The 56145-nt window shown below is 67.5% G+C and carries 56 protein-coding genes (1 of these 56 only partly in view); 20 read left to right on the top strand and 36 right to left on the bottom strand.

Annotation, left to right across the window (positions count from 1 at the left end):
• From QM806_RS17370 to QM806_RS17360, 3 genes are all read right to left on the bottom strand, one after another.
• A protein-coding gene (locus QM806_RS17370) for a DUF2252 domain-containing protein (protein ID WP_054245739.1) crosses the window boundary here: on the bottom strand, window positions 1-1395 show its 5' portion. 18 nt of this gene lie to the left of the window's left edge; only the first 1395 of its 1413 coding nucleotides appear in the window; it begins with the start codon at window positions 1393-1395; its stop codon lies off the left edge, out of view.
• A 150-nt stretch (window positions 1396-1545) separates the two neighbouring features.
• Window positions 1546-1872, bottom strand: coding sequence for an amphi-Trp domain-containing protein (locus tag QM806_RS17365; RefSeq protein WP_005254847.1), 327 nt, complete (start codon window positions 1870-1872; stop codon window positions 1546-1548).
• A 207-nt stretch (window positions 1873-2079) separates the two neighbouring features.
• Window positions 2080-3012, bottom strand: a complete 933-nt coding sequence (locus QM806_RS17360; RefSeq protein WP_283292159.1) for a LysR family transcriptional regulator — start codon at window positions 3010-3012, stop codon at window positions 2080-2082.
• 213 nt (window positions 3013-3225) lie between these two features.
• Between QM806_RS17360 and QM806_RS17355 the strand changes: the two genes are divergently transcribed.
• From QM806_RS17355 to pyk, 4 genes are all read left to right on the top strand, one after another.
• Complete coding sequence (locus tag QM806_RS17355; protein ID WP_054245742.1) at window positions 3226-4320, top strand: tartrate dehydrogenase; 1095 nt, start codon at window positions 3226-3228, stop codon at window positions 4318-4320.
• Window positions 4321-4450: 130 nt separating this feature from the next.
• On the top strand, window positions 4451-5917 hold the full coding sequence (dctA, locus tag QM806_RS17350) for a C4-dicarboxylate transporter DctA (protein WP_043789728.1): 1467 nt from the start codon (window positions 4451-4453) through the stop codon (window positions 5915-5917).
• Between the two features lie 34 nt (window positions 5918-5951).
• A complete protein-coding gene (locus tag QM806_RS17345) occupies window positions 5952-7082 on the top strand; it encodes a glycerate kinase (RefSeq protein ID WP_169693820.1) in 1131 nt (376 codons plus the stop codon).
• 43 nt (window positions 7083-7125) lie between these two features.
• Window positions 7126-8556, top strand: a complete 1431-nt coding sequence (pyk, locus tag QM806_RS17340) for a pyruvate kinase (RefSeq protein WP_169693833.1) — start codon at window positions 7126-7128, stop codon at window positions 8554-8556.
• On the opposite strand, the gene QM806_RS17335 is transcribed toward pyk, so the two are convergent.
• The 4 genes from QM806_RS17335 to QM806_RS17320 form a co-directional block, all read right to left on the bottom strand.
• Window positions 8546-9979 carry an amidase gene (locus QM806_RS17335; RefSeq protein WP_283292157.1) on the bottom strand — a complete coding sequence of 478 codons (1434 nt, stop codon included), beginning with the start codon at window positions 9977-9979 and terminating at the stop codon, window positions 8546-8548. The genes pyk and QM806_RS17335 overlap by 11 nt on opposite strands.
• Window positions 9976-11448: a sodium:solute symporter family protein gene (locus tag QM806_RS17330; RefSeq protein ID WP_054245746.1), complete on the bottom strand. Its 1473-nt coding sequence runs from the start codon at window positions 11446-11448 to the stop codon at window positions 9976-9978. The genes QM806_RS17335 and QM806_RS17330 overlap by 4 nt, the downstream gene beginning before the upstream one ends.
• Window positions 11445-11720 (bottom strand): hypothetical protein, encoded by a 276-nt coding sequence (locus QM806_RS17325; RefSeq protein ID WP_005566410.1) that lies wholly within the window; start codon window positions 11718-11720, stop codon window positions 11445-11447. The genes QM806_RS17330 and QM806_RS17325 overlap by 4 nt, the downstream gene beginning before the upstream one ends.
• 151 nt (window positions 11721-11871) lie before the next feature.
• On the bottom strand, window positions 11872-12822 hold the full coding sequence (locus QM806_RS17320; RefSeq protein ID WP_005566409.1) for an Lrp/AsnC family transcriptional regulator: 951 nt from the start codon (window positions 12820-12822) through the stop codon (window positions 11872-11874).
• 262 nt (window positions 12823-13084) lie between these two features.
• Between QM806_RS17320 and QM806_RS17315 the strand changes: the two genes are divergently transcribed.
• Genes QM806_RS17315 through QM806_RS17305 form a run of 3 tightly spaced genes read left to right on the top strand, consistent with a single transcriptional unit; the run spans window position 13085 to window position 16683 of the window.
• Complete coding sequence (locus QM806_RS17315; RefSeq protein ID WP_283292154.1) at window positions 13085-14227, top strand: isochorismate synthase; 1143 nt, start codon at window positions 13085-13087, stop codon at window positions 14225-14227.
• On the top strand, window positions 14224-14994 hold the full coding sequence (locus QM806_RS17310) for an SDR family oxidoreductase (RefSeq protein ID WP_064080075.1): 771 nt from the start codon (window positions 14224-14226) through the stop codon (window positions 14992-14994). The genes QM806_RS17315 and QM806_RS17310 overlap by 4 nt, the downstream gene beginning before the upstream one ends.
• A 36-nt stretch (window positions 14995-15030) precedes the next feature.
• Complete coding sequence (locus QM806_RS17305) at window positions 15031-16683, top strand: (2,3-dihydroxybenzoyl)adenylate synthase (protein WP_005566406.1); 1653 nt, start codon at window positions 15031-15033, stop codon at window positions 16681-16683.
• 10 nt (window positions 16684-16693) lie between these two features.
• Here QM806_RS17305 and QM806_RS17300 read toward each other — a convergent pair whose 3' ends face one another.
• The 3 genes from QM806_RS17300 to QM806_RS17290 are packed head-to-tail and all read right to left on the bottom strand — an operon-like array spanning window position 16694 to window position 18793.
• Window positions 16694-17512: an ABC transporter permease gene (locus QM806_RS17300; RefSeq protein ID WP_169693815.1), complete on the bottom strand. Its 819-nt coding sequence runs from the start codon at window positions 17510-17512 to the stop codon at window positions 16694-16696.
• Window positions 17472-18317: an ABC transporter ATP-binding protein gene (locus QM806_RS17295; RefSeq protein ID WP_054245749.1), complete on the bottom strand. Its 846-nt coding sequence runs from the start codon at window positions 18315-18317 to the stop codon at window positions 17472-17474. The genes QM806_RS17300 and QM806_RS17295 overlap by 41 nt, the downstream gene beginning before the upstream one ends.
• The gene (locus QM806_RS17290; protein WP_005254880.1) at window positions 18314-18793 is read right to left on the bottom strand and encodes a MarR family winged helix-turn-helix transcriptional regulator; all 480 of its coding nucleotides are present in this window, start codon (window positions 18791-18793) and stop codon (window positions 18314-18316) included. Before QM806_RS17290 ends, QM806_RS17295 begins: the two co-directional genes overlap by 4 nt.
• Window positions 18794-18891: 98 nt before the next feature.
• On the opposite strand from QM806_RS17290, the gene QM806_RS17285 reads away from it, so the two are divergent.
• Window positions 18892-19656 (top strand): NRDE family protein, encoded by a 765-nt coding sequence (locus QM806_RS17285; RefSeq protein ID WP_005566401.1) that lies wholly within the window; start codon window positions 18892-18894, stop codon window positions 19654-19656.
• Between the two features lie 33 nt (window positions 19657-19689).
• On the opposite strand, the gene QM806_RS17280 is transcribed toward QM806_RS17285, so the two are convergent.
• The 3 genes from QM806_RS17280 to QM806_RS17270 all read right to left on the bottom strand — a co-directional run bounded on the left by QM806_RS17280 (window position 19690) and on the right by QM806_RS17270 (window position 22252).
• The gene (locus QM806_RS17280) at window positions 19690-20103 is read right to left on the bottom strand and encodes an HIT family protein (protein WP_005566400.1); all 414 of its coding nucleotides are present in this window, start codon (window positions 20101-20103) and stop codon (window positions 19690-19692) included.
• A 75-nt stretch (window positions 20104-20178) separates the two neighbouring features.
• On the bottom strand, window positions 20179-21600 hold the full coding sequence (gene purB, locus QM806_RS17275) for an adenylosuccinate lyase (RefSeq protein WP_005254886.1): 1422 nt from the start codon (window positions 21598-21600) through the stop codon (window positions 20179-20181).
• Between the two features lie 22 nt (window positions 21601-21622).
• Window positions 21623-22252, bottom strand: coding sequence for a TetR/AcrR family transcriptional regulator (locus QM806_RS17270; RefSeq protein WP_005254889.1), 630 nt, complete (start codon window positions 22250-22252; stop codon window positions 21623-21625).
• 167 nt (window positions 22253-22419) lie between these two features.
• On the opposite strand from QM806_RS17270, the gene QM806_RS17265 reads away from it, so the two are divergent.
• On the top strand, window positions 22420-23262 hold the full coding sequence (locus QM806_RS17265) for an alpha/beta fold hydrolase (RefSeq protein WP_283292145.1): 843 nt from the start codon (window positions 22420-22422) through the stop codon (window positions 23260-23262).
• Window positions 23210-23677, top strand: a complete 468-nt coding sequence (locus QM806_RS17260) for an alpha/beta hydrolase (protein WP_166680665.1) — start codon at window positions 23210-23212, stop codon at window positions 23675-23677. Before QM806_RS17265 ends, QM806_RS17260 begins: the two co-directional genes overlap by 53 nt.
• Here QM806_RS17260 and QM806_RS17255 read toward each other — a convergent pair.
• From QM806_RS17255 to QM806_RS17230, 6 genes are all read right to left on the bottom strand, one after another.
• Complete coding sequence (locus QM806_RS17255; protein ID WP_349307601.1) at window positions 23664-24242, bottom strand: DUF998 domain-containing protein; 579 nt, start codon at window positions 24240-24242, stop codon at window positions 23664-23666. The genes QM806_RS17260 and QM806_RS17255 overlap by 14 nt on opposite strands.
• A 48-nt stretch (window positions 24243-24290) precedes the next feature.
• Entirely contained in the window at window positions 24291-24887 is a 597-nt protein-coding gene (locus tag QM806_RS17250) for a PepSY domain-containing protein (protein WP_120659695.1), read from the bottom strand.
• A gap of 107 nt (window positions 24888-24994) precedes the next feature.
• Entirely contained in the window at window positions 24995-25408 is a 414-nt protein-coding gene (locus tag QM806_RS17245) for a DUF1707 SHOCT-like domain-containing protein (RefSeq protein ID WP_005254895.1), read from the bottom strand.
• A gap of 56 nt (window positions 25409-25464) precedes the next feature.
• Entirely contained in the window at window positions 25465-25752 is a 288-nt protein-coding gene (locus tag QM806_RS17240; RefSeq protein WP_005254896.1) for a PLDc N-terminal domain-containing protein, read from the bottom strand.
• A gap of 100 nt (window positions 25753-25852) precedes the next feature.
• Window positions 25853-27019 carry a pyridoxal phosphate-dependent aminotransferase gene (locus QM806_RS17235; RefSeq protein WP_054245752.1) on the bottom strand — a complete coding sequence of 389 codons (1167 nt, stop codon included), beginning with the start codon at window positions 27017-27019 and terminating at the stop codon, window positions 25853-25855.
• A 23-nt stretch (window positions 27020-27042) separates the two neighbouring features.
• Window positions 27043-27969 carry a LysR family transcriptional regulator gene (locus QM806_RS17230; protein ID WP_375154210.1) on the bottom strand — a complete coding sequence of 309 codons (927 nt, stop codon included), beginning with the start codon at window positions 27967-27969 and terminating at the stop codon, window positions 27043-27045.
• A gap of 113 nt (window positions 27970-28082) precedes the next feature.
• Between QM806_RS17230 and QM806_RS17225 the strand changes: the two genes are divergently transcribed.
• Window positions 28083-29471 carry an MFS transporter gene (locus QM806_RS17225; protein WP_005566390.1) on the top strand — a complete coding sequence of 463 codons (1389 nt, stop codon included), beginning with the start codon at window positions 28083-28085 and terminating at the stop codon, window positions 29469-29471.
• Window positions 29468-30220 carry a 3-hydroxybutyrate dehydrogenase gene (locus QM806_RS17220; RefSeq protein WP_005254902.1) on the top strand — a complete coding sequence of 251 codons (753 nt, stop codon included), beginning with the start codon at window positions 29468-29470 and terminating at the stop codon, window positions 30218-30220. The genes QM806_RS17225 and QM806_RS17220 overlap by 4 nt, the downstream gene beginning before the upstream one ends.
• An 81-nt stretch (window positions 30221-30301) precedes the next feature.
• Here QM806_RS17220 and purD read toward each other — a convergent pair whose 3' ends face one another.
• Window positions 30302-31555: a phosphoribosylamine--glycine ligase gene (gene purD / locus QM806_RS17215; protein WP_005566389.1), complete on the bottom strand. Its 1254-nt coding sequence runs from the start codon at window positions 31553-31555 to the stop codon at window positions 30302-30304.
• Between the two features lie 138 nt (window positions 31556-31693).
• Between purD and QM806_RS17210 the strand changes: the two genes are divergently transcribed.
• Both QM806_RS17210 and QM806_RS17205 read left to right on the top strand, forming a co-directional pair.
• Window positions 31694-32656, top strand: a complete 963-nt coding sequence (locus QM806_RS17210) for a serine hydrolase (RefSeq protein WP_182623639.1) — start codon at window positions 31694-31696, stop codon at window positions 32654-32656.
• The gene (locus tag QM806_RS17205; protein ID WP_054245755.1) at window positions 32653-33126 is read left to right on the top strand and encodes an ArsR/SmtB family transcription factor; all 474 of its coding nucleotides are present in this window, start codon (window positions 32653-32655) and stop codon (window positions 33124-33126) included. The genes QM806_RS17210 and QM806_RS17205 overlap by 4 nt, the downstream gene beginning before the upstream one ends.
• 7 nt (window positions 33127-33133) lie before the next feature.
• On the opposite strand, the gene QM806_RS17200 is transcribed toward QM806_RS17205, so the two are convergent.
• Complete coding sequence (locus QM806_RS17200) at window positions 33134-35068, bottom strand: oxidoreductase (protein ID WP_283292130.1); 1935 nt, start codon at window positions 35066-35068, stop codon at window positions 33134-33136.
• Window positions 35069-35177: 109 nt separating this feature from the next.
• On the opposite strand from QM806_RS17200, the gene QM806_RS17195 reads away from it, so the two are divergent.
• From QM806_RS17195 to QM806_RS17170, 6 genes are all read left to right on the top strand, one after another.
• Window positions 35178-35873 carry an alpha/beta fold hydrolase gene (locus QM806_RS17195; protein WP_065489232.1) on the top strand — a complete coding sequence of 232 codons (696 nt, stop codon included), beginning with the start codon at window positions 35178-35180 and terminating at the stop codon, window positions 35871-35873.
• Between the two features lie 79 nt (window positions 35874-35952).
• Complete coding sequence (locus tag QM806_RS17190; RefSeq protein WP_043793469.1) at window positions 35953-36990, top strand: extracellular solute-binding protein; 1038 nt, start codon at window positions 35953-35955, stop codon at window positions 36988-36990.
• Entirely contained in the window at window positions 36987-37766 is a 780-nt protein-coding gene (locus QM806_RS17185) for an SDR family NAD(P)-dependent oxidoreductase (protein WP_005254916.1), read from the top strand. The genes QM806_RS17190 and QM806_RS17185 overlap by 4 nt, the downstream gene beginning before the upstream one ends.
• Before the next feature lie 61 nt (window positions 37767-37827).
• Entirely contained in the window at window positions 37828-38991 is a 1164-nt protein-coding gene (locus QM806_RS17180; protein ID WP_005562142.1) for an ABC transporter ATP-binding protein, read from the top strand.
• Entirely contained in the window at window positions 38991-40691 is a 1701-nt protein-coding gene (locus QM806_RS17175; RefSeq protein WP_037203392.1) for an ABC transporter permease, read from the top strand. Before QM806_RS17180 ends, QM806_RS17175 begins: the two co-directional genes overlap by 1 nt.
• Window positions 40692-40736: 45 nt before the next feature.
• The gene (locus tag QM806_RS17170; protein ID WP_005254922.1) at window positions 40737-41501 is read left to right on the top strand and encodes an SDR family NAD(P)-dependent oxidoreductase; all 765 of its coding nucleotides are present in this window, start codon (window positions 40737-40739) and stop codon (window positions 41499-41501) included.
• A gap of 58 nt (window positions 41502-41559) precedes the next feature.
• Here QM806_RS17170 and QM806_RS17165 read toward each other — a convergent pair whose 3' ends face one another.
• The 15 genes from QM806_RS17165 to QM806_RS17095 form a co-directional block, all read right to left on the bottom strand.
• Window positions 41560-42591 carry an NADP-dependent oxidoreductase gene (locus QM806_RS17165; protein ID WP_005562143.1) on the bottom strand — a complete coding sequence of 344 codons (1032 nt, stop codon included), beginning with the start codon at window positions 42589-42591 and terminating at the stop codon, window positions 41560-41562.
• 17 nt (window positions 42592-42608) lie between these two features.
• Complete coding sequence (locus tag QM806_RS17160) at window positions 42609-43610, bottom strand: MBL fold metallo-hydrolase (RefSeq protein ID WP_005254927.1); 1002 nt, start codon at window positions 43608-43610, stop codon at window positions 42609-42611.
• A gap of 11 nt (window positions 43611-43621) precedes the next feature.
• Complete coding sequence (locus QM806_RS17155; protein WP_169693447.1) at window positions 43622-43957, bottom strand: EthD family reductase; 336 nt, start codon at window positions 43955-43957, stop codon at window positions 43622-43624.
• 75 nt (window positions 43958-44032) lie between these two features.
• Window positions 44033-44641 carry a TetR/AcrR family transcriptional regulator gene (locus QM806_RS17150; RefSeq protein ID WP_005254930.1) on the bottom strand — a complete coding sequence of 203 codons (609 nt, stop codon included), beginning with the start codon at window positions 44639-44641 and terminating at the stop codon, window positions 44033-44035.
• An 82-nt stretch (window positions 44642-44723) separates the two neighbouring features.
• Window positions 44724-46232 carry a class I adenylate-forming enzyme family protein gene (locus QM806_RS17145; protein ID WP_283292120.1) on the bottom strand — a complete coding sequence of 503 codons (1509 nt, stop codon included), beginning with the start codon at window positions 46230-46232 and terminating at the stop codon, window positions 44724-44726.
• Window positions 46233-46306: 74 nt separating this feature from the next.
• Window positions 46307-47374 (bottom strand): NAD(P)-dependent alcohol dehydrogenase, encoded by a 1068-nt coding sequence (locus tag QM806_RS17140; RefSeq protein ID WP_283292118.1) that lies wholly within the window; start codon window positions 47372-47374, stop codon window positions 46307-46309.
• A gap of 15 nt (window positions 47375-47389) precedes the next feature.
• The gene (locus QM806_RS17135; RefSeq protein ID WP_005562147.1) at window positions 47390-48151 is read right to left on the bottom strand and encodes an SDR family NAD(P)-dependent oxidoreductase; all 762 of its coding nucleotides are present in this window, start codon (window positions 48149-48151) and stop codon (window positions 47390-47392) included.
• Between the two features lie 37 nt (window positions 48152-48188).
• Entirely contained in the window at window positions 48189-48950 is a 762-nt protein-coding gene (locus QM806_RS17130) for an SDR family NAD(P)-dependent oxidoreductase (protein ID WP_005254940.1), read from the bottom strand.
• Window positions 48947-50149, bottom strand: a complete 1203-nt coding sequence (locus tag QM806_RS17125; protein ID WP_283292115.1) for an acyl-CoA dehydrogenase family protein — start codon at window positions 50147-50149, stop codon at window positions 48947-48949. The genes QM806_RS17130 and QM806_RS17125 overlap by 4 nt, the downstream gene beginning before the upstream one ends.
• 50 nt (window positions 50150-50199) lie before the next feature.
• The gene (locus tag QM806_RS17120) at window positions 50200-51162 is read right to left on the bottom strand and encodes a phosphotransferase family protein (protein WP_005562148.1); all 963 of its coding nucleotides are present in this window, start codon (window positions 51160-51162) and stop codon (window positions 50200-50202) included.
• Window positions 51159-52364, bottom strand: coding sequence for an acyl-CoA dehydrogenase family protein (locus QM806_RS17115; RefSeq protein ID WP_231137814.1), 1206 nt, complete (start codon window positions 52362-52364; stop codon window positions 51159-51161). Before QM806_RS17115 ends, QM806_RS17120 begins: the two co-directional genes overlap by 4 nt.
• A 9-nt stretch (window positions 52365-52373) precedes the next feature.
• Complete coding sequence (locus QM806_RS17110) at window positions 52374-53522, bottom strand: thiolase family protein (protein ID WP_005562149.1); 1149 nt, start codon at window positions 53520-53522, stop codon at window positions 52374-52376.
• The gene (locus tag QM806_RS17105) at window positions 53522-53899 is read right to left on the bottom strand and encodes a Zn-ribbon domain-containing OB-fold protein (RefSeq protein ID WP_005254946.1); all 378 of its coding nucleotides are present in this window, start codon (window positions 53897-53899) and stop codon (window positions 53522-53524) included. Before QM806_RS17105 ends, QM806_RS17110 begins: the two co-directional genes overlap by 1 nt.
• Before the next feature lie 37 nt (window positions 53900-53936).
• Entirely contained in the window at window positions 53937-54725 is a 789-nt protein-coding gene (locus tag QM806_RS17100) for an enoyl-CoA hydratase/isomerase family protein (RefSeq protein WP_005254947.1), read from the bottom strand.
• Between the two features lie 121 nt (window positions 54726-54846).
• On the bottom strand, window positions 54847-55986 hold the full coding sequence (locus QM806_RS17095; RefSeq protein ID WP_037203393.1) for an acyl-CoA dehydrogenase family protein: 1140 nt from the start codon (window positions 55984-55986) through the stop codon (window positions 54847-54849).
• Window positions 55987-56145 lie beyond the last annotated feature (159 nt).

The raw sequence follows: 56145 nt of genomic DNA, 5'->3' as shown, positions 1-56145 counted from the left end.
GACGATGCGGGCCCCCGTGATGGCCTCGAGGAGGGCAGCATGGTCTCGGGTGTTCTGCTCTGCGTACGTTTCGGCGAATTCCGCTATCGCATGATCGAATTCGGTGTCGTCCCCGAGGTAGGCGGCGATCGCGATCCGGTCGCCGGCCCGCGCGTGCGCATAGGCGAGGACCCGTGCACACAATCGCCCGTACAGCATCATGACGGTGGGTGTCTGGGATTCGACCACCGCCGAACCCTTGCCGTCCCGCAGTTGGCGCACGTAGAAGTCCCGCTCGACGCCGTCGGGGCCCGCGCCACGTTCCCAGCCCAGGAAGATGTCGCTCGCGGCCTGCATCAGCCGCTGTCCGCTGACCACTCGCTCGCCCTCGGCAGCGAAGGACGGGCCGTCGACGTAACTCGACAGCACGGACGGACCCGCCTCCTTCACCTGCAGAAACAGCGGATCGTCTTCGTCAGCGCCCAGCATCAGAATGATCCAGGTGCGGGTGCCCACACTGCCGACCCCGACCACCTTGCGGGCAATTTGAATCATCCGGAACTGGTCGTAGAGCACGCGGTGGTCCCACCGCAGAGACTGCACATACACGTTCAGGCGATGCCGTAGGTCTCGGTACAACGATTCGAGGTCTTCGCCCGCATACAACTCCTCGACCGGCACCAGCAGAGGCGGGTTGCTGATGATCCGCCTCTCCCCGTCGACGACGGCGGTCAGCTTGGAGAGCGCTTGGACGCTGTCCCGGCGGCGCGCCTTCTCCAGAGCTGTGCGAGCGCGTTTCCTCTGCGACTTGTCCAGCTCGTCTCGAAGCCCCACGAGTTCCGCTGTGGGCTCGATGTGGGAGTACCAGACGCCCAGGTTTCCCAGTTGCGCCTGACTGGCCATGGTTTCGCGGTATTCGGCGGCGCAGGCACGGGTGATGTTCCTGGTCTTCTTGCTGCTGAAGCCGTTCTCCTGCGCCGCGATCGCGAGGCTCGCGACGAGGCGTTTGACGTCCCATTCGAAAGGACCGGGATGTGTCTCGTCGAAGTCGTTGATGTCGAATGCCAGCCGACGTTCCGGGGTGGCGAAGATTCCGAAGTTACTCAGGTGCGCGTCGCCGCAGAGCTGCGTGCGCAGGCCCGTGGTAGGCGAGTGGGACAGATCGTCGGCCATGATCGCGGCGCCGCCGCGGTAGAAGGCGAAGGCCGTCGCCGCCATGCGCCCGTACCGGATCGGAACGAGTTCCGCGACTCTCTCCGTCGCCTGCTTCTCGAGGAGGCCCACAGGGTCGCGCCGATCGGCTACACGGTGTTCCGCGAGCGCAGCCGGCGGGGTGTCTCGGCGGGCGTCCGCCCCTCGTTGTGCGCGCTCGGTCCGGCTCGGATGTGCCACCGGTTCGTCGTGTTCCGCGGACATGGTTGTCTGCCTTCCTCGAGTGACGCGATATGGCCTGGTTACCGCCAATTTTCCGCCGGTCGGAGGGTATTGGCAGCACAGCGTTTCGGCAGTGGAGTCCGAATGCAGCGCAGGTCCGCCGGGTGACGATTCAGACGCGCTACGTGCGGATCACTTGGCGGTGCTCTTGCGGGGCCGCCCACGACGCGCGGTCTTGACCGGTGGCGGACTCGCCGTTTCCGGTTCCGCGTCGGCGGTCGACTCTTCGGACGGATCGTCCCGCCAACTGATTTCGATTTCGATCTCGGTCTCGTCGCCGTCGACCTCTATCTCGAGCTCCCACCGGACCCGGTCGGCGACGACGATTTCGATCGAGTCGCCACCCGAGCCCAGCTCCACCTCGGAGCCACTCGCGAGGGCCTGTCCGAGCGCGATAAGCCGGTCGGACACCTCTTTCCGGGAGAGCTCGGACTTCCTCTTGATCTCCAGCTTGGGCACGGCGACTCCTGACCTCGGGGCAGTGTCTCATCACCGTAACTGCCGCGCGACCGGTTGCCGGATCGAACCGAGAACAAACCACCCGGTGGCCGAAATACGGGGCTCCGTCCCCGGATCGGCAATTGCACAAGCATCCGCCGGGGCGATCGAAGAACGGCGGAGTGTCTCGATCCTCGATCCATCACGGAGTAGGGGCACGACTGTCATTCAGGAGATGTGCGGGCTCTCCGCTGCGGGCGCATCCCAGGCTGCCGGTGTGCGTTCTGCGTACTTTCGTGCCTCGTCCATGAGCGTCCGCGCGGGTGGCGTGAGATGGGTTCGCCGGCAGACGGCGGCGACGTGCAGGTAGGACTCGGGGACGATGCGGTGCACGGTGGCGCCGGACTGCCGGGCCGACGGCGCCCACGACGACGGCATGACGGCCTGCCCGAATCCGCTGAGGACCATCGGCAGGATCGAGGTTCGGTGGGCGACCTCGGCGACGATGGTGGCGGCGACGCCGCTGGCGAGGACCTCGTCGACGAGTGTTCGCATCAACGATCCGCGCTGCGAGACGATGAGTCGAAATCCGGACAGTTCCGATCTCCGAATCTCCGGGCGGCTCGGCGTCTCGGCGCCCGGTCCGGAGATGAGGATCAGCGGCTGGCTTTCGAGTGCGACGACGTCGAGTTCGGGGGCACGCACCTCCGCGGGTGAACCCAGGATCCCGACTTCGCAGACGCCGGTGCGCACGGCGTGCAGCACCTCTTCGGGGGTGAACGCCGCCTCGGCATTGACGGTGACCGAAGGATAGGTGCGACTGAAGCTGGTGAGGATCGTGGTGAGGGGTTCGATCCCGGGTGACGGCATCGTGATCAGGTCCACGCGACCGGCGCGCAACCCTTTCAGCGCATCGACGGATGCCTTCGCATCCTCGAGATCACGCAACACCACGCGGGCCGGACCGACGAGCGTTTCGCCGGCGTCACTGAGCACCAGCCGGCGCCCGACGCGGTGAAAGAGCGGCACCCCGAGTTCACGCTCCAGTGCGGATATCGACTGGGACAGCGAGGGCTGCGCGATCAGCAGTGTTTCCGCCGCACGGTTGACACTGCCCTGATCGACCACAGCCAGGAAGTACCGCAACTGACGCGCGTCCATCCGAACCCCTCATTCCCGTCGATGTGCGGCCGAACCCTCGAGCGGTGCTCTCGGCGACCGCCGCGTGGACACTCACTCTACCTGCGAAAACACGACTCGATTAGGTGAGACCTATAAGCCGGATCGACTCTTGGTCATGGACGCTGCGTGATTGTGACGGGTTAATGAATGCATCACACACTGTGACGAGCACAACACGATGGAGGCAACGACATGGCACCGCAGACGTTCACGATTGCATCGATCCCCGCCGACGGCGTCGGCAAGGAGGTCGTCGCTGCCGGACGGCGCGTGCTCGACGTCCTCGCAGAACAGTCCGGTGGGCGTTTCGCCTTCGAGTGGGAAGAATTTCCCTGGGGATGCGGGTACTACGAGCAGACCGGGAAGATGATGGCCGACGACGGCCTCGACACCCTGCAGGCATTCGACGCCATCTACTTCGGTGCGGTCGGATGGGAGAACGTCCCCGACCACATCAGCCTCTGGGGGCTGCGGCTCAACATCACCCAGAACTTCGACCAGTGGGCCAACGTCCGCCCGGTGAGGTTCCTCCCCGGCGTGCAGTCCCCGCTGCGCAAGGCCGACGACACCGAACTCGACTGGGTCGTCGTCCGGGAGAACAGCGAGGGCGAGTACGCCGGCCTCGGCGGACGTAACCTCAGCGGCCGCGGACCGGGCAACGAGGTCGCACTGCAGACCGCGCTGTTCACCGAGAAGGGCTGCGAGCGCATCATGCGGTTCGCGTTCGACCTGGCCCGCACCCGCACCGTGAAGAAGGTTTCCAGCGTCACCAAGTCCAACGCCCAGCAGTACGGCATGGTCCTGTGGGACGAGGTCTTCAACCGCGTCGCCCTCGACTACCCCGACGTCGCGACCGAAAGCGTCCTCGTCGACGCCATGAGCGCCAAGTTCATCCTGCACCCGGAGGATCTGTCCGTGGTGGTGGCGTCGAATCTCAACGCCGACATCCTCTCCGACCTCGGCTCCGCGCTGGCGGGAAGCCTCGGTATCGCGGCGAGCGCGAACCTCAACCCGGAACGACGCTTCCCGAGCATGTTCGAACCCGTTCACGGTTCCGCACCCGACATCGCGGGCCAGGGCATCAGCAACCCGATCGGCGCGATCGCCAGCGCCGCCCTGATGCTCGACCACTTCGGGCTGCACGACGAGGCCCGCCGTGTCGAAGCCGCCATCGAGGCCGCCACCGCGAGCGGAGCACTGACCCGCGACATCGGCGGCTCGTCGGACACCGACGCCGTCACCGAGGCGATCGTGCACGCGCTGCAGACCGCGCTGACCCCGGCCTGACCGCCATCCACAGTTCACAGCCGGCCCGACTCGGCAGGATCTGCCGGGTCGGGGCCCACCCCTCGAACGGTCGGTAACTCTCGGCCACCCCCGTCTTCACACCTGAACACTCTCACCCGAGGTGAATGTCATGGAAACACCAAGCAGCGCAGCGAGTTACCAACCGGCGACTGTGAAGAAACCTTGGTACAGGCAACTGTACTTCTGGGTTCTCATCGCGATCGTGCTCGGCATCCTGGTCGGGTGGCTCTGGCCGGACACCGGCGAGGCGATGGAGCCGATCGGCACCACCTTCATCACCGCGATGAAGATGCTGATCTGCCCGATCGTGTTCCTGACGATCGTCGGCGGCATCGCGAGTGTCGCGGATCTGAAGAAGGTCGGGCTGACGGGAATCAAGGCGCTGACCTACTTCCAGGTCGGGACCATCCTCGCGCTGCTCACCGGTCTCGTCGCGATCAACGTCTTCCGCCTCGGCGACGGGGTGAATGCCGACGCCGCCTCGCTGGAAACGACCGACTCCGCCAACAAACTGATTCAGACCGGTGAAGAGAAGCAGTGGTGGGAGTTCATCACCCACCTGGTCCCGGACAGCGTGTTCGGCCCGTTCGTCGAGGGTGACATCCTCCAGGTCATCTTCCTCGCCGTCATCTTCGGTGTCGCCATCAACGCGGTGGGCCAGATCGCCGCACCGATCCGGGATGCCGTCGAACGCCTCACCGCGGTGGTCTTCAAGGTCCTGAGCTTCATCATGAAGCTCGCACCCCTCGGTGCGTTCGGCGCCATGGCCTTCGCCATCGGCAAGTACGGTGTCTCCACCCTCACCAGCCTCGGCAGCCTGATCCTGCTGTTCTACGTCACGTCCGCGTTCTTCGTCTTCGTGGTCCTCGGATCGGTCATGGCGTACCTGCGGCTCAACATCTTCCGGATGCTCGGCTTCTTCAAGGAAGAACTCCTGCTCATTCTCGGCACCTCCACTGCCGAGCCCGCGCTGCCCGGTCTGATGCGCAAGCTGGAGTACGCCGGCGTCAAGAAGACCACCGTCGGTCTCGTCGTGCCCACCGGCTACAGTTTCAACCTCGACGGGGCAGCCATCTACCTCTCGCTCGCCGCGCTGTACATCGCGCAGGCCACCAACACCGACCTGACGATTCCGCAGCAGCTCGGCCTCCTCGGCGTCATGCTCCTCACCTCCAAGGGGGCCGCAGGTGTCGCCGGAGGCGGGTTCATCGCGCTGACAGCAACATTGAGCACCCTTGGCACCATCCCCGCGGCCGGCATCATGCTCATCTTCGGTATCGACAAGTTCATGTCCGAATGCCGCGCCCTGGTGAACTTCATCGGCAACGCCGTCGCCACCCTGTTCGTCGCCAAATGGAACCACGAACTCGACGTCGACCGTGCCCGCCGCGTCTTCTCCGGCGAAGTCCTTCCCCCACCCGACGGTGACGTCGAGAACGACTTCGACATGGAGATCCTGGAACAGGAACCACGAGACAAGCACCACCACATGATCGAGGAACCGGACGCTGTCCACATCGACCACGAACGGCTCGACCCCGCGGCGACGACGCCCGCGCACTCCACCCAGCGATGACCGCATCCGCACTGCACACGAGAAAGGAAGGCCGATGAGGGTTCTGGTTGCCCCGGACAAGTTCAAGGGCTCGCTCTCCGCAGCAGCTGTCGCCGAACATCTCTCGGCCGGCCTCGCTTCGGCGGGAATCGACAGCAGGCGACTTCCTCTCGCCGACGGAGGCGACGGCAGCGTCGACGCGGCGGTGGCGGTCGGATTCACTCCGCACCCCGTCACGGTCGCCGGCGCAAGGGGAACACCCCAGCGCGGACGCATCGCCGTCAACGGCACCACCGCGGTGGTCGAAGTCGCCAACACTTGCGGACTGGCCACCCTCCCCAGCGGGCGCACCGCTCCCCTCGACGCCTCCAGCCTCGGATTCGGCCAGGCCATCGGGCACGCCCGCCGCCACCACCCGCGCCGCCTCGTCCTCGCCCTCGGCGGCAGCGCCGGTACCGACGGCGGAACGGGGATGCTCGCCGCCCTCGGGTTCACCTTCTCCGACAGCACGGGACGACCCCTGCGGGCGTGCGGGCGAACCCTTCCCGAGGTCGCGACGATCGATTCCTCCCGCGCGGTGAACCTGTCCGGAATCGAGATCGTGATCGCCGGCGACGTCACCAACCCGCTGACCGGACCGCACGGCGCCGCCGCCGTGTACGGCCCGCAGAAAGGCGCCACCGAAGCGGACGTGCGCTACCTCGACTCCGGCCTCGACAACCTCGTCGAGGTGTTCACCCGCAGCGGCTACCCTCAGGCGCGTGCGGTGGCCGACTCCCCCGGCGCCGGCAGTGCCGGTGGGATCGGATTCGCCGCCATGCTGCTCGGCGCGCGCATGGTCTCCGGCGCCGAATACTTCCTCGACCTACTCGATTTCGACGGCTGTCTCGCAGGAATGAACCTGGTGATCACCGGCGAGGGCAGCATCGACGAGCAGACCGAACACGGCAAACTGCTCGCGGTCCTGGCCCGCCGCGCCCATCCGGTCCCGGTGATCGCCGTCGCCGGCCGTAGCACTCTGTCCCGGAAGTATTGGGCTCCTGCCGGTTTCGGGTACATCCATTCCCTCGGCGACTACACCGACCGGAACACCGCCGCCGACCCGGAGCTGACCGGCGAACTCCTCACCCGCATCGGGCGTGACATCGGCCGGGGCTCGCTTCTGCACAACGAAGGACCACGATGACTCTCACCGACATCCACTCGCTGCCGATGTCGACTCGGCGTCGCTGCTGTCGCCTCGCCGGGCGAAGATCGTCTGCACGCTCGGGCCCGCCACCGCCACGGACGAACGCACCCGCAGTCTCGTCGAAACCGGGATGGACATCGCCCGACTGAATTTCAGTCACGGCGACCACACCGACCACGAGGCCAACTACCGGCGCGTCCGCGCCGCAGCCGACAGCACCGGCCGAGCTGTCGGAATCCTCGCGGACCTGCAGGGACCGAAGATCCGCCTCGGCCGCTTCACCGACGGCGCGACCGTGTGGGCGACCGGCGAACAGGTCCGGATCACCGTCGAGGACTGCGCGGGCACCCACGACCGGGTCTCGACCACCTACACCCACCTCGCCCAGGACGCACGCGCCGGTGACCGACTGCTGGTCGACGACGGCAAGATCGCACTGACCATCACCGACATCGACCGCAACGACGTGGTGTGCCGGGTGACCGAGGGCGGCCCGATCAGCAACAACAAGGGCGTATCTCTGCCCGGGATGAACGTCTCCGTCCCCGCCCTGTCCGACAAGGACATCGACGACCTCGAATTCGCCCTACGCCTCGGGGTCGACCTGATCGCCCTGTCGTTCGTGCGCGCCCCCACCGACATCGACCGCGTCCACGAGGTGATGGACCGGATCGGCCGCCGGGTCCCGGTGATCGCGAAGATCGAAAAACCCGAAGCCGTCGACGACATCGAGGCGATCGTGCGGGCCTTCGACGCGGTCATGGTCGCGCGCGGCGACCTCGGGGTGGAGGTTCCCCTCGAGCAGGTGCCGTTGGTGCAGAAGCGGATCGTGCAGATCGCGCGGGAGAACGCTCGACCGGTGATCGTGGCCACGCAGATGCTCGAGTCGATGATCGACAACTCCCGGCCCACCCGGGCCGAGGCGTCGGATGTCGCCAACGCGATCCTCGACGGCGCCGACGCGGTAATGCTGTCCGGTGAAACCTCCGTCGGTGCCTACCCGACCGAGACGGTCGCGACGATGGCGCGGATCCTCTCCGCCGTCGAACACCAATCCACCACCGTCCCCGCCCTGACCCACACTCCCCGCACCCACGGCGGCGTGATCTCGTTCGCCGCCCGCGACATCGGCGAACGCCTGAACGCCACCGCGCTGGTCGCGTTCACCCAGTCCGGGGACACCGTGCGACGACTCGCCCGGCGCCACACCCCGCTGCCACTGCTGGCCTTCACCCCGGTACCCCAGGTGCGCAACGAACTCGCCCTCACCTGGGGCACCGAAACCTTCCTCGTCGACCCGGTGGAATCGACCGACGAGATGATCCGCCAGGTCGACACCGCCCTCCTCCGACTGGGTGCCTACCGGCGCGGCGACCTCGTCGTCATCGTCGCCGGCTCACCCCCGCACACCGTCGGATCCACCAACCTCATCCACCTCCACCGCATCGGCGAGAACGACTTCACGAAGTAGACGCTGCCGCCCTCTCGAGGAGGTGCGGGCGTGTGGCTCCGACGGGGTTCAGCTGCTCGTAGGCCCGTGCCACGTCGAGCAGGAACAGGTCGTTGCCCGGGGCCGCGACGATCTGCACGCCGACCGGCAGACCGTCGGCGCTGAATCCGGCGGGAACGGAGATCGCGGGGCAACCCAGCACCGTCACGGTCAACGCCGACGTCATCCAGTCGAGGTAGTCGTCGCAGCGACGGCCGTCGACCGCTGCCGGGTACTCGAGTTCGGCGTCGAACGGGAGCACCTGCGACACGGGCATCACCAGGATGTCATGGTGGGTGAAGAATTCGACGGCGCGATGCTGGATCTCCGCCTGCGCCACCATGGCTTTCGCGACGTCGTCGGCGGAGAGCCGGTCTGCCTGCCGGATGTTGTCGAGCAGCGACGGCTTCAGCAGATCGGGGGTGGCGTCGGCGCGGTCACCGAGGTCGATCTTGAACCGCCACGCCCGCAGGGTGCGGAACACCCACTCGGCGTCGGGAATCGACGGTGCGTCCTCGGCCACCACCGCACCCGCGGCGGCGAAGATCGAGGACTGCCGGTCGTGGATCTCGCGGACCGGCGCATCCACGGGGAAGATGCCGTTCAGATCCGCGGACACCGCGACGCGCAGACCCTGCAGGCCGGCGACACCGAGACGCGGCGCGAGGGCATCGGCGCTGAGCGAACCGCGGATGCGCGCGTCGGGTCCGGAGATCACCGACAGCAGCAGTTCCAGGTCGTCGACGTTCCGGGCCATCGGTCCCTGCGTCACGAGTGCATCCCAGGGCGCGCTGTTCGGCCAGCACGGCACACGGCCCGGAGTGGGGCGCAATCCGACGACGTTGCAGAACGACGCCGGGTTGCGCAGCGAACCGCCCATGTCGCTGCCGTCGGCGAGCGCGACGAGTCCCGCACCGAGCGCGGACGCGGCGCCGCCGCTCGAGCCACCCGCACTCTTGGTGGGGTCGTACGGGTTGGTGGTGGTCCCGAAGACGGGGTTGAACGTGTGCGAGCCGGCGGCGAATTCGGGGACGTTGGACTTGCCGATCGTGACGGCGCCGGCCGCGATGACGCGTTCGGCGATCAGCTCACTGGTCTCGGGCACGTTGTCGACGAGGAGCGGCGAGCCGGCGACGGTGGGGAAACCGGCGACGTCGTGAGTGTCCTTGAACGCGAACGGCAGTCCGTGCAGCGGCCCCACCGGGGTTCCGGCGGCCGTCTGTGCGTCGGCGGCGGCAGCGGTGGAGTGCGCGCGGTCCAGGTCGAGGCTGACGAGCGCGTTGACCGTCGGATTCACCCGCGCGATCCGGTCCGTGTGCAGGTCGAGCAGCTCGCGGGCCGAGATGTCCTTGCGACGGAGTGCGGCGAGCATCTCTCGCGCGGTCGAGTAGTGATCGATGGTCATTTCGAGGTCTCCAGGATCGGGGTGGTGGCGGGAAGGTCTTCCGACGACGCGGGGGCCGGGGTGCGGGGACGGGTGGCGCGGACGACGGCCTCCACGACGGCGATCACCGCGAGGTTGAGGACCAGGCCGCAGATGCCGGCGTCGATGTTGGCGAGGTTCAGTTCGAAGACGGTCATCACGATGACGGTGAGCATTCCCACGACGAGACCGGCGAACACGGATTGCTTGGCGAGCAACGGCTTCTCGGGCAGAGCCAGCGCCAGACCGGGGGCGAGCTGGCTGAGACCACCGAACGTGAGCAGCAACAGGTTGGCCAGCAGATCGGGGCGCGTCAGGCCGAGCACGAGGGCCATGGTGGCAGCGGCGATCACGACCAGGTGGTTGAACCGAAGCTTCGTGCGCTCGCTTTCGATCTTCACCAGGTTGTGCGACGCCAGCGTCGAGATACCGATGCAGATGGCGCCGGCAGGCAGCATCGCGGCGGAGGCCGCGGCGATCGCGATCAGTCCGAGCGCCCAGTTCGGCAGCGCTCCCCCGGCCAGCGTGAGCAGGACGGCGTTGCTGCTGGTGTTGGGATTCAGTGCGAGGATCCCGACGAAGCCCAGCATGATCGGAAGAATCATGACCACCTGGTACATCGGCAGAAAAGTGTTGTTGGAGCGGATCACTCGACCGTTCTTTGCGGCCAGCAGCGGCGGCCAGAGGTGCGGGGTGGTGAGGAACCCGCAGCCGATCGCGGAGATCAGCAGGCTCGTGGTCCACCAGACCTTGTCGTAGTCACCGGGGTTCACGGTCAGCATCTCGCTGTGGGTCTGGGCGATCTGGCCGAACACGTCGCCGATGCCACCGGCGAAGTGCAACGGGATCACGATCGACAGCACCACGACGGCGAGCAGGATCAGGACGTCCTTGACATAGGCGGTGCGCGCGAGGCCGTGAATGCCGGCCCACAGCACGAACCCGACGACGAGGACGGTCGCGACGATCATGCTCAGAGTGCCCGAACTCGCGCTGCCCGTGACGAGTCGGACGATCAGGCCGAGGCCGGTGATCTGCAACTGCAGGTACGGCAGCAGGAAGATGATGCCGCACAGGGCGACCAGCCGGCCGAGGAGCGGGCTGCGGTACCGGTCCGCGAAGAAGTCGGCCTGGGTGATGTATCCGCGGTCCTTGCTGAGTTTCCAGATTCGCGGTCCGATGAAATACAGGGCCACGTAGCCGAGCGGGATGTACGGGATGGCGTAGGTGGCGCCGATGCCCGCGGTGAACGCGATACCGGCGACACCGAGGAACGTGAACGTGGTGAACGATTCACCGGCCTGCAGGAAGAAACTGGTGACCACACCGAAGTTCCGTTTGCCGACCGTCCACTCGCTCAGGTTCTGAGCGCGTTTCCGGCGTCCACCGACCGCGATCACGGCCAATCCGATCATGCCGGCCAGCGTGATCCACAGAGCTGAGTTCGTCATAGCGTCGCCTCCTCGAGCTGGAGGTCGTCGCTCCGCTCCTCGTGCGGCCGGACGAGGCCGAACTCCACCGCCGCCAGCGCGGGCAGCAGCAGGAGCACCCAGGCCGAGCACCAGACGAGCAGCCGGGGCATCCCCAGCCACAGATCGGCCGTGTTCACAAACGGCAGCCACACGGCGGTGACGAGTGCGAGCACCGGGGCGACCGGGACGAGCAGCAGCCAGCGGCGCTGCGGCGAATCCTCGATCGCCCCGAGAATGGCGTCTCGTTGCATGCTGTTCCTTCTTCCATCCGGGGAGTAGAGGAAGCATGCGTGGTGCGGATCACAGCACTCAACCGCTGTACGAGGTTCGGCGAAATCGGCCACCAGCATGTCGGAGATCGCAATCAGGCGCGCCGGAGGGGCGGTCCGATGTCGAAATCCGTCACATTGTCCGTCCGCTGCGTTTGACCGCCTGCACCACCATGTTGGTTTCCAGGGCCGCCGCGTCCGCCACCCACGGCGCGGTCGTGATGTAGTCGTAGAGCACCGACTCGTCCGGCGCGGCGATGTTCGCGACCACCTGGTACTCGCCCGCCGTGCCGGCGGCGTACCGCACGTACGGCATCTCGAGCATCCCCCGCACGAGCGGTTCGATCCGGTTGCGCTGGGTCTTGATGAACAGCATCGCCTCGGCACGCAGCCCGAACAGGGCAGGATCCACCACCACCCGGAGGCTGATCGCACCCTCGGTGAGCAGCGACTGGACACGTCGCCGGGCCGTCGCCTCGGAGACACCCGCGGTCCGGGCGAGCGCCGTGGTGCCCACCCGCCCGTTCTGCATCAGCTCGCGGATGATCGTCCGGTCGACGGGATCCCGGGTGCCGCGTTCCAGGTCCGTGAGGAAGGTCGCCGGAGGCGACACCCCGCCGATCGCGTCCTTCTCGGCGGGGGTCAACACCCCGGCCTCCCATTCGCGGACCGTGCGGAAGTACCGCAGCACCGGGTCGGTCCAGCTTCGGACGACGCCCATCGTCGCGGGCAGTTCGTCCATGACGAGCTTCGGGAGGCGATCCCGGGACACGTGGATCTCGGCCACACAGTCGGCGGTGCCGGTGAGGATGTACACGAAGATGCAGTCGCTGCGCTGAGCGAGGGCGCTCGCCGCCACCCGCACCGTTCCCGGGGAGCACTGGAGGCGCACGATCGCGGTGCCGCCGCTGTTCGCGACGGCGGTGACCGCCACCCGCCCGGACTCGAGGAGCGCGATGCCGTGCCGGGTCACGTTCCGCTCGGGTTCGCCGAGCGCCTGGGCAATTCGGCTCCAGGAACATCTCCCGTCGACCTGGAGGGCGGCGACGATCCGCTGATCGAGCGAGAACCTGCGTTCGGTCATTGAAGCCGCCTGCCCTCCATGCAACGTGTGCATGCGATGGTAGGCCAGTCGGTGGTGGCGAGAATCCAGACCTGTTCGCAGGTGATATCGGGCCCGCGCGTCGTGACTCGAAACTGCTGGTCTGCAACGGAATACGCCTCGCACCAGAACCGCAGGCGGACACGCTGAACCGCCAAAGGTTAGGCTAACCGTATATGGTCTGAACGTGACGGTGCGCATCGCCACGCGCACCGCAGTTGTCCGCTACGAAAGGTGATCGCATATGCAGTCGACGGCCGTTGCCGAGTCCGCAGAGACTTCGGTGGACCTCCCGCCGGGCGCGCCGTTCGTTCTCTCCCGCCCGCACGGCACCGTGATCGCCGACGGCATCCGCACCGGTTACGACTCCGCCCGCGACGCCGCCGCGGCCCTGCGGAGCGGCACCGCGACGTCGGTGGTCGGCGCGCTCGCCTTCGACCCGTCACATCCCGCCGCGCTGATCGCACCACAGACGCTGCGTCACCACCCGCGAAGCTGGTCCCCTCGTCGGCAGGCCCTTCCACACATACGCGCCGGCGAGTCGATTCCCCCGGAGGACGAGCACGTCGCCCGGGTCACCGCCGCCATTCACCTGCTGCGAGAGCCCGAGGCCGCACTGCACAAGGTGGTGCTCGCCCGATCGGTCGTCCTGCACGCCGGCGAACCGCTGCATCCGCACGCACTGCTCGCGCAACTCGTCGCGAACGACCTCGGCGGCAACGGCTTCAGCGTCGATCTGAGCGCCGCGGGCACCGACTGGTCGGGACGGCACCTCGTCGGCTCGAGTCCCGAGGTGCTCATCCGTCGCCGCGGCGACACCGTGACCTGCCATCCGCTCGCCGGATCCGCTCCCCGGCACACCGATCCCGAGATCGACAGGCTGACCGCGGAGAACCTCGCGGCGTCGGAGAAGAATCTGCGCGAACACGCCCTCGTCGTCGACGCGCTGCGCGCGAGCCTCGAACCGTTCTGCACCGAACTCGACATCCCCGACCGGCCCACACTCACCAGCACACCGCAACTGTGGCATCTCGGCACACCCGTATCGGGACGACTGCGGGACCGCTCGGTGACCGCACTGGACCTCGCCGTCGCCGTGCACCCGACCCCGGCCGTGTGCGGCACCCCCACCGCCGCCGCGCGTGCACTGATCGGCGAACTCGAAGGCGACCGCGGCTTCTACGCCGGCGCCGTGGGCTGGGCCGACGCCGACGGTGACGGCGAATGGATGGTCACCATCCGGTGCGCGCAGATCGACGCCGACCGCACCACCGTCACGGCGTACGCCGGCGGCGGCATCGTCGCTGCCTCCGAACCGGACGACGAACTCGCCGAGACCACAACCAAACTGGGCACCGTCCTCGCCGCACTGGGACTCCCCCGATGAGCGGCACGACACTGGTCGTCGGGGCGGCCCAGGGCATCGGACGGGCCACGGCCGTCACGCTGTCGCGGTCCGGCCACCGCCTGGTACTGCTCGATCGTGATGCCGACGGCCTCGCCGCCACCGCCGCACTGCTCGACGCTCCGCCGCTCGGCACCGCCGTCACCGACATCCGCGACACCGCCGCCGTCACCGACACCGTCCGCCGGATCGAGGACCAGCACGGACCCATCACCGCGCTCGCGCACGTGGCGGGTGTGCTCGAGACCGGCTCCGTTCTCGACGCCGACCCCGAGAGCTGGCAGCGCGTGTTCGACGTCAACGTCACCGGCCTCGTCAACGTGCTGCGGGCGGTCGGCACCGGAATGCGCGAGCGTGCAGCCGGTTCCATCGTCGTGGTCGGTTCCAACGCCGCGGGCGTCCCCCGCACCGGAATGGGCGCGTACGGCGCGTCCAAGGCCGCCGTCTCGATGATCGTCCGGGTACTCGGCCTCGAACTCGCCGAATACGGGATCCGCGCCAACATCGTCGCCCCCGGCTCGACGGACACCGCGATGCAGCGGTCGCTGTGGTCGGATCCCGCCGACGACGCCGGAGCACGCGGAGCGATCGACGGAGACCTGGGCTCGTTCAAGGTCGGTATCCCGCTGGGCCGCATCGCCGACGCCGCCGACATCGCCGACGCCGTCGAGTTCCTCCTGTCGGATCGGGCACGTCACATCACCATGCAGGCGCTCTACGTCGACGGCGGCGCTACCCTCCGAGCCTGACGACCCCGGACAGCCGTGCCCGTGAAAGGACTTTCGATGACCACGAGCGTTCGCGCTCCCCTGGAGACCACCGTCGGCTACCCCGCCGACCTCGCCGCACGCTACCGTGACGCCGGGTACTGGACGGACGAGACGTTCCAGCAGTTCCTGGGCGCCCGCGCCGAGCAATTCGGGGACGCGATCGCCGTGACCGGACCGGACGCGTCCGGGGCGGACCGTGCCGTCACCTACCGGGAACTGTCCGACCGCGCCGACCGGCTCGCCGCCGGGCTGCAGTCGTCGGGGGTGCAGCCCGGCGACCGGGTCGTGGTGCAGTTGCCGAACATCGTCGAGTACGTCGAGGTGATCTTCGCGGTCTTCCGGCTCGGTGCACTGCCGGTGTTCGCGCTGCCCGCGCACCGCGTCCAGGAGATCTCCTACTTCTGCAGCTTCACCGACGCCGCGGCCTACGTCGTCACCGATACGCACGCCGGATTCGACTACCGCACACTTGCCCGCGACGTGGTGGCCTCGGCCGAGAATCCGCCCAGGATCATCGTGGCCGGGGACGCGGAGGAGTTCACGTCACTCGACGAACTGCGGGCGGCGGAACCGATCTCGGGCGGGCCGGCGGTGGGTCCGGAATCCGTGGCGTTCCTGCAGCTCTCGGGCGGGACCACCGGGGTGTCGAAGCTGATCCCGCGCACCCACACCGACTACCTGTACTCGGTGCGCGAGTCGGACCGCATCTGCGGCGTCGACGAGAGCACCCGCATGCTCGTCGTTCTGCCTGCGGCGCACAACTTTCCGATGAGCTCACCGGGCATCCTCGGCGTGCTGCACGCCGGTGGTCGCGTGGTGCTCGCACCGGATCCGAGCCCCGACACCGCGTTCGCGCTCATCGAGAAGGAGGGCGTCACGATTGCGTCTCTGGTGCCGCCGCTCGCGTTGGCCTGGCTGGCCGCCAGTGGTCGCACCGAACGGGACCTCTCGAGCCTCGAGGTGCTGCAGGTGGGCGGTGCCAAGTTCAGCGCCGAGGCCGCGAAGCGGGTGCGTCACGAACTCGGGTGCACGCTGCAGCAGGTCTTCGGGATGGCGGAGGGACTCGTCAACTACACGCGGCTCGACGACCCGGAAGACACGATCGTCACCACCCAGGGCAGACCGATCAGCCCCGACGACGAGGTCCGGGTCGTCGACGACCGGGGCGAACCCGTCCCGAACGGCACGTCCGGTCATCTGCTCACCCGCGGTCCGTACACCATTCGTGGGTATTACCGGGCTCCCGAACACAATTCGACGGCCTTCACCGAGGACGGCTTCTACCGCACCGGCGACATCGTCCGGCTCACGGACGACGGCTACCTCGTCGTCGAGGGCCGCGCGAAGGATCAGATCAACCGCGGCGGCGAGAAGGTGGCCGCGGAAGAGGTCGAGAACCATCTGCTCGCACACCCCGCCGTCGCCGACGTCGCGGTGGTGTCGATGCCCGACCCGTATCTCGGCGAACGGAGTTGCGCGTTCGTCGTGGTGCAAGGTGGGCAGCCGAAGGCCGTCGAACTCAAGAAGTTCGTCCGCGACCGCGGACTCGCCGACTACAAGGTGCCGGACAAGGTGGTGTTCGTCGACGAGTTCCCGGTCACCGGGGTCGGCAAGATCAGCAAGTCCGATCTGCGGCGGGCACTGGAGAAGACGTTCGTGGCCTCGTGACCCGACCCGGCTATCGGGACAGTCGCCCCAACAGCGCGGACGCGACGGCGATCCCGAGCACCGCGGCTGCCACGAGCACCCCGAAGTCCAGCCAGTAGTTCGTGGGCTGGCCGATCAGCAGCCCCCTGAGTGCGGACACCTCGTAACTCAGGGGGTTCACGCGGCTGATCGCCTGGACCCACCCCGGCATGAGTTCCACCGGGTACAGCGCGTTCGACGTGAAGAACAGCGGCATCGTGATCGCCTGGCCGATCCCCATCAGCCGGTCACGTTTGAGCACCACCCCGGCGATGGCCACCGACAGGCACGAGAAGAACGCCGCGCCCAGCACCACGACCGCGACGACACCCAGAAGACGCACCGGATTCCACGTCATCCCGACCCCGAGCAGCGCAGCCACGACCACGACGACCACAGCCTGGGCGACCGCGCGGACGCCGGCCGCGAACGCCTTGCCCGTCACGAGAGCCGCCCGCGGCGTGGGTGTCACGAGCAGCTTGGTCAAGACCCCTGCGTCGCGTTCCCAGATGATCTGGATGCCGTAGAAGATCGCGACGAAGAGCGCCGACTGGGCGATGATGCCCGGTGCCAGGTAGTCCAGGTAGGGGACGTCGCCGGTCGGGATCGCGCGGATGCGGCTGAACGTCTCCCCGAAGATGACCAGCCACAGGATCGGCTGGATCGCCCGGGTCACCAACTCGGTGCGGTCGTGGCGGAGTTTCTGCAGCTCGACCAGACAGAACGTGACGATCCGCGACAACAACCGGAGCACACCCCGGGTCGGCGGTTCAGCCCAGACGGCGGGCAGTGCGGCGGGCGCTACGGACATCCCGGAGCCCTCCCTTCTCGTCGGCGGTGAGACTGTCACCGGTGAAGTGGCGGAAGACGTCGTCGAGCGTCGCGTCGGGCCCCAGTTCGGCGACGAGCCCCGACGGGGAACCGACCGCCCGCAGTTCGCCGCGGTGCATCAACGCGACCCGATCACACAGTGCCTCGGCCTCTTCCATGTAGTGGGTGGTGAGCAGGACCGTGATCCCGTACTGCTTCTGCATCTCGGTGACGCGGGTCCACACCGAATCCCGCGCCACCGGATCCAGCCCGACCGTCGGTTCGTCGAGCACCAGCAACGACGGCCGGTTGACCAACGCCTGCGCGAGTTCGAGGCGCCGGACCATGCCGCCCGAGAAACTCGACGCCACCCGGTCGGCGACGTCGGCGAGATCGACCATCTCCAGCACCTCGTCCACCCGGCGCCGCCGTTCGGACCGGGGTACGTCGTAGAGGCGGGCGAACCAGGACACGTTCTCACGGGCGGTGAGCCCGCCTTCGATCGACAACTGTTGCGGCACATACCCGAGCAGCCGTCGAACGGCCATCGCCTGGGTGCGCACGTCGTACCCGAAGATGCTCACGTCGCCGTCCTGCAGCGGAAGAAGCGTGTTGAGCAGTCGGATCGTGGTGGTCTTCCCCGCCCCGTTGGGGCCGAGAAGGCCGAAGCACTCCCCCGCCTCGATCACGAGGCTCAGGTCCTTCACCGCGGTGTAGTCCCCGAACGAGTAGGTCACGTGCGACAGTGCCAGCGCCTCGTGGGCCGGCCGCTGTCGTGCGGCGGTCTGCGCCCTGCGAAACATCATCTGACGACCTCCTGATCGCTCGGCCCGGCCTGATCCGGGTGAAGCGCTCCGGCGAGGCGGGTGATGGCGGGTATGGCGGATTCGATGGCCTGCCTGTCCTCGGCACTCAGTCCGTCGAATGCGGCGGCGACCTCGATGTTGCGGCGGTCGCGCCAACGCTCGACCTGCGATCGTGCCTCGTCGGTGAGCGCCAAGCGGGCGACGCGACGGTCGGACTCGTCCCGCACCCGTTCGACCAGCCCGGCGTCGGTGAGTTGCCGCACGAGGGTGGAGACGGTGTTCGCCGCGAGGCCCAGGGCCGCCGCGGCTTCCGCCACGGACGTGCCGGGCCTGCGGCGGAGCAGCCGCACCAACTCCACCTGCGACCCCGTCAACGGTGTCTCCGGCCACGGCCGCCCGACCCGACGGCGCGTGTGCCGGCGCAGCAATCCGATTGCGGCGAAGAGCTGTTCGGCAGGCGCCTCGTTCTGTGCCATGGATTCAATATAGCTCTGTTTCAGAGGTATTTCGAGGGCAGCTACGCTCGGGCATGCACACCGAGTTCGGATGATCGAGGTGACGAGGAGACGTCTGCATGTGCCTGGTCCTGTTCGCCTGGCATACCCGCCCCGACCTCCCCCTCGTCGTCGCGGCCAACCGCGACGAGTTCTACGCCCGCCCCACCGAACCGCTGAGCAGGTGGGACGACGGGTTCGTCGCGGGCCGCGATCTACTCGCCGGCGGCACCTGGATGGGAATCGCCGACTCCCTGCGATTTGCGGCCGTCACCAACGTCCGCAACGGCGCACCCTCGACCGGGGCACGGTCGCGTGGGGCCCTGCCCGTCGACTACCTCCGCGGTCGGCTGTCCCCCGCCGACTACGCCGCGCAGGTGGCCGCGACGGGCGCCGAGTACGGCAGCTTCAACCTGCTCGTCGGCGACCCCGCGGAACTGTGGTGGGCCACCAACCGGCCCCACGGTCGGCGGCAGCGAGTGGAACCCGGCGTTCACGGCCTGTCCAACGCCGAACTCGACACGCCCTGGCCGAAGGTGACCGGCGGCAAGCAGGCGTTCGCCGCTGCACTCGCCGCCGACGACGGCAACCTCGATGCGGATCCGGGGGCATACTTCGACGTGCTCGCCGACAGCGACCCCGCATCGTGGGAGGCGCTGCCCGACACGGGCATCGAACCCGAACTCGAACGCGCCCTGTCGTCCCGGTTCATTCACTACGGCGACTACGGGACGCGGGCGTCGACACTGCTGCGGGTCCGGCCGGACGGCACCTTCGACATCACCGAACGACGGTTCGACGAGAACGGCCGCACCGGCGAGGTCCACTACCCCGCACGTGAGTGACAAAGTGTGCTCCCGCACGCTTTGCCACTCACGTCAGGTGAGGGAGGAACGGATGACGCCCGCCGTCTGATCGAGCGCGATCCGGCTCGGCGACTTCGGCATTCCGCGCAGCCCGAACCCGTCACCGGCCGTGCGGGGAACGACGTGCAGGTGGACGTGGAAGACCTCCTGGCCGGCGGCGATCCCGTCGGCCAGGAACAGGTTGACGCCCTGAGCCCGCATCGGCCCGTGGCGCAGCGCGGTCGCGATGCGCTGCCCCACCGCGAACACCGCCGCTCCGTCACCCGGGTCGAGGTCGGCGAGCCCGGTCGCGTGCCGCTTCGGGACCACCAGCAGGTGTCCGGAGGTCCACGGCCGGATGTCCATGAACGCCATCACGTCGTCGTCCTCGTGCACGACGCTGGCGTCGGATCGGCCCGACACGATCTCGCAGAAAATGCAGTTCACGGGTTAGGCACCTCCGGTGCTTGTGCGCCTTTTCGGTAGCCCCCGCTACCAAAAAGGCGCACGGGCGCTACGCGCTTACAGGATCGGGGACGGCTGGTAGGCGGCTGCCTCGGGGTTGGCATCGACGAGCTTCTGCACCTGCGCGACGACCGTGGCGACCTGGGACTCGGCGGCACCGATGAACGCCTTCTTGTCGGCGAGGGCCTCGTCGAGGGCGGCCCGGTCGAGGGGCAGGCGGTCGTCGGCGGCCAGTCGGTCGAGGAGGTCGGGTTCCTTGCCTTCTTCGCGCATCGCCAGCGCGACAGCGACGGCGTGTTCCTTGATGACCTCGTGCGCCGTCTCCCGGCCCACACCGGCCCGCACCAGGGCCATCAGGACCTTGGTCGTGGCGAGGAACGGCAGGTACCGGGTGAGTTCCTTCTCGATGACGGCGGGGTAGGCGCCGAATTCGGCGAGCACCGTCAGGAACGTCTCGATCAGTCCGTCGATCGCGAAGAACGCGTCCGGCAGTGCGACGCGGCGCACCACCGAGCAGAACACGTCGCCCTCGTTCCACTGCGCGCCCGCGAGCTCGGCGGCCATGGACGCGTACCCGCGCAGCACGACCTGCAGTCCGTTGACGCGCTCGCAGGAACGGGTGTTCATCTTGTGCGGCATCGCGGACGACCCGACCTGGCCGGGCTGGAAGCCCTCGGTGACCAGTTCGTGGCCGGCCATCAGGCGGATGGTGTGCGCGAACGACGACGGCCCGGCCGCCACCTGAACCAGCGCGGACAGCACGTCGTGGTCCAGCGACCGCGGGTACACCTGACCGACGCTCGTGAACACGTGGGAGAAGCCGAGGTGCTCGGCGACCTTCTGCTCGAGCGCCTCCAGCTTGGACGCGTCGCCGTCGAGGAGGTCGAGCATGTCCTGCGCTGTGCCCATGGGGCCCTTGATGCCACGCAGCGGGTAGCGGTCGATCAGCTCGCGCAGCCGGGTGAGCGCGACGAGCAGTTCGTCGGCCGCCGACGCGAACCGCTTGCCCAGTGTGGTGGCCTGCGCCGCGACGTTGTGCGACCGGCCGGCCATGACGAGGCTGCCGTACTCGGCGGCCCGCTCGGCCAGCCGGGCGGCGACCGCGACACCGTGCGCGTGCACGTGCTCGAGCGACCGCAGGATCTGCAGCTGCTCGACGTTCTCGGTGAGGTCGCGGCTGGTCAGACCCTTGTGAACCTGCTCGTGCCCGGCGAGGGCGTTGAACTCCTCGATGCGGGCCTTCACGTCGTGGCGCGTGACGCGCTCACGGTCGGCGATGGAGTCGAGGTCCACCTGCTCGAGCACCCGCTCGTAGTCGGCGAGCGCCTCGGCCGGCACGTCGATCCCGAGTTCCGCCTGGGCACGCAGCACGGCGAGCCACAGCTGACGCTCGAGGACGATCTTGTGCTCGGGCGACCACAACTCGACGAGTTCGGGGCTGGCGTAACGGTTGGCAAGGACGTTCGGGATGCGGCTCACGAGTCCTCAGTTTACGGCGGTGCTACAGCTCGACGTGGTCCGGCCGGTCCAGGGCGGGCGCGACGACGTCGACGACGTCGAGCAGCATGGCCCGGGCGAGGGCCCGCAGGTCGGGGTCGTGTTCGCCGAGCGCGGTCACCAGGGCTCCGTCGACGACGGCGACGAGCCGCCGGAGTTGCTCCTGCCGGACGTCGCGGTCGGAGCGTCGCAGGGCCTCGGTGAGTACGTCGTCGAGTTGTGCGCGCAACCGCAACTGGACCTCACGCAGTTCGGGGCGACGCGCGCAGGCCGTGAACCGCTCGTACCGGGAGATCAGCCTCTCGCGGCAGTCCTCACTGATCAGAGCCGGTCCGACGAGTAGGTCGAGGAGGAGGTCGACGGTGGATTCGCGACCGCGGCGCCGGTGCGTGACGTCGTCGACGCGGCCGCGCATGACCGCGAGATCACGGTTGCCGTTGCATTCGACGGCCTTCGCGATCAGGTCGTCCAGCGACTCGAAATAGTAGGTGGTCGACGCGAGAGGAAGGTCGGCCCGGGTGGCCACCGAGCGGTGCCGGACCGCGTCGAATCCGCCCTCGAGCAACAGATCGGCGGCAGCCTCGACCAGCGCCTGTCGGCGCCGTTCGCCCTTCGGAGTTGCCGCAGATGACACCAATTCATCCTGCCAGCCGCGGGTGCCGCACCAGGGCAAATTGGACGACAGACCGCGAAGTATGTGGGCTGCGGAGGCCACCCGCGGGGCGTCGGGACCATGCGGGTGTCCGTGCGGATGCTGGCCCTGGGATGTGCGGTGACCGCGCCGATGGGCCTGGTGTCGGCGTGCGGATCCCGGGGTGGCTCCGCACCGGATCCGGACCCTCGTCCGCGGCCACGTACACCGCCGCGGCGTGCCCGTCCCCGAACGTCCCCGGGGTGCCGCAACTCGATCTCGGACCCGGCTTCAGCTGCGGCACCCTGACCGTGCCGGAGGACCGATCGCGTCCGGACGGACGACGGATCGACCTGGCCGTGACGCGACTGGCTGCCACGTCTCCGACCCCGCGACCCGACCCGCTCGACGTCCAGGCCACCCGATCGTGCCGCGACCGGACGGCCGGTGGCGGCTACGACCTGGGCGCGTACGACACCACCGCGAACGCCGCCGACGTCGCGGATCTGCGGGTGGCGCTCGGCCTCGACGAGTGGAACATCTACGGCGTCTCGTACGGCACCCACCTCGCGCTGACACTGCTCCGCGACCACCCGGACGGCATCCGCAGCGTCGTGCTGGACTCGGTCGTACCGACGCAGAGCAACATCATCGAGGGCTTCTGGCCGGGCGCCGCCGAGGGATACCGCGCACTGTTCAACGCGTGCGCCGCTCAGCCGGCATGCGCCGCCGCCTACCCCGGGCTGCAGGACGAATTCACCGGGACCGTGAACCGGCTGGCCGCCTCGCCGCTGACCGTCGGCCTGTCCGGCAGGCGCGTCGTCCTCGACGGGTACACGTTCACGAATCTGGTGATCCAGCAGAGTCTGGCGCCGGGGAACTACGCAGGGCTTCCCGCGCTCATCCACTCGACCGCCACCGGCGACGGCGTCCCGGCCGCCACCCGCGCTGCTCGGCACGGTGACACCGCCGGGCCTCATCGGCTACGGGCTGACGTTCGGGGTGGGCGGTGAGCGGACGGCGTTCACCGACCGTGAGCGGGTTGCCGCCACCGCGAAGCGGGTGCTCCCGGACTTCCCGGACCCCGTGCTGTCGCTGGTGCCGCAGGCGGCCCGGATCTTCGACGACTGCGACGTCTGGGACGTGCCCGCGTCCGACGCCCGCGTGCACGAGCCCACGGCGAGCGACGTGCCGGCCCTGCTCCTCACCGGTTCACTCGACGCCGTCACCCCGCCGTCGCAGGCGCGGACCGCGGCCGAAACCCTGTCGCGGTCCGAGGTCCTCGAGTTCCCCGGGCTCGGTCACGACGTACTGCAGTCCTCGGATTGTGCCCCGGCCGTCACGGTCGGCTTCCTCGAGAACCCAGCCGGCGGCTACCACACGAGTTGCCTCGCGCGGGTGCAGATGCCGGTCTTCACGACCGGATGAGCACCGGGGGTCGGCCGGCGAGGCGACGGAGCCGCAGGGCGATCGTCACCAGCGCGGGGAACGTCACGGCGAGAAGGGTGAACCGCTGGAGAAGCCCGGCGACATCGTGCAGTGGGGCATCCTCCGGCATCGCGAACCGGCCCAGCATCACGAAGCACCCCAGTCCGACCACCCCGACGACCCCGACGTACCGCGCCAGGCCGCGCCACCGCGGATCGGCGGCGAACCGGCGCGACAGCATCACCAGGGCGAGGGCACTACAGGAGAAGAACGTGATCCCCGAGATCACATGGTGGCCAGGGTCGTAGGGCTCCCCGGCCGGATCCTCACGCAACGGGAACACGGCGGCGAGGATCAGCCCCACCGCTGCCACGCCGAGCAGGGCCGGCCCCGCCCAGCCGAAGCGTGTCGCCGCGATGCCGCGGTGCAGTCCGGCCGCGAAGATCAGCAGTAGCGCGGCGAAGGCCAGGAAATTCAGCTGCTGGATCCACCCGCTCGGGTCCGCCTCGAGTGGTGACCATGCCATCGACGCTAGAGCGACGCCACCGCCCAGGCATCGGAAAATTCACCCATCTCGCCCCGGGCGGAACATGGGTCGTTCTACCCACTGCGGTCAGTTGTCGGGAACGACGGCTCCTGTCGACGCGTCGACGTTCACGTCGTAATCCCAGCCCTTGGCGTCGCGGATATGGATGTGCCACACCGTCTTACCGTCCCGTTGTTGCTCCTCGGCGTTCGCGACCGTTCCGCCCGGGACTGTCGCGACAGCGATCTGCTCAGCCTGCTGCTGGGTCACCGCTCCGCCGGCGGGAGGAGCGGGTGCGGGTGCAGCTGTGGTCTCCCCGTCCCTGCTCTCGGGGACCACCGCGCCGGTCGCCGCATCGACGTCGACGTCGTAGTCGTAGCCCCGTGTGTCGCGGATGTGGACATGCCACATCGTCTTTCCATCCCGTTGCTGTTCCTCGGAGTTCGAGACGGTGCCGCCCGGGACTGCCCCGACAGCGATCTGCTCCGCCTGCTGCTTGGTGACCGCCGACGCCACCGCCGTGCCCGTGGTTGTCGGCGCCGCCGTCGTGGCCGTGGCCGACGCCGTGGCACTGGCAGATGTCGACGAGGTGTCACTGCTGTCGGAACCGCATCCACCCAGCACCAGCGCGGACGCCGCGACAACCGGGATCAGGCTCGCACATCGCACAATTCTGGTGGTCATCGTGGCTCCTCGATCGCTCGACGGCGTGGACCTGCCTGTCAGAGTACGGGAGCGACAACCGACCTCGCGGTAGTTTTCCGCAGTTCTCGCCGGTCCGAGTCAGCGCGTCACCACGCTCGGCACGACCGCCTGCCGAAGCCCCGACGGGCCAGCACGAGCCAGACTATGGGCAGGAAGACGAGTGGAGGGACGCGCACCAGGGCGACCCACAGGATCGCGGCGAGCACGGCCACCACGAACACCAGCGTCCGCAGCGCCGCGGCCTCCCGTCCCGGATCGCGGCGCACGCGATCGGGTTCGGGCGCGAAGCGCTGTTCGTCCGGGAGGTCCGCGAAGAGCGGCGTGAGGTCGGCGGCGGTCTTGGCGAGGTACGCCTGGCGCACCCTCGCGTCGAACTCGTCGGTCTCGAGCCGTCCGGCTGCGAAATGTTCGGCGAGTGCCGCCGCGGCTTGCTCCCGTTCCACGGTCCCGATGCGGACTCCGCCGGGAACGGGTGGCTGTGGATGACTGATGTCGCTCATGTCGTCGCCTCAGGGCCGGTGTGTAACAGTGTAATCCTAGCCACAGTGTAGGCCTTCTACTCCTGGTCGTGCCCGTGGAAACCTTCCCGGCGCTGCTCCTCCGCCCGTTCCCGGCACCGCCGCACGAACTCGGCTTCCTCCGGGTCGGCGGGCAGCCGATCGCCCGGGTCCTTCGGCGGCCGTCCGACGACGAGCCACAACACCGAGCCGACGAGCGGAAGCAGCAGCACGATCACCAGCCAGCCCTCCTTCGAGAGGTTCCGGAACTGGTCGTCGTCGGTGGTGATGGCGTCGGCGAAGCACAGGACCCACAACACGAATGCGAACAACGCGATGTACAGCATCGCCGTTCTCCTTGCCTGGCACACCGAACACGCAGTGCGCCCAAGTCCATCGAACAACTGCTGCGGCGCCGCCGCAAGAGCTGTCGTCGGGAAACTCCGCCTACAGCCAGCGACCCAGTCGCACCAGCGATTCCCGGACCTCGGCGGTGGATCCGGCGAACGACAGCCGGACCGTCCGGTCGCCGTGGACGGTGTCGAAATCGATGCCCGGGGCCAGCGCCAGACCGGTGTCCTGCAGCAGTCGCGAGCACCATTCCGTCGACGTGCCGCCGTGGGATCCGCCGAGCAGGTGCCCGATGTCGGCGTACACGTAGAACGCGCCGTCGGCGGGCGCCAGGTCGGTGATGCCCAGTTCCGGAAGCCCGGTGAGCAGCAGCTCCCGGTTGACGGCGTAGCGCTGGACGTGGCCGTCGAGCTCGGCCCTCGATTCCTCGGTGAACGCGGCGATCGCCGCGTACTGGGAGATGGCCGGCGGGCACACCGTCATGTTCGAGGCCAGGCGCTGCAGCGGCCGGCGCAGCCCCTCGGGGACCAGCATCCAGCCCAGCCGCCAGCCCGTCATCGAGAAGTACTTGGACACCGATCCGACGACGACGGATTCACGCGACGTCTCCCACGAGCTCGTCATCGCCTGCTCGCCGTATCCGATGCCGTGGTAGATCTCGTCGGAGATCAGCAGCGTCCCGTGGTCGTCGCACCAGCGGGCGAGGGCGGCCAGTTCGCCGGGGTCGATGACGGTGCCGGTGGGGTTGGCGGGGCTGGCGACGATCAGTCCGGCAGGCGGCTCGGGCAGGGCGTCGAGCATCGCGACCGTCGGCTGGAACCGGGTGTCCGCTCCGCAGTCGATCTCGATGACGTTGCAGCCGAGCGCGGCGAGCGTGTTCCGGTAGGCCGGGTAGCCGGGGCGGGCCACCACGACGGTGTCGCCGACGTCGAACGCGGCGAGGAACAGCAGCGTGAACGCACCCGAGGATCCGGTGGTCACGACGACGTCCTCGGCGTCGACGTCGATACCGGATTTTGAGGAGTGGTATCCGGCGATCGCCTCCCGCAGCGGCAGGATCCCGAACGTCTCCGTGTAGCCGAGCAGGTGTCCGTCGAGCACTTCCCGCGTCGCGCGGAGAACCGGCTGCGGAGCGGGAGTGGACGGCTGCCCCGCTGCGAGCGTCAGCACGTCACCGTGGGTGCGCTGACGTTCGGTGGCGGCCTTCCACACGTCCATCACGTGGAAGGTCTGGATGTTGGACCGCTGGGATTCTGGACGCACCCCTTGACGCTAGCGTGACGCGCTCACTGCCCCGCCAACGCGTCCCGCTGCCACTCCACCGTCTCCCTGATCGCCCCCACCACCGCCGCGACCTCCGGTCGGCGCAACGACTCGGGTCTTGCCACGAGCCAGTACGCCAGCGTGGCCTCGACCTGCCCGGGCAGCACCCGGACGAGGTCGTCGTGGCGGTCGGCCATGAAGCACGGAAGCAACCCGATACCTGCCGACGCCCGGGTGGCCTCGACGTGCACGAACACGTTGGTCGACGTCACCGATTCGCGCATCGAGACGGTGAGGCGGCGTGCGAGGTCGAGTTCGTCGACCTGCAGCATCGAGTCGATGAAGTAGACGAGTGAATGATCGGCCAGATCACCCACCTGCCTCGGGGTGCCGTGTGTGGACAGATACGACTTCGCGCCGTACAGGCCGAGGGTGTAGTCGGCCAGCCACAGCGCCTCCGCCCGGTGCACCTGCGGCTTGCCCACGACGATCTCGATGTCGAGCCCTGAGCGATGCTGTGAGGCCCGGCGGGTGATCGCGACGATCTCCACGGACACCTCGGGGTGCCTGCTGCGGATCAGCGCGCCGGCGGGTGCCGCGATGTAGGCGCTGAACCCGTCGGTCGCCGATACCCGGACCACGCCCTTCAGGTGGTCGGCGCGGCCGGGTTCGGCGACGAGTCCGTGGACGGCGGCCTCCACGCGTTCGGCCGCGGTCAGCGCCTGCCGCCCGAGGTCGGTGAGTTCCCACCCGCCGGCGGCCTTCACGAGGACCCGGCCGCCGAGGCTTTTCTCCAGACTCGCGATCCGCCGCGAGATGGTCGTGTGGTTGACGCCCAGGTCGTCGGCGGCGGTGTTGAAGCGGCCGGTCCGCCCCACTGCCAGCAGTACGAGCAGGTCGTCGGCGCTGGGCATGGCTGTTCCGGAGGTCACTTCTGCATATTTGCACATGCCGACTGCAGGTTGCGTCATTGTGTGCGCACAAATATGCATCAATACTCGGCAGGACCAACGAACTGTGTCCCCAGTCACAGCGGGGTACGGAGTGTAACGAGGAGCGACAGATGAGCGTCGACGAAACAGCGCACGCGAAAGAAGCCCCGCCGTCCGGGCTGAAGAAGGTGGTCGGCGCGTCCATGGCCGGCACCGTCGTCGAATGGTACGAGTTCTTCCTCTACGGGACCGCGGCGACGCTCGTGTTCAGTAAGGTCTTCTTCGCGGCCGGCGGCAACGAACTCGACGCGATCATCGCGGCGTTCGTCACCTACGCCGTCGGCTTCGTCGCCCGGCCTCTCGGCGGCATCGTCTTCGGTCACTTCGGCGACAAGTTCGGGCGCAAGCAACTGCTCCAGTTCAGCCTCCTCCTCGTCGGCGCGGCCACGTTCCTGATGGGCTGCCTGCCCACGTACGGCCAGATCGGGTACTGGGCCCCGGCCCTGCTCGTCACCCTCCGCTTCATCCAGGGATTCGCCGTCGGCGGCGAGTGGGGTGGCGCGGTGCTGCTGGTGGCCGAGCACAGCCCGAACAAGTCCCGCGGCTTCTGGTCGTCGTGGCCGCAGGCCGGCGTTCCTGCGGGCAACCTCGTCGCGACCGTCGTCCTGCTGATCCTGACGACGACTCTGTCCGATGCGGCGTTCCTCAGCTGGGGCTGGCGCGTGGCGTTCTGGCTGTCGGCCGTGATCGTCCTCGTCGGCTACTACATCCGCACGAAGGTCACGGACGCCCCGATCTTCATCCAGGCGCAGAAGGAAGCGGAGCACATCAAGGAGACGTCCTTCAGCGTCTTCGAGGTCCTCAAGCGCTACCCCCGCGGCGTGCTGACTGCGATGGGCCTGCGTTTCGGTGAGAACGTCATGTACTACCTGGTGGTCACGTTCTCGATCACCTACCTCAAGGTGGTCGTCCACACCGACACCGCGCAGATCCTCTGGTGGATGCTGATCGCGCATGCCGTGCACTTCGCGGTGATCCCGCTCGTCGGGCGGCTCTCCGACACCATCGGCCGGCGCCCCGTCTACATGATCGGCGCCCTGACCGCGGGCACGTGGGGCTTCTTCGCCTTCCCGATGATGAACAGCGGGCACAACGCCGTCATCCTCGGAGCGATCATCATCGGCCTGGTGTTCCACGCCTTCATGTACGCCGGCCAGCCGGCGATCATGGCCGAAATGTTCCCGACCCGCATGCGGTACTCGGGTGTCTCCCTCGGCTACCAGGTGACGTCGATCGTGGCCGGTTCGCTGGCGCCGATCATCGCGGCCAGCCTGCTCAGCAAGTACGACTCGTCCGTTCCGATCGCGATCTACCTGGCGATCGCGTGCCTGATCACCGTCGTCGCCGTCATCGTCGCTCGGGAGACCAAGGGCATCTCGCTCGAATCGATCGACGCGGCGGACGCCCAGATCCTGGCCGACGAGAAGGCTGCCGGCGCGAAGGACGGGGTCCCCGCATGACCGAGCAGAACCTGACCGGACGCACCGCGCTCGTCACCGGCGGCGCCAGCGGGATCGGCGCGGCCTGCGCCCGGACGCTCGCCGCACGCGGAGCCCACGTCACGGTCGCCGACCTCGACGACGTGGCCGCCAAGAGCCTCGCCGACGAAATCGACGGAACCGCGTGGCACGTCGACCTCCTCGACACCGATCCGCTCACCGAGCTGCGGCTGGAGACCGACATCCTCGTCAACAACGCCGGTATCCAGACCATCAGCCCCATCGAGGAATTCCGCCCCGAGGACTTCCGGCGCATCCAGACGCTGATGGTCGAGGCACCGTTCCTGCTGATCCGTGCCGCCTTGCCGCACATGTACTCCACGGGATTCGGGCGCATCGTCAACGTCTCGTCCGTGCACGGGCTCCGCGCATCAGCGTTCAAGTCCGCGTACGTCACCGCCAAGCACGGACTCGAGGGACTGTCGAAGGTGACGGCGCTCGAGGGCGGCCCGCACGGCGTGACCAGCAACTGCGTCAATCCCGGCTACGTGCTGACACCGTTGGTGCAGAAGCAGATCGCGGATCAGGCACAGGTGCACGGCATCAGCGAGGCCGACGTGATCGAGAAGGTGATGCTCACCGAGAGCGCGATCAAGCGACTGGTGGAACCGTCGGAGGTGGCGTCCCTCGTCGCGTGGCTCGCGTCCGCCGACGCAGGCATGGTCACCGGCGCCTCCTACACGATGGACGGAGGATGGACCGCCCGGTGACGTGACGAAAAAGGCGTGCACCCCCGGATGTTCCGGGGGTGCACGCCTGTCGGTCGTTTGCGCCGCTGGAGCGCTTCGACCTCAGGGAAGGGCGATGCGTCCCTCGACAGCGGCCAGTCCGATGTCCTTGCGGAAGTGGCTTCCCGGCAGCTTGATCGCGGAGATCTTGGAGTACGCATCCGCGCGCGCAGCGTCGAGGTCGGCTCCGACTCCGACCACGCTGAGCACGCGCCCGCCGGCGGAGACCACCTGATCATCGACGAGCTTGGTGCCTGCGTGCAGGACGCCGTCACCGTCGGCGCCGGTGATCACGTCGCCGGTGCGCGGGGTGGCCGGGTAGTGCTCGGCCGCGACCACGACGGTCACCGCCGAGCCGTCCTGCCATTCGAGCGGCGCGACCTGATCGAGCGTTCCGGTGGCGGCCGCGTTCAGCAGTTCGCCGAGCGGGCTCTTCAGCAGGGCGAGGACCGCCTGCGTCTCGGGGTCGCCGAAGCGGCAGTTGAACTCGACCACGGCGGGGCCGTCCTTGCCGATCGCCAGCCCGGCGTACAGCAGGCCGCTGAACGCGCTGCCCCGGGCGACGAGCTCGGCCGCGACCGGCTTCACGACGTCGTCGACGATCTGGGTCACGGTCTGCTCGGGCAGCCACGGCAGCGGCGTGTACGCGCCCATGCCGCCGGTGTTGGGTCCGGTGTCGCCGTCGCCGACGCGCTTGTGGTCCTGGGCCGGCAGCAGCGGCACGACGGTCTCGCCGTCGACGACGCAGAACAGCGACACCTCGGGACCGTCGAGGAAGGACTCGAGGAGAACGGGGTGACCGTTCTCGAGCAGTTCGGCAGCGTGATCGCGGGCCGCGTCCCGATCCGTGGTGACCACGACGCCCTTGCCTGCCGCGAGGCCGTCGTCCTTGACCACCCAGTTGGGCCCGAAGCGGTCGAGCGCCTCGTCCAGCTTGGCGGGCGAGTCGACGATCTCGCTGTGCGCGGTCTTCACACCGGCGGCGGCCATGACGTCCTTGGCGAACGCCTTGGAACCCTCGATGCGCGCGGCGTCGGCCGACGGTCCGAAGCAGGCGATGCCCGCCGCGCGGACGGCGTCCGCGACACCCAGCACCAGCGGGACCTCGGGGCCGACCACGACGAGGTCGGCGTCGAGCTTCTTCGCGAGGGCCGCCACCGCCTCCCCGGACGCGATATCGACGGGATGCTGCTCGGCGATCTTGCCGATTCCGGCGTTGCCGGGCGCGCACATCAGGGCACTGACCCCTGGATCGCGAGCAAGAGCGAGAAGGAGGGCATGTTCACGGGCTCCGGAGCCGATAACGAGTACGCGCACGGGTGTCAGCCTACGGGCCGCGCCGGACGGGACGTTCGGAGCGTGCGGTCTCGACACTCCCGCCGGTACGGGTTACCGTACTTCTAGAATTCCGCAATTCCGGATTATCGAATTTCCACAGGTGAGGGGATCTTCTCGATGAGCAGGAAGCTGGGCACGGTCGCAGCAGCAGTCGCGGTCGCGGTGAGCCTGGGCGCGTGCAGCACCGACGGCACCGCCACCTCCTCGGACGAGCAGGCAGCGCCGCCGGCCGTATGCGCACCGCTGCCACCCGCCGACATCACGACCGCCGCCGGATGGGTCGGGTACGTCGGCTCCCACCCCGACGACATCGCCTTCGTCGTCGACGACGGTCGCGGCCGCACGGTCGAGCACCGCACCGGCGACACCGTTCCGCTGGCGTCCGCGATCAAGGTGGTGCACCTGGCCGCCTACGCCCGGGCCGTCGCGTCGGGTGAACTCGACCCGGCCGAGCCGGTGCCGCTGTCCGAGTGGGAACGCTGGTACCTCCCGAACACCGACGGCGGCGCCCACCCGAAGGCCCTGCAGCGGCTCGGCGTCACCGAACCCGGCGCCACGGTCCCGCTCGAGCAGATGGTGATCGCGATGATCCAGGAGAGCGACAACGCCGTCCCCGATTACCTGCGCGACCGACTCGGCGACGCCGCCCTCGCCGACGCCGCCGCGCAGGGCGGCTGGGACGACCTGGAGGTGCCGACCCTGCTGGGCTCGACCATCGCCCTCCTCGATCCGGCGATGTCGCGGGATGCCCGGTGGGACGCCGCCCAGCGCTACGCACACGACGACGCCTACCGCGAACAGGTCGTGCGGATGTCGCCCGGCGACGACTTCCCGGCGGTCACGGCCCGGGTCCAGGAGTCCGGGGTGATGGGTTCGGCCGCGGGCCTCGCCTCGTTGCACCGCGCGATCGCGACCGGCGACTTCGGTCCCGGCTCCGATGTCGCGCGCCGAACACTCGAATGGCAGCCCGCCCCGCCCGGGCTGGACGGGCTGGGTTTCAAGGGCGGCAACCTCCCCGGCGTGGTCACCGAGGCGATGACCGATCCCGACACGACGTCGCAGCTAAGTTGTGCCGTGTGAACGACGAGTACGACACCCGGCTCGCCGACCTCGAGGCCCGCGTCCACGCCCTCGAATCGGCCCGGCCCGCCGAAACCCCGACAGCCGACGTCGGCGAGAGCATCGGGCAGATCGGATATCAGGGCACCGTCGACCTGGGCGGCGAGATCCAGTGGACGATCCGCTACGACGCCGGCGCAACCCTCGACCTGTCCCCCACGGCCGTATCGAATGTCCTCGCCGCCCTGGGACATCCGACCCGCCTCGAGATCGTCCGCACACTGCTGCGCGGTCCCGCCGGCGCGGGCGAACTGCAGACCGCGGTCGGGCTGTCCTCGCCCGGTCAGCTCTACCACCACCTGCGCGCCCTCGGCGGGGCGCGCATCGTCGAGCAGGAGTCGAGGAACCACTACCGCATCGCGGCGGCAAAGGTGGTGCCGTTGCTGGTCATCACCCTCGCCGCCGCGGATGTCGGCGAACACCCCCTGTGAGTACTTGTTAACCGCCCGCGGTTAACAAGTACTCACAGGCGACAGCACGGCCTTCAGAGATGGCGTGTGCGACTTTGCGCGGTACGAGAGCGTCGCCGATGACGTGCACGCGTGCGCCTTCCGGTGCGAGTTGCGACCAGTCGCGCGGGCGCCGCTCACCGGCCACGACCACCCGGTCGACGTCGAGGCGCGTCCTTTCCCCCGACAGCGTGTTCTCGAACTCGACCGACCCGTCGGAGACCGCGACGAGCGACGACAGCACGCGCACGTCGACCGGTTCGCCCGACAGCCGACGCAGGTACTGCACGCGGCCCTCCGCGGGAAGACCCGACGCGAAGGCCGCGGCGGGCGTCAGAACCGTGACGCGGTCGGCACCCGCGGCAAGCGCCGCTTCGACCGCGCTCGCTGTTGGCCATAGCCCAAATCCGTCGTCTACCACCAGAACGTGGCCCGCGCCGCGAAGGGCTCCTCCCCCACCGAGCAGCGCCTGAGAGGTGAGCACGGACGACGTTCCCGCCAATTCCTGGGGAAGTTCTTCCACGGCACCGACGGCCAGGACTATGTCGTCGAAGTCCTCCAGGTCGTTGGCGTTCACAGTGTGCGCCAGACGGATTGCCACCTTCGGCATGTTGTCGGCGTAGTAGTCGAGGAGGCGACGCCAGCCGCTGCGATGCGGCGCGTCGGCCGCTGTCGCAAGCTGGCCTCCGATTCGCTCTCGTTGTTCGAAGAGTGTGACGTCGTGATCGGGTCCGAGCCGCATCGCGCACTCGAGCCCGGCGGGGCCTGCACCGACGACGGCGATCCGTCTCCGCACTCTCGACCCGCGCGTGGGCCCCAGCGTCAGCGGGTACGCGGGACGTGCGGAATGACCCGGCGGTGCGAGGTCGGGATTGACCGAGCACAGTAGGACGGGGTCGAATGCCCGGCAATCCTCGTTGCAGGACACGCACGGGCGGATCGACGCCTCGCGGCCGGTCAGTATCTTCCGCGGGAAGTTCGGGTCGGCGATCAGCGGTCGTGCCACACCGACGAGGTCGGCTCCCGATTGCAGTGCAGTCTCGATGGACGCACCGGTCCGGAACGACTGTGACACGAGCAGCGGGGTCACTGCGGCGGCGCGTAATCGCCCGACCGAATCGAGCAGCGGCGGGTCGGTTACGGCCATGTCCCGGACGTAGGTGGTGCGGACGCCGACCGTGACGTTGACGTAGTCGAAATCGGAGAGGTGCGGTAGTACGTCGCAGAGACCGTCCATACTCAGGCCTGCCTCGTCGCCGCCGTCGGAAGAGACGCGGACTCCGAGTACGACCCCGGGGCAGGCGTCGCGGACCGCTGAGGCGATGCGGTCGAGGATCCGCACACGCTGAGCACCCGTCGCAGCGTCTCGACCGAGGTTCGTGTTCGGCGAGAGGAATTGCGCAAGTAGATATCCGTGGGCTGCATGCAGTTCGACGACCGGGAAGCCGGCCGACCACGCGTGGACCGCGGATGTGCGGAATGCGTCGACGACCGCGTCGACGTCGGCGCCCGAGAGGGCGCGCGGTCGCGTCGGTTCGCGGGGCGAGCGGACAGCGGACGGCCCGACGGGGTGACTCCACATCTCGGCGCCCAGAGTTTCGCGTCCGAGGTGCACCAGCTGGCAGGCCGCGATGGCTCCTTCCTCGGTGATTGCCCGCGCCCGAGCCTCCAGGCCCGCGAGGACTTCGGGACGCCAGGCCTCGGTGATGTTGCCGTTGCGATTGGTCGAACCGGGCGACACCACCGTGCCGCCGACGATGAGCATTGCGGCACCGCCGGCCGCGCAGCGTCGCCAGTAGTCGTCGTCGCCGCGTGAGGGGAGGCCGCCGGCGACGGCACCCGACGCGTGCGGCGTACCGACGAGCCGGTTTGCCAACCGAAGCGAACCGAGCTGCAGCGGCCGCGCTGCACGTGGATTCGTCACACGGACCTCCTAAGTGAACTGGATTCACTTCACATTATCAGGTGATTGACATCACACGGCGATTTCCCTAGATTCAAACTGATATCAGTTCAATTTAGCGAGGAGCAAAATGTCGTTCGTTCTCGTCCACGGCGCAGGAATGGGCGCCTCCTGCTGGGCGCCCCTCCTCCCCTTGCTCGAAGGTGACACTCTCGCAATCGATCTCCCGGGGCGGGGAGGACGGCGCTCCGTCGACCCGCGGTCCGTCACCCTCGACGACTGCGCCGCCGCCGTCATCGACGACGTGGAGGCGGCGAACCTCGGGGACGTCGTCCTCGTCGCACACTCTTTCGCGGGAGTGACGGCCCCTCGGGTCATGCAGGCACTCGCACACCGACTACGGCACGTCGTCTTCCTGTCCGCCGTCGTCCCGCCCGACGGGACGCGAGTGATCGACCAGATCGACCCGGACGTCCGCGCCGCGGTGGAAGCCTCGATAGAAGATGGTGCGTACCGCCAGGATCCGATGGGCGCCGCCGCGATGCTCTGCAACGACATGGACGCGGAACAGACCGAATGGATGATCGCCCAGTTGGTCGACGATTGCGGCGCGCTACTCACAGAGTCCGTCGACCTGTCCGGTCTCCGCGCCAATATACCCCGTACATACGTACGTTTGTCCAAGGACACCTGCTATCCACCCGAACTCCAGGAAAGATCGGCCGTCCTCGTCGGCGGCGACACCGCATTCCTCGAATCCGGCCACATGGCCATGGTCACGATGCCCGATCGCGTTGCCGCGCTGCTCAACGGTGTCGCGCCGTAGGCCTCATTCGACTCCTCCATCCATCACCGAACACACGGCTTCGCATTCGTCGAACCGATACCGGAAGGGCTTTCATGCCATGAGAAGTATGCCGATAAAGCTGATCGCGGTCGCAGTGGTCGCCGCTTTCGCCTCCGCCGCTTGCGGGTCCGGCGGTTCCGGGTCCACCGGTCCCGTGTCCGGCACGTGGGACGACGTCGTCGCCGCAGCCAAGGCCGAAGGCAGTGTGCTGCTGTACTCGAGCCAGAAGCCCGCCAATCTCGACGCTCTGAAAGTGGCCTTCGAGCAGGAGTATCCCGAGATCTCCCTCGAATACGTCCGGGGAACCGACGCTGACATCAACCCGAAGGTCGAGGTCGAGAATCAGACGAAGCGGGGAACGGCTGATGTGCACATGCTGACCGACGCCGCCTGGATCGAGACTGCCGCCGGGTCGGGCACCTACTCGACCGATCTCGTCGGCCCGGCATTCGATGCGCCGGAGTACGAACCGCAGACGAGCATCATCTCCGACAAGTTCTTCCTGACCAGCGCGGCGGTGTTCGCTCTCGGCTGGAACACGACAGCACTTCCGGGAGGTCTGCAGAAGCCGGCAGACCTCCTCGACCCAGCATTGAAGGGCAAGATCGGAATCGTCAACCCGTCCGGCATCGCCTCGTACGTCGACCTCTACCGATTCTTCGAGAAGAACTTCGGCGCCGATTATCTCCAGAAGCTCGCCGAACTGAAACCGCGGATCTACCCGAGTGCACTGGGCGTGGCTCAGGCCCTGACCTCGGGCGAGATCGTCGCAACCCCTATGGTGCAACCGCTTGTGCGAGAGAAGGAATCGGGAGCACCGGTGGACTGGGCACTGCCCTCGCCCCCGTGGGGAACCCCGTGGTTCACACACGCACTGTCCGCGGCGCCGCACCCGAATGCCGCACAGGTGCTGGCGAACTTCATGGTCACCCCCGCCGGCCAGAAGGCGTTATCACACGGTTACGCGAGCGCACTCCCCGGCATCGAAGGAAGCGTCGCACGGGCCCAGGACATCGCGCTGCCCAACCCGTCCGACCTGACACCCGAATCGCTCACCGAATACCAGTCCGATTGGGAAAAGAGATTCATCCAGTGACTACGACCGACGAGCGACTACGTGACACCTGCGCTCTCGTCACCGGTGCTGCACGAGGGATAGGTGCCGCGACCGCGGAACTCTTCCACGCCCACGGGGCCACGGTCTACCTCGGCGACGTCGACGACGAGCTGGGTGAACGTGTCGCGGCGAAAATCGGTGCGCGAGCGCACTACCGGCACCTCGACGTCACCGACGAATCTCAGTGGACGCGCGTCACCACCGAGATGGCGGATCGCGGGCATCCGATGCGTGTTCTCGTCAACTCCGCAGGCGCCGCATCCAAAGCGTCCATCATGCAGACGTCACTCGCCGACCTACGACGCATGATCGACCTCAATCTGGTGGGGACTTTCCTCGGCTTGCAAGCCGCAGGTGCCGCGATGACCACCGGCGGGTCCGTCGTCAACTTGTCCTCGCTGCGTGGCGTCCTCGCGACGGCCGAGCTCGGTGCATACGGCGCGTCGAAGTTCGGTGTTCGCGCCCTGACCCGCGTTGCGGCGTTGGAGTTCGCGGAATCGAAGATCCGGGTCAACGCGGTGTGCCCGGGCAGCATCGAGACGGCAATCACCGCCGGCGCCGACTTCGCCGACGACGACATGGACGCGTATGTGAAAAGCATTCCGCTGCAGCGCCGAGGCCTACCACTCGAGGTGGCGAAGGCCATCCTGTTCCTCGCGTGCGAGGACAGCAGTTACATTACGGGCTCCGATCTCATGATCGACGGCGGAACCTCCGCGGGCGCCAAGACTCCGAAGCACCCGACGAGACCGTAATATGAACTGAATTCACTTTCTTTTTCCTCGACAAACCACTCGCAACCAAGCAGGTGCCAAGGTGACATCACAATTCAAGGTTTCCAACCTGACCAAGACCTTCGGGTCCAACACCATTGTCGATCAACTCGACCTCGACATCCAGGACGGTGAATTTCTCGTCCTACTCGGCCCCAGCGGTTGCGGGAAGACGACCACCCTACGATGCATCGCCGGTCTCGAGACACCCGAGGGCGGGTCGATCACGTTCAAGGACAACACCGTCTTCGATGCGTCGACCCGCATCAACGTTCCGGCATACAAGCGCAACATCGGCATGGTCTTCCAGTCCTACGCGCTGTGGCCCAACATGACAGTGCGAGAAAACATCCGGTACCCCTTGAAGGTTCGACGGATGAAGAGCGCCATCGCCGCCGGACAGGTCGAGACCGCCGCAGACATGGTCGATTGCGGAGCCCTGCTCGACCGGTATCCGTCCCAGCTCAGCGGTGGACAGCAACAGCGAGTCGCCGTGGCCCGCGGCCTGGTCGCCCGACCCGACCTGGTGCTGTTCGACGAGCCCCTGAGCAATCTCGACGCACGGCTGCGCGATCAGGTGCGGTCCCAGATTCATCAACTACACCAACGACTGGGCTTCACTGCCGTATTCGTCACCCACGATCAGGCCGAGGCGTTTGCGCTCGGTGACCGACTCGCCATCATGAAGGCGGGCAAGATCGAACAGTACGACACCCCGGAGCGGGTCTACCAGACCCCTTCCTCCGACTATGTCGCCGCATTCATCGGGATGGCGAACCGGCTCGAACTCGTCCGCAGGCACGAGGGGTGGACCACGCGAGCGGGGGCTCCCGTCGATCTCGACGCGGCGGGCGTCCAGGGCGACTACATCAGCGGCGATACGGCTGTGGGACGACTCCGGCCCGAAGACCTCGCACTTCATCATTCACTCGACGAGGTCCGTGCGGGTGACGTCGGCTTCGTCGGCGAACTCGTCACCTCCGAGTACGGAGGCCGCTATTTCGACGTGACGGTCGATGCCGGAGGCGAGCAGTTGTTCGTCCGCGCAGACGCGGAACGACACGGACGCTGGTTGCGTGCTGCAACCATCGGATCTCCTCTGGTGGTGAGCTTCTCGCCCACCAAGTTGCGAGTGTTTCCGCTTCCGGACGGTCACGTGGATCTCCAGGTTCCCGTGCTCGCCCAGGCCGCCCGATCGGAGGCGTGATGGCTACGGTTGCGGTGAGTCGCGGCGCACGTCCGTTCGTCGTCAGTACGGTGTGGCGTACCCGACTCGGGTACGGCGCACTGCTGGCGGTTCTGGCGTATCTCGTCGTGCTCCCGCTCTTCCGGTTACAGTCGCTGGCGTTCGAGGACGGCGCACGCGGTTTCGAAGCCCAGTACGGCCGGTACGATATCGGCCAGACCATCCGAACAACGATTGCCCTCGCTCTCTCGTCACTGGCTATCGCAATGGTATTGGGGACGATACTTGCGTTCGCGGCGAGCCGGCTGCCACGTCGGCTGAGCTTTCTCAAAATCGTCCCCATCCTGCCCATCGTGATGCCCGCGGTAGCCAATGTGGTCGGGTGGGCATTCCTTCTCTCGCCCGGACCCGGGTATTTGAACGCACTCCTGCGCAAGCTCCCCTGGTGGAACCACGTGGACTCCGGACCCGTCGACATCTACAGCACACCGTGGATCATCATTCTCACGGGTTTCGGACTCACCTCCTTCGTCTACCTCTTCGTCAGCGCGGGAATGCAGAACATCAGTTCCGAGCACCTCGAGGCAGCACAGATCAGCGGTTCGTCGACACTCGGGGTGTTCTTTCGTGTAGTGCTCCCGCTGCTTCGCCCCTCCCTGGTGTACGGCGGTGGAATCGCGCTGCTTCTCGGATTGGGCCAGTTCACCGGACCACTCCTGCTGGGACAGAACACCGGCGTGAAGGTCCTCACCACCGAAATGTATCGGCGGGTGTCCGAGTCGCCGGCGGACTTCGCCGCCGCAGCCGCGGCGGGTTCTCCGCTCGTCATCTTCGGCGTCGTCGTCGTGCTGGCGCAGAAGATGCTTCTCGGCAATCAGTCACGCTTCGTCACGCACGGCGGAAAAGCGTTCGCACCCGACACCGGACGCTCGGCGTGGGCCGCCGTGTGCATCTCCGCGTATGCGATGCTCGCGCTCGTCGTTCCGCTGATCGGACTCGCCATCGTGGCCGTGTCTCCCTACTGGTCGGAGACACTGTCCTGGAATCTCTTCACACTCGACAACTTCCGGGCGCTGTTCCGGACGGCGAGCATCGTCGACTCCGTGTACACGAGTCTCCTCACCTCCGTGGTGGCGGTCGCCGTCTGCGTGCCGATCGGTTACCTCACCGCCACGCTGCTCGTGCGAGGCCGCAAACACAGAGTGCTGGGAACCATCGGTGACATCATCACTGCTCTACCCCTGGGCATTCCAGCGGTGATCTTCGGCGTCGGGTTCCTGCTCACGTACACCCAGCCTCCGCTGATCCTCTACGGGACCAAGGCTGTCATCATCCTCGTCTACATCGTGCTGATGGTGCCCTTCTCCACCCGGATGCAAATGACGGCGATGCTGTCGCTAGGCGAGACCTATGCCGAGGCGTCGGCAACGAGCGGCGCGAGCCCGTTCGTCACCAATGTGCGGGTGATTCTGCCGCTGATGAGGCCGACCGTGCTCAGTTCCGTCGCCCTGATGTTCATCCTGCTGACCCACGAGTTCGCCGCCTCACTGCTCGTCCGTGCCGCCACGACACAGGTGATGGGGACGCTGCTGTTCGACCTGTGGGAGAACGGCTCCTACCCGCTCGTGGCCGCGATGGCTCTTCTCATGACCGCGGTGACCAGCATCGGTGTAGTGGTCGCGATGCTCGTCGGTGGCCGAAACGTGTTGAGCAACCTCTGATGTCGACCTTCCCTGCCCGAGCCGAACAAGTGACAAGGAGTCCAGATGACTGTCGGCCCTGACCGACTTCGCGACAAGGTCGTCCTACTGACGGGTGCGACCGGTGGTATCGGCGCGGAGATCGTCCGAAGGCTCGCCGAAGAGGGCGCTCACGTCGTCCTGACTGATCTCGAGAAGTCGGGCTGCCAGGACTTGCTCGATACGCTCACCCAGCCCGAGCGACATACAGCGCTCGCCCTCGACGTCTCCTCCGAGGAACAGTGGGAAGACGTCGTGGCAGCAACCGAGAGCACGTTCGGCGCGCTGCACGCCTTGGTCAACAACGCTGCCATCGGCAGCGTCGCCACGGTCGACGAGGAAACCCGATCACAGTGGGATCGGGTGATCGGGGTCGGCCAGACCGGCACGTGGCTGGGTATGAAACACGCCGGCCCGCTGATCGAGCGGAGCGGCGGCGGTTCGATCGTGAACATGTGCTCGATACTGGGAACGGTGGGCGGCCTGGGCAACAGCGTTGCCTATGCAGCCGCCAAAGGGGCAGTCCGCACGATGACCAAGAACGCTGCCCTGCACTGGGCGAAAGCGAGGGTGCGCGTCAACTCTCTGCACCCGGGATTCATCGGGACGCCCCCACTACTCGAGCGCTGGGAGGGCAGCGAGCGTCACCGCGAGATGCTGGCCGGCACCCCGATGGGTCGACTCGGGCGGGGTGAGGAGATCGCGGCCGTCGTCGCCTTCCTGGCCGGCGACGACTCCACCTTCGTCACCGGCTCGGAGATCTACGCCGACGGTGGGTGGACGGCGGCCTGAGCTACGCAGAACGAACATGGCCTCCGCGTGATGCGGAGGCCATGTTCGTCTGGGAGCATCAGCGTAGGCAGCACAGCGTCTTTCCCACGGTCCGGCCCTGCAGCATCGCGACGATGGCGTCCGGCGCCGACCCGAGGCCGTCGAACACGGTTTCCTCGACAACGAGGCGACCGTCGCGGAGGTAGCTTCCCACCTCGGCCCGCATGTCGCCGAGCAGATGGTCGTAGGCTCCAGCCCGGAAACCCTGCACCGTCAGGTTCTTCGCGACGATCTGAAAGAGATTGCCCGGACTCGGTGCCGCCGTGTCCGCGTCATAGGAGGCGACGGCGCCCGCCATGGCCACGCGGCCGCCCGTCCGGAGGTGATACAGGGCGGCCTCGAGATGCGCTCCACCCACGTTGTCGAAATACAGGTCGATGCCGTCCGGTGCCGCGCACCCGAGTGCTTCCACCAGGTCCGGGCTGTGGTAGTCGAATGCTGCATCGAGTTTCAGTTCGTCCAGCAGGAACCTGACCTTCTCACCGGAACCTGTGCTGCCGACCACGTAGTGACCTCGGAGCTTCGCAATCTGCGCGGCGAGGCTGCCGACCGCACCCGCGGCCGACGAGATCCACACGACGTCTCCGCTCGTGAGTCCACCGATGCACTGCAATCCCACGTACGCCGTGAGCCCGGAACTGCCCAGCGCTCCGAGATAGGATTGCGGCGGGTGCACGCTCGTGTCGAGGCGTGTCACTCCGCCTGCCCCGGCCAAGGTTTCGCTGCCCTGCCGGACCACCGCGAACTCGCGAAAACCCTTGATGTGCAGAACCGTGTCGCCCTTCTCGAAGCCGGGGTCACGGGACTCGAGTACCTCGCCGACAGCCAACCCGGTCAGTGTCTCCCCGATGCGGAACGGTGGGAGGTAGCCCGCGGGACCCGTGGGGCCGAGACGCATCCTGACAGACGGGTCGATCGACAACCACGAGTTGCGCACGAGAATGTCACCGGGCGTCAGTTCTTCGGGAACCGTCACCATGTCGAGGCGGAAGTCCGACGGCCGGACCTTCCCCTGGGGATGGCGCGCCAGTTTCAACTCGTGACTCTGCATTGGGAATCCTTCCGCACTCAGACGACGGAGAAGACGTCGCGGTCGTCTCGTCTTCGGACCGTTAGCCGGCCACGATCGACCAACATGTCGAGGTGGGCGAGGGTCTCACAGGTGGCGATCATTTGATTGAACGGGTCGAGAGTGGAGAACGGCCTCTCGCGACGGGTCCACGTGACCGCGTCTGCGACGGCAATCGCGGTCGCGGGCCCGAGCGAGACCAGCGCGTCGCGCATGGATATGAAACGCCGGTCATGATGTGCGAGAAGTTCTTCGACGCGCAGGTGCACGCTCGGCGTCGGATCTCCGTGCGCCGGGAGCAGTTGCGAGTCGGGGCGTTCGAGCAGACGGGTCAGCGACTCGAGGTAGCGCCCCAACGGCAGATCCCAGTCGCCGAGTTCGAAGCCGATCGACGGTGTGATCGTGGGCAGGACGTGGTCGCCACTGAAGAGCACCTCTTGTTCTTCGTCGTGAAATACCATGTGCCCCTTCGTGTGACCGGGCGTGTGCACCACATCGAGTGTGCGCCGTCCGATCCGGACCGGACCTGCGGTGAGCCAGTGGTCGGGCTGTTCCCAGTCCGAGGGGTGGAACGGCTCCGCAGCGGTCAGAACCTCGACCGTGTCCGCCAGGAGAGTGGCACCGGCGCGGCGGAGTTCGTGTAGCGAATCCGTCGGCACGTTACTGCCGAGTGCACTGACGGCTGCCAATCCGTCAGCCTCGGCGATCCCGAGGTGGACGCGGGAGCCGTGTCGGCGGCGGAGTTCGATCGCGAACGTGTAGTGATCGCGGTGCACGTGGGTGACATAGATGTCGTGAATCTGCTCGGTGCTGCGCCCGATCCGAAGCAGGGCGCGCTCCATCTCGTCGAAGGTCGTGCCGACTCGCCAGCCACCGTCGATGAGGGCAAGCCCGTCCTCGGTCTCGAGGGCATAGATGTTCACTGCCCCGAGGCCGTCTCCAGGCATCTGGAGGGGCACTCGATGCACACCGGGCGCCACCTCGTAGCAGCCCGGTTCCATCCAGTGCGCCCTCATGATTGACCGCTGTCCACTTCGACCATCGTTTTCTCCTCCCCCATGACGAGGATGCGTTTTCCACGCATCTGGCCGACGTTGTCCACTGCGGCTTGCCATTCCGGGCTGGCGAGCGCGGCATCGAGGTCCTCACGGGAGTCGAAGCTCAGAATCGAGACGCCGTCCCATTCCCGGGACCGGTCGTCCATGGCGTCGAGCACCTCGGTGTGCTGCCAGCGCCGCAGGCCCGGCAGCGGGTAGGTCACGTCGGCATGTTCACCGCGCCACCACTCGATGAACTGCTCATGACTCCAGTCGTGCGGACGCGCGGCCAAGACGATCAAGTTGTACATCATCACTCCATAACTGACCTGAATTTAGTTCAAATATCGAGAGTAAGAAAAACCACCCCTCCGCAGACGCCCGCGTTACGCGCGGACGATGCGCAGGGTGGCGTCGCGAACGTGCTGGTTGAGCTGGTCCAGGGTCATGTCCCCGCCGGGGCGATACCACCGCCACACACTGACGACGAGTCCGAGAATCAGCCGGGCAATCAGACGTGGATCGGCGTCGGCGAAGACTCCGGCGCCGATCCCCTTCGCAATGAGGAGAGACCACGCCTCTTCGATCGAGTTCACCAGCGCACGTGAGGTCTGGCGCTCGGCTTCTTCCTTCTCGGATTGGCGGGGAGTGGCGAGCAGATCCATGTGACTCTGGAGGATGCGACGCTGCAAGGCGTCCCGGGGGGTCGCTTCCAGCGCACTGGTGACGGCGGCACCCAACGCCTCCACCGGGTCGTCGACGCCCTCGATCGCGGCCGTGAATCGCTCGAGGGACTCCGCCAGTTCGAGACGCATGATGGTCAGCAGGCAGTGACCCTTCGACTCGAAATAGTGATAGAGCGCCGTCTGGCCGATACCGACCTCGTCGGCAATCGACGCCCACTTCGTGTGCTCGAAGCCGACCTCCCCGAAGCGTTCGATCGCGGCCGTCAGAATGAGCCCACGCTTCGAACGCGGACCATCGCGGAGCGTCATAGCTTCTACGGACACGGGTCCCCCATCCATCTGTTTTTCGGGTCGGCACCTCAGAGACTACCTGAACTGAGGTGAAGTCGGGTCAATATGAGTGGCTGTCGGCACCCGCGAGCAGGCGTGTTGCAAGGTCCACCGCATCCGGCCGAGACAGCTTCCCCACCCGATTCTGCGGCAGATCGTCGATCGTGAAGACGAACTCCGGCCACTTGAACTTCGGGAACTCGACGTCTCCGAGGTGCGCAGTCACCTCACCGAGGGTAACCGGTGCACCCGTGCTCACGACCAAAGCCGCGGCACGTTCACCGAGTAGCTCGTCCGGAACCGGGACCACACACACCTGGGACACGGTCGGGATGCGCGCGATCGCGGCCTCGACCTCGTTGATATCGATGTTGCGGCCCCCACGAATGATTATCTGCTTCTGACGCCCCATCACCCGGATGGTGCCGTCTTCGGCGACTTCGACGAGGTCGCCGGTGGGCAGGAATCCGTCCGCGGTGAGTTCGGGGGGCGCAGGAACCCCAGACCGTGCATAACCGACGAAGAGGGAGGGACCCTTGACCTGGGCATCGCCCACGCGGCCCGGTGGCAGAGGAGCGCCGTGTGCGTCGACCGCCCGGACGACGGTCCCGGGGAAGGGACGACCGTCCCGCCCCAGGCGGACGTCCGGTTCGTCCGCGGGCAGCGGGGTCGTGTGCCCGAGACACTCGGACATACCGAACACACGCAGGAACGTGGTGCCGAGAGTCTGCTCGGCGCGCCCGAGCGCGCCGGCGTCCATGGGACCGCCGCCGACGGTCATTGCGCGCAGCGACGTCAGCGCTCCCGCAGCGTCCGGCGCGACGGCCAGCTGAAGCGCCATGGTCGGGACGAGCATCGTCCACGCGACCCGGTGTTCCCGGACGATCTGGAGGGCTGTCGCAGGCTTCCAGCCGTCCATGCAGACCATCGGCGCGGCCAGCACGGCGGGGAGATAGAGCCCGAAGCAGAAAGCGGCTACCGACGACAGTGGCACGAACGCCGCGACAGGATCTCCGGGTTCGAGACCGACCGCCTCGATCGTGCACCGGCAGGCGTACCGGATTGCAGATTCGGACTGCACCACGCACTTGGGATGTCCGGTCGACCCGGACGTCATCGCGATCGCGATCCCGCCGTTCCACCGCTCGATGTCGCTGACCGGTGATCGCGACCAGCGCATCACCCAGCCTGCCGTCGCGACCGCCTCCTCGCAGAACCGGTCCTCCGGTACACCCCACTGCGAGAGCGATTGCCGGTCGGCGATCACCACGTCGGGTGCGATGTCGTCCAAGGCCACAGCGAACTCCGACGGGGTGGCGTGTCGACTGAACACCGCGATCAGACCGCCGCGCAGTCCGACGGCGATGGCCGCGGCGAGTGTGCGCCACGTGTTGTCAGCCTGCACCAGCACCGTCGGTGAGCCACCCGTCGCGGCGTCCAGCTGGGCGGCGAGCCCGGTTGCCGCCGCGACAACCTCCGCCACCGTGTGCTCCCCCGTCGCATCGACGACTGCGATGTCATCCGGAGAATTCGCTGCGCGAGCAACGAATTCGCGTGCCAGCTCCCACATTCCGCCGACCTTTCATTGAAGTGAACTAGTTTCATTATTGACTACAACGCGCACCGCATCCAGCTTTTCGTCCGTTACGGGATCACGACGGCCCTCCCGGTGATCTCGCCGCGCCGCAACTTCGAATACACGTCGAGAACGTTGTCCAACGGGTACGCGGTCGCCTCGACGGCCAGCAAGCCTCGGTTCGCAAGGTCGACCACGGCCTCGAGGTCTGCGCGCGTTCCCCAGAACGGCGCAGTCACCTGCCACCCCGTCGCGAGTCCCACGTCTTTGCCCACCGTGAGCCGGCCGCCGGCGCTGCCGACGGTGACCAGTCGGCCGCCGGGGGCGAGCAACTGCGCCGCCGATTCCATCGTGTCCGGCGCTCCCACGAAATCGAAGACCACATCAGCGCAGTGACGCCGGGCGACACCGGGCCGAGAGGCCGCAACCTCCGCGATGTCCGACACCGCAATGTCCGCCCCCAGTCGACGCGCGAGGTCGCGCGAACTCTCACGCGGATCGACCGCGATGATCGTTCCCGCGCCGAGCGCGCGAAGAACCTGGACCGCGATATGGCCCAGTCCCCCGACACCGACCACCACGGACACGGAGTCGGCGTCGACGAGATCCCGGTTGGTACGGATTGCGTGATACGCCGTCAGGGCGGCATCGGCCAGTGGGGCGGCACTCTCGGGGGCGAGCCCGTAGGTGCGTACCAGGCACCGCTCCGATGGAACGATCATGGTGTCGGCCAGGCCACCGTCGTAGCCGATGCCGTTGCCGATCGCGGCGAGACGACCGTCCTCGCGTGGGCCCAATTCGAAGCAATAGTTCTCGCGGCCTCGGCGGCAGTTGCGGCACTGCCCGCACGACCAGACACCATGGACCACGACGGACTCACCGATCCAGGACTTGTCGGCCTCCGGGCCCGCAGCGACGACGGTTCCCGCCACCTCGTGCCCGAGCGTGAACGGGAGGGGATAGTCGAATACTCCTGCGGGTGCGTCCATCACGTGCAGATCGGATCTGCACAGCCCGGCGGCGGTGACCCGGAGGAGCAGCTGATTCCCCTGAGGTTCGGGAACCGGGACGCGCACAACCCGCGCACCGTCACCCCAGCTGGTCAGGCGCACTGCGCGCATCGTCGGAACTTCCATGGGTGTCACCTTTGCCTACCGGGCGGTCCAGCCGCCATCGACCACCAGAGTCTGGCCTGTGACGTAGGACGACGCGTCCGATGCCAGGAAGAGCACGGCGCCGTCCACTTCGCCGGGGCGTCCGCCGCGGGCGAGCATCGTGTTGCGGCGCACCCAGTCCGCCGAGCGCTGGTTGCTGAATAATCCATCGGTCATTTCCGTGTCGAACCAGCCCGGCACGATGGCGTTCACGCGAATGCCACGTCTACCCCACTGCCCGGCGAGCTCACGGGTCAGCCCGAGCACGCCGGCTTTCGATGCCGCATAGCTCGCACCGCCAATGGGTGCCGTCGAGACGAGCCCGACGACGGAGGAGATATTGATGATCGATGCTGCCTCGCCCGCCGGTGTGGCCGAGGCGACGCACGTGGCGAGATGAAATCCCGCGGCCAGATTGACGTCGAGAATCGAGGAGAACTCCTCCGGGCTCTCGTCCTCGGCGTTCGGTCTGCCGGGTCTGCCCGCGTTGTTGACGAGGACGTCGATCCGCCCGGCCCGCGCGAGTGCCCGATCCACGAGCGAGCGCCGGTCCGAGTCCACGGTGATGTCGCACTCGACGGGGACGACCCCGTCGACCTCGCCTGCCAGCGCCGCGAGACGCTCGACACGGCGGGCGGCCGCGAAGACCGTCGCCCCCGCCGACGCCAGTGTCCGCGCGAATCCCATTCCCAGGCCGGACGACGCACCTGTGACGACGGCGACGCGACCGCTCAGCTGGAACAGCTCGGGTACCTGCATGTGGTTGGCTCCTACTCGTGTTCGTGGCACGCGCGCGTCAGTAGACGGCGGTGCGCCCGCCGTCGACCGGGATGACGGCCCCCGTGGTGTAACCGGCACGGTCACCCGCCAGATGCACGACGAGACCGGCGATTTCGTCCGGGTTCCCCAGGCGCCCGGCCGGGAGTCGGTCGATGATCTTGCCGACGAACTCGTCGTCCCAGTCCGCCGCCATGTCGGTCGCGAATCCGCCCGGCATGATGCAGTTCACCCGTACCCGGGGCGCGTATTCCTGAGCGAAGGCCATCGTCAGCGCGTTGAGGCCGTTCTTCGATGCCGCGTACATCGCCTCCGGCGGGCTGGGCCGCAGTGCGCCGATGCTCGAGATGTTGATGATCGAACCGCCTCCGGCCGCGCTCATCCTGGCGCCGGCCACCGCCATGAGCCGGAACGGGCCCTTGAGGTTGACCTCGATCGTCTTGTCGAAGAGCGACTCGGAGACCGATTCGAGATTCGGCGACAGCGGCGCGATGCCGGCGTTGTTGACAACGATGTCGAGGCTTCCGAACTGCGTGAGAATCTGGTCGACGGCGAGTTCGATCGCGTCCCACTTCCCGACGTGCAGTGCGAGCGGTTCGGCGATGCCACCGGTGTCCCTCGTGATCGCGAGGGCCGCGGAGATGCACGCGTCCTCCTTGCGGCTCGACACGATCACGGTGGCCCCCGCGGCCGCCAGCCCGCTCGCGATGGCGTATCCGAGCCCACGGGTGGCCCCCGTGACGAGAGCGACCTTGCCTGTCAGTTCTCGCGTTGCGTTCATGCGTACTTCTTCAGTTCGAGGCGCGCAATGGTGCGCAGATGGACTTCGTTGGGGCCGTCGGCGATCTGCAGTGCCCGGGTGATCGCATACAGCCGGGCCAGGATCGTGTCGTCACTCACCCCTGCCGCGCCGTAGGTCTGGACGGCGTGGTCGACCACTCGATGAGCGACCTCCATGGCCGCAACCTTGATCGCGGCGACTTCCGAGCGGGCGGCGGCGTTGCCACGGGTGTCCATCAGCCACGACGACTGGAGAACCAGCAGCCGGATCTGGTCGATCTCCATCCGGCTGCGCGCGATCCACTCCCGTACCACACCGCGATCGGCGAGCGGTGCACCGAAGGCATTGCGCTGCAGAGCTCGTCGGCACATCAGCTCGAGGGCGCGCTCGGCCATGCCGATCGCGCGCATCGCGTAGTGCATGCGCCCCGGCCCCAGCCTGCCCTGCGCGATCGCGAAACCGTCGCCCTCGGCGCCGAGCATGTGATCGGCAGGTACCCGGACGTCCGTGAACTGGACCTCGCCGTGACCGAGCCGGTCGCGGTACCCGAACATAGGCAGATCGCGGAGGACCTCGATACCGGGAGAATCCGCGGGCACCAGGATCATGCTCTGCTGCCGGTACGTCGGAGCGTCGGGATCGGACTTGCCCATGAAGATGACGAGCTTGCAGTCGGGGTCGAGAATCCCTGAGGTGTACCATTTCCGGCCGTTCAGGACGTACTCGTCGCCCTCGCGGCGGATGGTCGACGTGATATTGGTGGCGTCGGAGCTCGCCACATCCGGTTCCGTCATGGCGAACGCCGACCGGATCGAGCAGTCGAGGAGCGGCTCCAGCCAGCGGGACTGCTGCTGCTCGGTGCCGAACATGGCGAGGATCTCCATGTTGCCGGTGTCGGGTGCCGAACAGTTGACGGCCTCGTTGCCGATCACCGAGCGGCCGACCAGCTCGGCGAGCGGGGCGTACTCGAGGTTGGTGAGCCCGGCGCCCCACTCGCCGTGCGTCATGAAGAGGTTCCACAATCCGAGTTCTCGTGCCTTCGCCTGCAGGTCCAGCATGACCTTCGGCTGCTCGTGGGGGTTGGCATTTGCACGGATCTGCTCGTCGTACACGGCCTCGGCCGGATAGACGTGCTCTTCCATGAAGGTCCGCAGCTGCTCGAGCAGTCGCTCGGTGCGCGCGGAGTATTCGAAGTCCACGTGAGGTCCTCTCTGTTCCGTCATCGCGTCACGCGATGATCGGAGGTTGATCAGGCAAGTAGCGCGGTTCCGCTGCGGATGAGCTGCGAGATGGTGTCGGGCAGCCGTTCCTGGTCGGGGTCGTGGTGGCGGCCCTCACGGTGCCGGCGCAGGTTGTGGCCCATGATCGCCGCCATCTTCAGACGGCCGAGCGCGTTGAACCAGTTCATGTCCGGCAGTGCCGGGTGGTCCCCGGTGTAGAGGTCGATCAGTTCGTCCGCGGACGGCAGGTCCGGCACCGCGCGCCCCACGCCGGGAAAGTTCGCACCGTCGGCGAAGACGAGGAACCAGCCCAATTCGACCCGCGGATCGCCCAGGCTCCAGATCTCCCAGTCGATCAACGCCGCCGGCTCGGTGTCACGCGCGATGATGTTGCCGAGCCGGTAGTCGCCGTGCACCAGCGTCGGTGGCAGCGCGTCGGGGAGATCGGCGGCGAGCAGACGCAGCAACTCGTCGCCCCCACTGACGAGCTCGGGGGGAACGGCGTCCAGGGTGCGTTTCCACCGGGCCAGCTCCGCAGCGGGTGACAACGGATCCCCGGCCGCCGGGATCGTGTCGACCGGCACCGCGTGCAGCAGCGGCAGTACCGCGGCCGCACGGCGCATCCGCGCGGCCGCGACGGCCGGTTCGACCGGCGGCGTATCGAGCACCGGCTCGAGTGATTCCCCGGCCACACACTCCATCGCGAACCACGCCGGCCCGCTCTCGTCGACGGCGACGATCCGAGGCACGGGAACCTCTGTCGCACCGAGTGTTTCCATGATCCGCGCCTGACGCACCATGTCGTGCCGCCCGATGGGGCGTTGCCCCTCGGGAACCGCCTTGACCACGAGGTCGCCGTCGCTGGTCGGCACTTTGTACGTCAACCCGGAATGCCCACCGAGAAGTGGCTCGAGTGCGCCGATGTCGAGGCCGGGGCTCTGCTCGCGCAGGCGCTGGGCCACCCGGACGCCGAGCGTGCTGTTCGTGATCATCGGCGCGGCTCCCTCGGCAGACCGAGAACACGCTCGGCGAGGATGTTGCGCTGGATCTCGTCGGTGCCGCCCGCGATCCGGTACCCGGGTGCGCCGAGCACATGCTCCGTCCACGCGAACGTTCCCCACTCGCCCGAGTCGGCAATCAGATCGCGTCCCAGCAACAGCCGGACCACCTCCGACGTGCGCGCCATGGTGTCCGTGGCAAGCAACTTGCCCACCGAAGCCTCGGGGCCGGGGTCCTTGTCGGCGACCACTGCCGCGGCCACCCGCATTCCGGTCACGCGCTGGACATAGCTGCGGGTCACGAGGTCCGCGACCTTGTCACGCTCGATCTCGGTGAGCGGCCGGTCGAGGTGACGGGCGAGTTCGACGGCGTGATCGGCGTTGGCCAGACCCAGGTTCCCGGCATCGAGTCGTTCGGCCGCCAGCACCGTCAAGGCGACCGGCCACCCCTCCCCCACGGGCCCCAACCGGTGGTCGTCCGACAGTTCGACACCGTCGAGATAGACCTCGTTGAAGGAACTGCCCCCGGTCATCTGGCGGATCGGGCGGACGGTGACCCCGGGAGCATCCATCGGGACCAGGAACACCGTGAGGCCTGTGTGTTTGGGCGCTTCGGGGTCGGTACGGCACACCGCCACCCCGACGTCGGCGACGCGGGCGCCGGACGTCCAGACCTTGTGCCCGGTGATCGTCCACCGGCCATTCCGTTCGACTGCCCTCGTCCGGACGGCGGCAAGGTCGGATCCGGCTTCGGTCTCCGAAAAGAGCTGACAGGCAATGATATCGGTCCGGAGCATCGCGCGCACATACCGCTCGCACTGTTCCGGTGTTCCCCACTGGGCGATCGCCGGGGCTACCAGTTGCTGAGTCACCGAGAACATTTCGGTCCGGCGCGGCACGTCGAATGCGTTCTCCTCCCGCCGGAACGCGAGGACGTAGGACATCGGCAGGCCGCGGCCACCGTACTCGGCCGGCCAGTTCATCGAGCCCCAGCCGGCGTCGAACTTCGTCTGCTCGTACGCGCGGATATGGTCGGTCTCGTCCCGCTCCTGCTCCGCTGTCCAATTCTCGAAGACGGCGACCGAGTCGGATCCCACTCCCCATTTGATCTGGGTGCGCGGTTCGGCGACGGTTCTCAGCCATGCCCGCGCTTCATCCACGAACTGGTCCAGGTCGGGCATCGTTGCTTGATTCATGGCTCTTCCTCAGACGGACAGGACGGTGCAGGCGCTGATTCCGGGCGCACCGTAGACATGGGTGAATCCGATGCGCGGGTGTCCGGGAACCTGTCGGGCACCGGCCTCCCCGCGTAACTGCGTGACGATCTCGTGTATCTGCCGGAGGCCGGAGGCGCCGATCGGTTCCCCGTTGGCGATGCATCCGCCGTCGGTGTTGATTGGGATCCGGCCGCCGATCTCCGTCTCGCCTGCCGCGATCAGTTTCTCCTGTTCGCCGTGCTCACAGAATCCGCACTCGGCCATGTGCATGATCTCGGCACCGCTCTCCGTGTCCTGGAGTTGCGCGACGTCCACATCCGAGGGACCGAGTCCGGCCTGCTCGAATGCGGCGGCGGCGGTAGACGTGCTCACGCTGGGTGGGGTTCCCCGGCCCTGTATCGACGGACCGAACACCTCGAAGGAACCGAACCGGCGGGTGCCCGCCGAGATTCCGCGCAAGTACACCGGCCTTCCGCCGAGGCGCCGGGCGGCGGCCTCACTCGCCACGACGACGGCGGCACCCCCCTCGCCGGGAGAGCAGAACATGTATCGCGTCAGCGGGTCGTTGACCATGTCCGCTGCGGCGATTGCCTCAGCGGACATCGGTTCGCGCCGCCAGGCATTCGGGTTCAGCGAGCCGTTGCGGTACGCCTTCTCCGCCACGGCGGCCAGAGTCGGTGCACTGATTGCGTGCTCGCGCATGTACCGCGCGATCTTGATGCCGAAGAACTGGGTGGTGACCATCAGGCCCGCCTCGCCGTAGCCGACGGGCAGACCCCAATCCTCCGGTGCCGGGTCGAAGGCGCCGCGCGGATGTTTGTCGAATCCGACCGCGAGTGCGATGTCGGCGGCACCCGCACGAATCGCGTTGACGGCCGACACCAGCGCGCTACCGCCGGTCGCGCAACCGTTCTTGACGTTGGTGAAGGGTATTCCCGTGAGCCCGAGTTCGGCGACGAGGGTGTCGGCGAGCCCGGAACCGTCACTGCCACCGAATGCGACCTGAACATCGGTCCACCCGATGCCGGCGTCCGTCAACGCGGACGCAATCGCATCCAGCGCCAGCTGTCGACCGCTCTTGCCCGGCTGACGTCCGAACTTCGACAGTCCGGCCCCGATGATCGACACGGTGGACATCAGCGGATCTCCTTCAGATAGGCATCGGTGGCGAACCGGGGCACCGGCGCCGTGGCGATCAAGGTCACCGGCGCCCCGTCGTCCAGCTCGTCGAAGTCGTGGCATTCGAGCACGGCTTCGATCTTGATTCCCTCGGGGAGTTCGACGTAGCCGACGGCGAACGGCGCGAAACCGTTCGCCGGCGGGACATACGGCGGGGATTTCGGGGCGAACCGCTGAACCGTGTACGCCCAGACCGTCCCGCGTGTGCTCAGGGTGAACGGCGACATCGCCGGTCGTGAGCACTGCGAGCACAGGCCGGTGGCCGGGAACGCGACAGTCGAGCAGTGGGAGCACCGGCTCGCGCCGAGCGCAGGCGCGGTATGTGTCTCGCCCATCCTCATTCTCTCCTCGGGATTCGTCGTCGGCGTCGGATCAGCGACCGACCCAGACCGGCTCACGCTTTTCGAGGAAGGCGTTCACGCCTTCTCGGGCGTCCTCGGACTGCAGCGCGTTGCCGACGGCGAGGTGCTCCATCACCATCAGCGACTGGATGTCCGCGTCGAGACCGCGGTCGATGCACATCTTGGTGAGCTTCATCATGAACGGGCTCTTGTCGACGATCGGGGCGATGAACTCGGCGAGAAGCTTGTCGAGGTCTTCGGGCGGTGCCGAGGCGTTGATCAGGTCGAAGGCCTCCGCCTCCTTGCCGGTGAGGAGTTTGCCGGTCAGCATGAGCTCCTTGGTCTTCCGAATGCCGATCATCCGCGGGAGCCGGTAGATCGGGCCTGCCCCACCGAACAACGCGCGGCGGATGTGGAAGTCGCCGATCCGGGCGTCGTCGGCGGCGATGGCGAAGTCGCAGGAGATCATGAGCTCGAAACCGCCTGCGGTGACGAAGCCTTCGAGCACCGCGACGGACGGCGTGTTCATCGAGTACAGGCGGTCGCACACCTTGGCGGACAGTACGGCGACGTCCATCGCGGTGGTGGAGCCGACGTACTTCTCCCGCAGTTCGTCGAGGTCGAAGCCCGAGCAGAAGGTGCCGTCACGTCCACGCAGGACGAGCACCTTGAGGTTGGGGTCGTTGTCGACCTCCACGATGATCTCGTCGAGGCGATGCAGCAGCTCGACGGTGACCGCGTTCTTCTTGTGCGGGCGGTTGAGCCATACGCGGGCGACGTCGCCGTCCTTCTCGAGCACGATGTGGTCGGTGTCCACCATGTCGGTGTCCTTTCGAGGGTTAAAACTGAACTGGATTCACTTCAGTTCTACTGGGTGGGCGAGGGTCCGTCAATAGGGCGGAGCAAGAGGTTTCGATTCAGCCGGGGCAGACGCCCCCGATTCAGAGCCCGACGAGATCCGCGACGCGACTGCGGTGCGCCCGTGAATCACCGAGAAGCGGTTCGTCGCCGAGCGCGCGGCGAACGTAGGAATGCGCGGCATGTTCCCAGGTGAAGCCGACACCGCCATGCAAATGCACGGCCTCGAGAGCGGTGCCGATCGCGGCCTCGGTGCAGATCGCCCCCGCGACCGCGGCCGGGAGCGCCGCGGAGTCCGGGTCTTCCGAGAACACGGCGGCCGCATACCGCGCCGCCGATCGAGCCTTCTCCAACTCGACCAAAGTGTTGGCCAGTCGATGCTTGACGGCCTGGAAGGAGCCGATCGCTCGCCCGAACTGGTGACGCTGCATCGTGTAGCCCGTTGTGCTTTCGAGTAGACGATCGACGATTCCCACATGTTCGCAGGCCAGCCCGATCACTCCCAGGCTGTGCAGTGATGCGGCCGTCCGCACTGCGTCGCCGGGTCCGACGAGACGCACGGCGTCCGCGTCGTCGAAGAGCAGATTCGCCTGCCGCCGACTGGGATCGATGACCGGAAGCTCCGTGCGCCGCACCGGGGCTGTACGCAGATCCACCGCGTAGAGGCCGGGCCCCTCGTCACCGCGCCCGAGTAGCACGACGATATCGGCCGCGCCGCCCTGCACGACGTTGGTCGCGCGGCCGGACACCGACCAGCGACCTCCGGTCCGGGTGGCGTCGACGAAATCGGTCTCCTCGCTCAGAGCTGTCACGGTCGCGACGAGTTCGCCCTGGACGACCCGCCCCAGCAGTTCGTCGACCTGCGGGCACCTGTCGGCGGCGAGTAGGGCGTGCACCCCCAGCGTCGCGGACGTGAGCACGGGTTCGCCGACCAGCGCGCGCCCGCATTCTTCGAGAACGATCCCGAGTTCGACCACGCCGTAACCCAGACCGCCGCGCTCCTCCGGCACCGCCAGCGCGGCGACGTTCATCTCCTTGACGAGAAGCGACCACAACTCGGGTGAATAGCCGATTTCCGACTCGGCGGCGAGACGGCCGGCCTCGAGCGTCGAATGTCGATCCAGCAACTGGCGGACCACCGCCCGGATATCGTCGTGCTCGGCGACGGGCGTCATCGCCGGGGGTTCGGTCTCGGGCCAGGGATGGGAATGGGGGGACGGCATGAAACTCTCCTCAAATTGACGTGAGTTCAGTTTAGTTTCGTCCAAGCCATCGCGGCAAGGACTCTCGACAATCGGCGTCGGGTTGAACTAAGTTCATTTCATGACCGATGCACTCATGATCGAGCGGTACTACGCGATCCTCGACAGCGGCCGGATCGA

The sequence above is a fragment of the Rhodococcus sp. IEGM 1351 genome (genome assembly GCF_030056875.1).
In the GTDB taxonomy this organism is placed as follows: domain Bacteria; phylum Actinomycetota; class Actinomycetes; order Mycobacteriales; family Mycobacteriaceae; genus Rhodococcus_F; species Rhodococcus_F opacus.
The sequence above is the reverse complement of the archived record's forward strand: the minus strand, read 5'-3'. Positions and strand labels throughout refer to the sequence as shown.

What these genes read in the sequence shown, in the direction of transcription:
- QM806_RS17345 (WP_169693820.1), top strand. Translation starts at nt 5,952, where the DNA reads ATGAGGGTTCTGGTTGCCCCGGACAAGTTCAAGGGCTCGCTCTCCGCA.
- QM806_RS17100 (WP_005254947.1), bottom strand. Translation starts at nt 54,725, where the DNA reads ATGGTGGACACCGACCACATCGTGCTCGAGAAGGACGGCGACGTCGCC.
- QM806_RS17330 (WP_054245746.1), bottom strand. Translation starts at nt 11,448, where the DNA reads ATGACGAACTCAGCTCTGTGGATCACGCTGGCCGGCATGATCGGATTG.
- QM806_RS17285 (WP_005566401.1), top strand. Translation starts at nt 18,892, where the DNA reads ATGTGCCTGGTCCTGTTCGCCTGGCATACCCGCCCCGACCTCCCCCTC.
- QM806_RS17135 (WP_005562147.1), bottom strand. Translation starts at nt 48,151, where the DNA reads ATGCAGGTACCCGAGCTGTTCCAGCTGAGCGGTCGCGTCGCCGTCGTC.
- QM806_RS17220 (WP_005254902.1), top strand. Translation starts at nt 29,468, where the DNA reads ATGACCGAGCAGAACCTGACCGGACGCACCGCGCTCGTCACCGGCGGC.
- QM806_RS17130 (WP_005254940.1), bottom strand. Translation starts at nt 48,950, where the DNA reads ATGAACGCAACGCGAGAACTGACAGGCAAGGTCGCTCTCGTCACGGGG.
- QM806_RS17165 (WP_005562143.1), bottom strand. Translation starts at nt 42,591, where the DNA reads ATGCAGAGTCACGAGTTGAAACTGGCGCGCCATCCCCAGGGGAAGGTC.
- QM806_RS17245 (WP_005254895.1), bottom strand. Translation starts at nt 25,408, where the DNA reads ATGAGCGACATCAGTCATCCACAGCCACCCGTTCCCGGCGGAGTCCGC.
- QM806_RS17150 (WP_005254930.1), bottom strand. Translation starts at nt 44,641, where the DNA reads ATGACGCTCCGCGATGGTCCGCGTTCGAAGCGTGGGCTCATTCTGACG.
- QM806_RS17250 (WP_120659695.1), bottom strand. Translation starts at nt 24,887, where the DNA reads ATGACCACCAGAATTGTGCGATGTGCGAGCCTGATCCCGGTTGTCGCG.
- QM806_RS17140 (WP_283292118.1), bottom strand. Translation starts at nt 47,374, where the DNA reads ATGGAAGTTCCGACGATGCGCGCAGTGCGCCTGACCAGCTGGGGTGAC.
- QM806_RS17115 (WP_231137814.1), bottom strand. Translation starts at nt 52,364, where the DNA reads ATGAATCAAGCAACGATGCCCGACCTGGACCAGTTCGTGGATGAAGCG.
- QM806_RS17095 (WP_037203393.1), bottom strand. Translation starts at nt 55,986, where the DNA reads ATGCCGTCCCCCCATTCCCATCCCTGGCCCGAGACCGAACCCCCGGCG.
- QM806_RS17195 (WP_065489232.1), top strand. Translation starts at nt 35,178, where the DNA reads ATGTCGTTCGTTCTCGTCCACGGCGCAGGAATGGGCGCCTCCTGCTGG.
- QM806_RS17120 (WP_005562148.1), bottom strand. Translation starts at nt 51,162, where the DNA reads ATGATCACGAACAGCACGCTCGGCGTCCGGGTGGCCCAGCGCCTGCGC.
- QM806_RS17300 (WP_169693815.1), bottom strand. Translation starts at nt 17,512, where the DNA reads ATGTCCGTAGCGCCCGCCGCACTGCCCGCCGTCTGGGCTGAACCGCCG.
- QM806_RS17160 (WP_005254927.1), bottom strand. Translation starts at nt 43,610, where the DNA reads ATGGAACCGGGCTGCTACGAGGTGGCGCCCGGTGTGCATCGAGTGCCC.
- QM806_RS17155 (WP_169693447.1), bottom strand. Translation starts at nt 43,957, where the DNA reads ATGTACAACTTGATCGTCTTGGCCGCGCGTCCGCACGACTGGAGTCAT.
- QM806_RS17295 (WP_054245749.1), bottom strand. Translation starts at nt 18,317, where the DNA reads ATGATGTTTCGCAGGGCGCAGACCGCCGCACGACAGCGGCCGGCCCAC.
- QM806_RS17110 (WP_005562149.1), bottom strand. Translation starts at nt 53,522, where the DNA reads ATGTCCACCGTGTCGATCATCGGGGCCGGACTGTCGAAGTTCGGACGT.
- QM806_RS17190 (WP_043793469.1), top strand. Translation starts at nt 35,953, where the DNA reads ATGAGAAGTATGCCGATAAAGCTGATCGCGGTCGCAGTGGTCGCCGCT.
- QM806_RS17325 (WP_005566410.1), bottom strand. Translation starts at nt 11,720, where the DNA reads ATGCAACGAGACGCCATTCTCGGGGCGATCGAGGATTCGCCGCAGCGC.
- dctA (WP_043789728.1), top strand. Translation starts at nt 4,451, where the DNA reads ATGGAAACACCAAGCAGCGCAGCGAGTTACCAACCGGCGACTGTGAAG.
- QM806_RS17360 (WP_283292159.1), bottom strand. Translation starts at nt 3,012, where the DNA reads ATGGACGCGCGTCAGTTGCGGTACTTCCTGGCTGTGGTCGATCAGGGC.
- QM806_RS17105 (WP_005254946.1), bottom strand. Translation starts at nt 53,899, where the DNA reads ATGGGCGAGACACATACCGCGCCTGCGCTCGGCGCGAGCCGGTGCTCC.
- QM806_RS17315 (WP_283292154.1), top strand. Translation starts at nt 13,085, where the DNA reads ATGCAGTCGACGGCCGTTGCCGAGTCCGCAGAGACTTCGGTGGACCTC.
- QM806_RS17355 (WP_054245742.1), top strand. Translation starts at nt 3,226, where the DNA reads ATGGCACCGCAGACGTTCACGATTGCATCGATCCCCGCCGACGGCGTC.
- QM806_RS17210 (WP_182623639.1), top strand. Translation starts at nt 31,694, where the DNA reads ATGAGCAGGAAGCTGGGCACGGTCGCAGCAGCAGTCGCGGTCGCGGTG.
- QM806_RS17145 (WP_283292120.1), bottom strand. Translation starts at nt 46,232, where the DNA reads ATGTGGGAGCTGGCACGCGAATTCGTTGCTCGCGCAGCGAATTCTCCG.
- QM806_RS17310 (WP_064080075.1), top strand. Translation starts at nt 14,224, where the DNA reads ATGAGCGGCACGACACTGGTCGTCGGGGCGGCCCAGGGCATCGGACGG.
- QM806_RS17305 (WP_005566406.1), top strand. Translation starts at nt 15,031, where the DNA reads ATGACCACGAGCGTTCGCGCTCCCCTGGAGACCACCGTCGGCTACCCC.
- QM806_RS17230 (WP_375154210.1), bottom strand. Translation starts at nt 27,969, where the DNA reads ATGTGCAAATATGCAGAAGTGACCTCCGGAACAGCCATGCCCAGCGCC.
- QM806_RS17240 (WP_005254896.1), bottom strand. Translation starts at nt 25,752, where the DNA reads ATGCTGTACATCGCGTTGTTCGCATTCGTGTTGTGGGTCCTGTGCTTC.
- QM806_RS17290 (WP_005254880.1), bottom strand. Translation starts at nt 18,793, where the DNA reads ATGGCACAGAACGAGGCGCCTGCCGAACAGCTCTTCGCCGCAATCGGA.
- QM806_RS17320 (WP_005566409.1), bottom strand. Translation starts at nt 12,822, where the DNA reads ATGACCGAACGCAGGTTCTCGCTCGATCAGCGGATCGTCGCCGCCCTC.
- QM806_RS17175 (WP_037203392.1), top strand. Translation starts at nt 38,991, where the DNA reads ATGGCTACGGTTGCGGTGAGTCGCGGCGCACGTCCGTTCGTCGTCAGT.
- QM806_RS17335 (WP_283292157.1), bottom strand. Translation starts at nt 9,979, where the DNA reads ATGACCATCGATCACTACTCGACCGCGCGAGAGATGCTCGCCGCACTC.
- QM806_RS17225 (WP_005566390.1), top strand. Translation starts at nt 28,083, where the DNA reads ATGAGCGTCGACGAAACAGCGCACGCGAAAGAAGCCCCGCCGTCCGGG.
- QM806_RS17170 (WP_005254922.1), top strand. Translation starts at nt 40,737, where the DNA reads ATGACTGTCGGCCCTGACCGACTTCGCGACAAGGTCGTCCTACTGACG.